Here is a 56093-nt window from a genome sequence, read left to right as displayed (position 1 = left end):
CTTTGAGGATGGGGCAGGCTTCGTAGAAGCGGGAGAACAGGCTGGCCACTTGGTAGAGGTAGGCGGCGAGGTAGTGCGGGTAAGAGCTGTCGGCCACGGTTTGCAGCACGTCTTCACACTTCAAGAGCTCGGTGGCGAGCTGGCATTCCAAAGGCTCGGTGAGCACGGGTTGTACGGTTTGGCTCCATTCGCCGGCTTTTTTCAGCACGCTTTGCACGCGGGTGTAGGCGTATTGCAGATAGGGCGCGGTGTTGCCTTCGAAGGAGAGCATGTTGTCCCAATCGAAGATGTAGTCGCTGGTGCGGTTTTTGCTCAAATCGGCGTATTTGACGGCACCGATGCCGACGCTGCGGCCGATTTGGGCGGCGGTGGCATTGTCCAGCTCGGGATTTTTCTCTTTCACGAGGGCGGTGGCGCGTTCTACGGCTTCATCGAGCAGTTCGACCAGCTTCACAGTGTCGCCGCTGCGGGTCTTGAAAGGTTTGCCGTCTTTGCCCATCATGGTGCCGAAGCCGATGAATTCAGCTTGTACGCTTTCGGGCAGGTAGCCTGCCAGGCGGGAAGTGGCAAATAGTTGGCCGAAATGCAGGCCTTGGCGGTGATCGACCACATAAAGCAGGCGGTCGCCTTTGAGCCGGCCCACGTAATCGCGGATGCAGGCCAAATCGGTGGTGGAGTAGAGGAAGCCGCCGCCTTTTTTCTGCACGATGTAAACGGCAGGTTCACCTTCTTTGTTTTTGAACTCGTCGAGGAAAACCACTTTCGCGCCGTCGTCTTCCACGGCCAGGCCTTTGGCGATTAAGTCGTTCACCACGGGTTGCAGGTCGTCGTTGTATTTGGATTCGCCAGCCACGTCTTCACGGGTGAGCAGTAAGCCGAGTTTGGCATACACTTTTTCGACATGTTGCAGCGATATTTCCACAAACTGCCGCCACAGTGCGAGCACAGCTTCATCGCCGCCTTGCAGTTTCACCACGTATTCGCGCGCGGTGTCGGCAAAGGCCGGGTCTTCATCGAAACGCACTTTGGCGTTGCGGTAGAACTGTTCCAAGTCGGCCAGTTCAAAATGTTCGTTTTGTGCCTGCTGCTCCACCAAATAGGCCACTAACATGCCGAATTGGGTACCCCAGTCGCCCACGTGGTTTTGCGCAATCACATGGTGGCCGAGGAAGGAGTGGACGCGGTTGAGGCTGTCGCCGATGATGCTGGAGCGCAGGTGGCCGACGTGCATTTCTTTGGCCAGGTTGGGCGAGGAGTAGTCAATTATGATGGTTTGCGGTGCGGCGGCCTGTGCCACGCCGAGGCGGCTGCTTTGCAGGGCAGCGTGCACTTGCTTGGCTAAAAACTGCGGGTTCAGGCGCAAGTTGATGAAGCCGGGGCCGGCCACTTCGGCGGAGGCAATCAGTTCGTTGCCGGCCAGCGCTTCAGCCACTTTCTGCGCCAGCTCACGCGGGTTTTGTTTGCGCTGTTTGGCCGCGCCCATCACGCCGTTAATTTGGAAATCGCCGAATTCGGGGTTTTTAGCCGGCTGCAACACTACCGGCGCGCCTTCGATACCGGCAGCGGCAAAGGCTTGTTCGGCTTCGCGGTTGAGGAGATGAGATAAGTTCATGATGTTTTCAGTTTCGGTAGATAAACAATAAAAATCTGTAATTTAGCTTCAGATTAAGCGCTGCACGGCAGCAGCGGCCAGCAGGGTGGCGGCGATGCCGCATATGGTGTGCAGCGACAGAATCAGGCCGGCATGCAGCCAGTCTTTGTGCAGCAGGCGGTCGGACACCTCGCTGGAAAGCGCGGAAAAGGTGGTGAGACTGCCGAGAAAGCCCACTGTCAGTGCATTTTGCAGCGGCTGGGCAAGCGGCCTGCCGCCCAACAGCAAGCCCAATACCGCACCGGTCAGCAGGCAGCCGAGCAGATTGGCTAGCCAGGTGCCAAAAGCAAATTGGGCAAACAGCGGATTGAAACGCAAACCCAGCTGCCAGCGCAACAAGGCGCCGAGAGCGGCGCCAACGGCAATCAAAGCGGGTTGGCTGTAAAGCGGCAGATTCATTTTTCAGGTAGCCTTAAAGCGCGGCAATCAGCTGCAGCACCATTTTGGCGGAATGCACGGAAGCAGTCTTTAAAAAGGTTTCGAAGCTGGTGTCGGCTTCTTCGTCGGCGAGATCGGAAATGGCACGGATAACCACAAACGGCACGCCGAAGCGGTGGCAGCTCTGAGCGATGGCGGCAGCTTCCATTTCTACTGCCTGTACGTCGATAAAATGGCGGCGCACTTCAGCCACGGATTCGTTGCTGTGCACGAATTGGTCGCCACTCACGATTAAACCGCGGTGTACTGCAGCGTGATCGAATGCAGTAGCAGCTTGTTCGGCAGCAGCGCACAGGGTGGGGTCGGATTCAAAGCGTGCAGGCATACGCGGTACATGACCGACGGCGTAGCCGAAAGCGGTAACGTCCACATCATGATGCGCGGTTTGCGTGCCGATTACTACGTCGCCCACTTTCAGTTCGCCACCCAAGCCGCCGGCGCTGCCGGTGTTGATGACGAAATCCGGTTGGTGGCGTTGCAGCACCAAGGCGGTACTGAGCGCAGCATTCACTTTGCCGATGCCGCTTAAGGCCAGTACGACGTTTTTACCAGCATATTCGCCACAATAAATTTCGAAATCGGCCACATGCTCATTGCGCAGATTTTGTAGATTTTCTTTGAGCAGCTCGATTTCTGGCGGCATGGCGCCGATGAGGGCGATGGTTTGGGACATAATAGAGTTCTTTCAAGCCGCCTGCGTGGGCAATAGATGCGGGCGGTGTATGGATAAGCAAAAACGCACTGCCTGTGAGCAACAGCCAGTGCGCTGGGGATGCCTACTTATTGCTCGGCTTCGGCTGCAGGTTTCTGATCTGCGGGTGGCTGCAGGCTCACGGCGCGTGCCGGAACAATGGTGGAAATCGCGTGTTTGTACACCATTTGCGTTACCGAGGTGTTGCGCAGCAGTACCACATATTGGTCAAACGACTCTACCTGGCCTTGCAGTTTGATGCCGTTCACCAAATAAATGGATACCGGTACATGTTCTTTACGCAGTGCGTTTAAAAAAGGATCTTGTAACATTTGTCCTTTGGTTGCCATAGTTTTTTACTCCGATTATTTTTGTTCAAACTTTTTCAGGTAGCCTTGCTTAGTGGGATGCTTTCCGCACGGGCGGCCGAAAACTGAGAAAGGTGGCGAATTGTAGCTGTTTGGCACGGCTTTTTCCAACCTTTTTACGCAAGCGGTGGATGAGTAAAGTTCTTTTTATGAGGCAGGTCAAATTATATGCGCTGCCGGCTTGCTTCGGCGGAATTGTTTATAAGCTTTGGCACCTCGCTGCTCCTGTATAATTCTGCATTTAACGAAACACATGAAAAGGGAAGTTAAGATGGGGATCAAGCATTGGCCGGAAAACGAGCGGCCGCGTGAGAAGCTGCTGCATCGTGGTGCAGGAGCGTTGAGCGATGCGGAACTGCTGGCTATCCTGCTACGGATGGGCATACAGGGGATGAGCGCAGTGGATTTGGCTCGTTATCTGCTGCAGGAGTTCGGTTCGCTCAACCGCCTGTTTTCCGCACCCGTCGCCGAGCTGACGATGCACAAGGGTATGGGTGAGGCGGCGTATTGCCAATTTGCTGTAGTGCGAGAAATCGGGCGAAGGCTGTTGGCGGAAGAAATGCGTGCCACGCCAGCCTTCACTTCTCCGGAGGCGGTAGCGGATTATCTGGTGTTGCAACTGGCGCATGAGCCGGTGGAAGTGAGTGTGGCATTATTGTTGAGCAGCAGCAACCGGCTGATTGCATTTAAAGAATTGTCGCGTGGCACAGTAGCGGAAAACACAGTGTATATTCGAGAAGTGGCCCAGCTGGCCTTGCAACACCATGCTGCTTCGCTGATTATCGCACACAATCACCCTGGCGGTTCGGCCGAGCCTTCGGCGGCAGATTTGGCCTTCACCCGCCAACTGCAACAGGCGTTAGCGCTGCTGGAGGTACGATTGCTGGATCACTTTATTGTGGCGGGCAATCGGGCAGTGTCTTTTGCTGCAAACGGATGGTTGCCGGAATTGGCAGGGGGGCTGCCTGAACTAGGTATTTTGTTTTGAATCGATGTATAGCGATGAAGCAGTATTGGAAATGGCTACCTGATTATTCAGTCAGATAGCCTTTTGCTTTTCAGGTAGCCTTCAGCTTTGAAGAGGCTAGCTGAAAATAGTTTACTGTATTTTAAGAGAATAATCATTGTATCTTAGCATATTATACCTTGGTGGCGGCTGTTGGGTTCGTATTTTTCCGATAGGGTGCCGATAAAGCCTCGGCCGAAGCCTTTGAGGATGCTGTACTCTTCGGTAATTTTTACCAGACGCGGGCGCAGGGGCGAAGTGGCGATGGCGAAGATAAGGCAGAAAGCGATGATACTGAAGTACCACATAATCGTGAAGTCTTGGGAAAGGGTATCATTTAAAGCCGGAACGACCAGTGTTATCAGCGGCAACGATAACAGCGCAAATATAATGGCGGGCACGCCCCGAAACAGCCAGCGCATCTGTTTTTGGTGCTGTGGGCAAAAGGCGGGGTGGACAGGGATAGCTTTGCGAATAATCAGGGTAATAATCAGTGCAATTGGCCAGGAAACGAATAAAATCGGGATAAGCAACAGATTCCAAGCGGGATGATACCAATACAGTTTTCGCGGCTGCTGCTGCGGTTCAGCTGCTTCACCGCAGCGGATGCAGCGGTGGGGCAGGTCTGCGCCTTCGGGTAGAAAGACGCGTTTGCCTTCGCGCCAGCAGCTATCTGCGTGTTGCGGCAGATATTCTTGGCTTTGCGGGGCCTGATAGGGATTGAAATCTTGGTTCATTTCGCCCTTGCCTACTAGATATACAGCACTTCGATAACTTCGTATTCTCTGATGCCGCCAGGCGCCTGCACTTCGGCAACGTCACCTTCTTCTTTGCCGATAAGGGCGCGGGAAATGGGCGAGCTGATGGAGATTTTGTTTTCTTTAATATCGGCTTCGTCGTCGCCAACGATTTGGTAGCGCACTTGGGTTTCGTTTTCCAAGTCTTCCAGCACTACGGTGCAGCCGAATACGATTTTGCCTTCGGCGTGGATTTCGGTGGGGTCGATGATGTGGGCTACGGAGAGCTTGTTTTCCAGCTCGGAAATGCGGCCTTCGATGAAGCCTTGTTTTTCTTTGGCGGCTTCGTATTCGGCATTTTCAGACAAATCGCCGTGGGTGCGGGCTTCAGCGATGGCTTCGATAATGGCGGGGCGCTCGACGCTTTTAAGATGCTGCAATTCTTGCTTGAGCATTTCGGCGCCGCGTACGGTTAATGGAATCTTTTGCATGATTTTCTCCACAAGGGCTGCGGGGCAGCCGTTTTTACATAAAAATGCAAGCCGCCTGGTGCCGGCGGCTTGTGAACTCAAATTTTTAGCCAATCAAACGCAGAATCGGAAGCTGCGTTTTGATTGACTGTATGGGTTGCCATTCTATCAGATGGCGGGCGGAACGCCAACTGCTGGAAGGGACGGCTGGCGATGGGTAATTTTGTGCCAATAATTTGATTATTGGCATTTATTGTTGTTCATTGGATATATTGGCGGCGCCTTGATTAGCCAGCTGGTCGGCGCGTTCGTTTTCGGGGTGGCCGGCATGGCCTTTCACCCATTGCCAGGATACTTGGTGGCGGGCGACTTGCTGGTCGAGCTGCTGCCACAGTTCGGCGTTTTTCACGGGTTGTTTGGCGGAAGTTTTCCAGCCGTTTTTCTTCCAGCCGTGTATCCAGCTTTCCATGCCGTTTTTCACGTATTGGGAGTCGGTGTGAATGGTTACTTGGCAGGGGCGGTTGAGGGCTTCGAGGCCGCGGATAACGGCGGTGAGCTCCATGCGGTTGTTGGTGGTATCGGCTTCGCCGCCGTAGAGTTCTTTTTCATGGCGGCCGTAGCGCAGCAGCACGCCCCAGCCGCCGGGGCCGGGATTGCCTTTGCAGGCGCCGTCGGTGTAGAGGTGGACGGTTGTGGTATTGGTCATGGTGTTTGGTTGGGGCTATAGTGGATTAACAAAAATCAGGACAAGGCGGCGAGCCGCAGACAGTACACACGTTACGGCAAGGCGAGCCAACGCTGTACTGGTTTTTGTTAATTCACTATACCTGAAAGTTTCAGGTAGCCTTTGGTGTGTTTGATGTGGCAAAAGAGTAAGGCTACCTGAAAAAAAGGTTTTCAGGTAGCCTGATGTTGTTAAGTGCTTAGATTTTAGAAACCGTTAGATTTCCAAAATCAGGCGAGCCGGGTCTTCGAGGGCTTCTTTGATGGTAACCAAAGTGAGCACGGCTTCACGGCCGTCGATGATGCGGTGGTCGTAGGAGAGAGCCAGATACATCATCGGGCGCACCACTACTTGACCGTTTTCCACCACGGCGCGTTCTTTGGTGGCGTGCATACCCAAGATGGCGGATTGCGGCGGGTTGATGATGGGGGTGGACATCATCGAGCCGAAGGTGCCGCCGTTGGTGATGGAGAAGGTACCGCCGGTGAGGTCTTCGATGGCGATTTTGCCGCTCTTGGCTTTGTTGGCGTAGTCAACGATGGCCAATTCGATGTCGGCGATGCTCATCTGATCCACGTTGCGCAGGATCGGCACCACCAGGCCACGCGGGCTGCCCACGGCGATACCGATGTCGAAGTAGCCGTGGTAAACGATGTCGTTGCCGTCAATCGAAGCGTTCACGGCGGGGAATTTCTTCAGCGCGGCCACGGCGGCTTTCACAAAGAAGGACATGAAGCCCAGTTTCACGCCATATTGTTTCTCGAACTTATCTTTGTATTTGGCGCGCAAATCCATAATCGGCTTCATGTTCACCTCGTTGAACGTGGTGAGGATGGCGTTTTGCGATTGGGATTGCAACAGGCGTTCGGCCACGCGCTGGCGCAGGCGGCTCATCGGTACGCGTTGTTCCACGCGGTCGCCCAGCGGTACGGCCACGGCCGGGGCGGCAGCGGCTTTGGGTGCGGCGGCAGGCATGGCGGCCACGTCTTCTTTCAGCACGCGGCCGTCGCGGCCGGAACCTTGCACGCCGGATACGTCCACGCCTTTTTCGGCAGCCAGTTTGGCGGCGGCAGGCATGGCCACGCCGGCTTGCGCGCCTGCGGCGGCCACATGACCTGCTGGCTCCGCAGCAGGGGCTTGGGCGGCAGCCGGGGCGGCTTCTGCTGCTTTGGCTTCGGTGTCGATTTTAGCCAACAGCTGGCCGGCGGTAACGGTGGCGCCGTCTTGTTCGATGATTTCCACAATCACACCGGCCTGCTGGGCGGGCAGTTCGAGCACAACCTTGTCGGTTTCGAGGTCGATCAGGTTTTCGTCGCGGTTCACATAGTCGCCCACCTTCTTGTGCCAGCTCATCAGGGTGGCTTCGGTAACGCTTTCCGGCAGCGGGGGTACGGTGATTTCGATAATCATGGTTTTATCCTTTGGGTGAAATGAAAAATAGGTAAATCGTGTTCTGAGGAGGCTACCTGAAAACGGTTGGGCATGTTTCAGGTAGCCTTTTAGTGCTTTAGAGCTTCATCGCGTCTTCAAGCAGGCCTTCCAAACCGGCTTTGTGTTTTACGGCATAGCCGACGGCGGGCGAGGCGCTGGCCGGACGGCTGGCGGTGGTGAGGCGCTGGTTGGCGCCGAGCACTTTTTCCAGACGGTGGCGGATTTGGTACCAAGCGCCTTGGTTTTTCGGCTCTTCCTGTGCCCACATGATTTCAGTGGCGTTCGGGAAGCGTTTGAGCTCGGCAGCCACTTCTTCGTAGGGGAAGGGATAGAGCTGCTCGACACGAACGATGGCGATGTCTTTTTCCAAGCCTTTGTCGGCGCGGGCTTTGGCCAAATCGTAGTACACCTGGCCGGCACACAGAATCACGCGTTTCACGTCTTGATCGCGGCCTTGTACGGTGTCGCCGATCACAAGGCGGAATTCGCCGTCGGTGAAGTTAGCCAGCGGGCTGCAGGCGTCTTTGAGGCGCAGCAGGCGTTTGGACATGAAAATCACCAGCGGTTTGCGGTAGGGGCGCAGAATCTGGCGGCGCAGGGCGTGGAACATCTGTGATGCTTCAGACATCATCAGCACTTGGATGTTTTCTTCGGCACACAGTTGCAGCCAGCGTTCTACGCGGGCGGAAGAGTGCTCCGGGCCTTGGCCGTCATAGCCGTGCGGCAGGATAACGGTGAGGCCGCACCAGCGTCCCCATTTGGTTTCGCCGGAGGTAATGAATTGGTCGATGGCGATTTGCGCGCCGTTGGCGAAGTCGCCGAACTGGGCCTCCCAAATCACCAGGTCTTCCGGCGCGGAGGAGGCATAGCCGTATTCGTAGGCCATCACGGCTTCTTCGTTCAGGATGGAATCGATTACGTTGAAGCGGCCTTGTTTTTCGCCGATGTGTTGCAGCGGGATATACACGCCGCCGGTGCGTTCGGTACGGTTTTGGTTGTGCAGTACGGCGTGGCGGTGCGAGAAGGTGCCGCGGCCGGAGTCTTCGCCGGAAATACGGATATCGTGGCCGGCTTCGAGCAGGCTGGCATAGGCGATGGTTTCGGCCATACCCCAGTCAATAGGTTGCTCGCCAACAGCCATGGATTTGCGGTTGTCGATGATTTTGCTCACGGTATTGTGCAGCTTCACATCGGCCGGGATGGTGGTGAAGCGGTCGGCCAGGCGTTTGATTTCGGCAGCAGGCAGAGCAGTTTTCACCGGAGTGCGCCAGCTGATGGGCTGGTATTTGCTCCAATCCACAGCGTGTTCGCGTTTCTGTTCGGGCAGGATTTCCTGGATGCGGTCGCCTTTATCCATCGCGGCGCGGTAGTTGCTGATGAGTTTTTCGGCTTCTTCCTTAGTCACTACGCCTTCTTTAATCAGCTGCTCGGCATACACGGCGCGGGAGCCGGGGTGTGCGGCCACTTGTTTGTACATCAAGGGCTGGGTCAGGGTAGGATCGTCGCCTTCGTTGTGGCCGAGTTTGCGGTAGCACACCAAATCGATCACGATGTCTTTCTGGAAGGTAGTGCGGTAGTCCAGCGCGATTTGGGCGGCGTGGCACACGGCTTCCGGGTCGTCGCCGTTCACGTGCAGAATCGGCGCGCTCACCATCTTGGCGATGTCGGTGCAATACAGAGTAGAGCGGGTGTCGCGCGGGTCGGAAGTGGTGAAGCCCACTTGGTTGTTGATCACGAAGTGGATGGTGCCGCCGGTGCTGTAGCCGCGGGTTTGCGACATATTGAAGGTGGATTGGTTCACGCCCAAGCCGATGAAGGCAGAGTCGCCGTGGGTGAGGATGGGCAGCACTTGTTTACGGCCTTCAGCACCGCGGTGGTCTTGGCGGGCGCGTACGGAGCCTTCAATCACAGGATTAGTGATTTCCAAGTGTGAGGGATTGTAGGCCAAAGACAGGTGCACCGGGCCGTGCGGGGTGGGCACATCGGAGCTGAAGCCCATGTGGTATTTCACGTCGCCGCTGGGGAATTTGGCGTCCACTTTGCCTTCGAACTCGTCGAAAATAGCTTGTGGGGCTTTGCCCATGGTGTTTACCAACACGTTCAAGCGGCCGCGGTGTGCCATGCCGATTACGATTTCCTGCACGCCTTTTTCGGTGGAGGCGCGAATCAGATGGTTCAGCGCAGGCACGGTGCTTTCGCCGCCTTCGAGCGAGAAGCGTTTCTGGCCCACATAACGGGTGTGCAGATAGCGCTCCATGGTTTCGGCGGCGGTGATTTCTTTGAGGATGCGGCGTTTGGTGTCGGCATCAAATTGCGGGCGTGCACCGTTGGCTTCCAAACGTGCCTGCAACCATTCGCGCTCGGCGGTGTCGGGAATGTGCATGTATTCCAGCGCCAAGGGGCCGCAATAGATCTGTTTCAGATGGCGGATGATTTCGGCCAAGGGCAGCTTGGGGCTACCTGAAAGATCGGTGCCGACATGGAAAGGAGTGTTCATGTCGGCATCGGACAGGCCGTAGGTTTTGGGATCGAGCTCGGGCAGTTGTCTGATATGGGTGCGGTCGAGCGGGTTGAGGTCGGCGGCGCGGTTGCCCAAGGAGCGGTAGGCGGAAATCAAGCTCAACACGGCCACTTGCTTCTGCATGGCGGCGAAATCCACGCTGCCTGCGGCTGCGCCGCCGCGCTGCTGTGCCAAGTTGGCAAAGGCTTCCTGAATCGGGCGGTGCGCCACATCTTTCGGGGTGCTGCCGGGCATGGCGGCCACTTGGTCGAAATACTGCCGCCATTGGCTGTCCACGGAATCAGGGGAGCTCAGATAGGCTTCGTACAAATCTTCAATATACGGGACGTTGGTACCGTATAGGTAGGACAAACTACTTTGTTCTTTCATCATGGCAAGATCCTTATTAAGGTGAAGGTTTGAAGAGCAGCACGCTTGCTTATCAGGCCGCTTGCCTAGGCGGGCAGCCTTTATCCTATCTGCAGCGAATGCCGATTCCGAATCGCCACACGGCGGGCGGCTAAAAATGAGTATGGCGATTCGGAATAAGCATTTTCAGGTAGCCTTTTGCCGGCAGCCTGATTGCGCTTGGCGCAGGAAAGTGTTTGTTTGGAAAGGGGGAGAATGGAGAATCTGGAGCGGTGGAATGGCCGGGGAGAGGAATATGATAAAAACTCGAAGCCGGCTACCTGAAAAGGTTGTTCTTTCTGTCGCTAAGATTCTGGAATCAGCCCGGCCTTTCGTTGAGTTTCAGGGGTTTACCAGGTAGCGGCAGAAATGTTGCTGGAAGTTTGCCAAACGCCGGTATAACGGCTGAATAATACGACCCGATATGGGGAACGTCAATAAGAAAAATCCCTTTTGCAGCAGGCTCGGCGGGATGGGTGTGGGCTGGCGGCAGAGAGTGGGTGCTGGAGGGATAGTGAGCTGTTGATGAAACAGGAAAGATGGAAGGAAGAGGCTACCTGAAAACCGGAATGTTAAAGTTGCTTGCGGCGTGTTTGAGTGCCGGCTGTGGGCGGTAAGGCATGGTTTTATTAGTAGGGGATTAGTTAAATCAGGAGAAAGCATGGCCTCGGGCGGTACAGCTAGTACGGCTAGGCTGGCCAAGGCCGTACTGGTTCAAGGTAATCCGCTATACCACGCGTTTGAGCATGATTTTCTTTGATTTTGCCGATGGCGCGGGTGGTGTTGAGGTGTTTGGATCGAATGTTCACGCCGTTCACAATGGTGTGGCAGCGGAACAAGTGGCAGGGGTCGTTGGGGTGGTTCAAACATTCGTTGGTGATCGTATCGCGGGCGTGTGTTGAACTACCGCTTAATAGTAACTGCATATAGTACCTCAATCGTCTTCTGGCAGTTGTAACAGCAATATGTTGGTAAATAAAAAGGTCACCTAAAAACTTATTTCTGGTTTTCAGGTAACCTTTTTCTCTTTTGAGTAGGTGAACCGCTTAATCGTGCACCTTCAGCAGTTCCACTTCAAAAATCAAAGTAGCATTCGGTGGAATCACACCGCCGGCGCCGCCGGCGCCGTAGCCCATTTCCGGCGGGATGGTGAGCTTGCGTTTGCCGCCTTCGCGCATGCCGCCGAAGCCTTCGTCCCAGCCACGGATGACCTGGCCCACGCCCAGGATGATGGTGAGCGGTTGGCCGCGGTCGAGGCTGGAGTCGAATTTGCTGCCGTCGGTGAGGTAGCCGCTGTAGTGTACGGAAATCCGCTTGCCTTTTTCAGCGGCTTTGCCGCTGCCGGTTTCGATGTCTTCAATAATCAGATTGCTCATGATGTTTCCTTAAATGAGGGATGGAAGGGGAGGCTACCTGAAAAATAAGCGCTTCGATTTCATTCTAAACCGCGTTGAGGTTTGCGCTTTCAGGTAGCCTGCTGATGCGGGCAGCATTCTCAAGCATAAAATGCAGTTCGGCAACTGTTTTGCCGCCTTCGGGCATGATATTTCCACGCTGCTGTTTTTTCCGTGCGGCAATTGGACTAGAATACCGACTTTCCGACCACCCGCCCGACAATCCATCATGACCACCATTCCGCTGAAAAAAATCTATTCCGGCAAAGTGCGCGATTTGTATGAAATCGACAGCCGCAGCATGCTCATCGTTGCCTCCGACCGCCTCTCCGCCTTCGATGTGATCTTGAACGAACCCATTCCCGGCAAAGGCGAAATCCTCACTCAGATTTCCAATTTCTGGTTTGGCAAGCTCTCGCACATCATGCCTAACCACTTCACCGGCCAAACCGTATACGACGTATTGCCGCACGACGTGGCCGCCGCGCTGGAAAAACGCACCGTGGTAGCCAAACGGCTCGAACCTTTGAAAATCGAAGCCATCGTGCGCGGTTATTTGGCTGGCAGCGGCTGGAAAGAGTACCGCCAAACCGGCGCCGTATGCGGCATCAGGCTACCTGAAAACCTGCGCGAAGCCGAGCAGCTGCCCGAAATCATCTTCACCCCGTCCACTAAAGCCGCAGTGGGCAATCACGATATCAATATCGGCTTTGACGAGTGCGCCAGCATCATCGGCCGGGAGCGGGCTGAAGAAGTGCGCCGCAAAGCCATCGCCCTTTATAGCGAAGCCGCAGAATACGCCCGCACACGCGGCATCATTATCTGCGACACCAAATTCGAATTCGGCCTGGACGAAAACGGCACACTCACCCTGATGGATGAAGTGCTCACCCCCGATTCCAGCCGCTTCTGGCCTGCCGACCAATACCAAGCAGGCAGCAACCCGCCTTCATTCGACAAACAATTCATCCGCGACTGGCTCGAACAAAGCGGCTGGAACAAACAACCTCCTGCTCCCACCGTGCCCGCCGAGGTTATCGAAAAGACCTTGGCCAAATACCGCGAGGCTTTGGAATTGCTCACTAAGTAATCTGGTTTTCAGATAGCCTAAAACACAATCAAGGCTACCTGAAAAACCTATCCTGCTATTCAAACAGTATTTTCTGTCATGCCTACCCGCAAACAAACCGCTCTGCAAGTTGTCGCCAAACTCAAACAGGGCAAAACCGCCCGCCTGAAAGAATGGCGGGCGGTATCCGCCCGGCAGCAGTTTGCCAACGAATACACCGTAGCCGCTCGCCTCGGCGAACCCGCGTTTACCGAGGAACAGGCCGAGATGGTGGTGGCGTTGTTTGGCAAATAAGCCAGCAATCAAAAGGCTACCTGAAAATTTAGCTTCGCAGAAACTTTGCTGCGTTGCGTTTCAGGTAGCCTTTATTGGTGCATAAAACAGAATTCAGCATGCGTTAAATAGCCGTGTATTGTCTACGGCTTGCTGCTTGGTATCAAAAGTTCATTTAATCCGTTATAATCCGCTACTTTTCGGTTTTTAAAAATTTAAAAAAGGAAATAAGAATGAAAGACACACCACAATACTACGGCACCCTCAGCCGTTTCTTCCATTGGCTGATGACGGCCATGTTTGCCTTTATGCTGTGCACGGCGGTCATGTGGAATATTAACGAAAAATACTACAGCTTGATAAGCTACCACAAATCGGTGGGCTTCCTTCTGCTGGTTTTGGTGGCCTTGCGCCTGGTTTGGGCGCTGGCAAATTGGCGCAACCGCCCGCACGGCAGCTTGGCGGTGAAGCTGGGGCATGCCGCGCTGTATGTGTTGATGGCGGCTGTGCCGATTGTGGCGATGATTCGCCAATACGGCTCTGCGCGCGGCGATTTGGAAGTGTTCGGCATCACGGTGATGCATAAAATCGAGCAGCCTATCGAGTGGATGACGCAACTGGGTAACGCGGCGCATGGCAAACTGGCGTATTTGCTGTTTGTACTGGCTTTCGGGCACATCGCCATGGCGGTGCTGCACCAGCTGCGTGGCGAGAAGATTATCAACCGGATGGCCGGTAAATAAACGGCTAAATTGGCCGGCTTAAGCTGGCGTTGAAAAGCAACAAAAGGCTACCTGAAAATTGCTGTTGAGGATTTTCAGGTAGCCTTTTTGTTTGATGGCTGCAATGGATCAGTTTTGAGATTGGGCTTCTTCTTCGGCTTTAAGTTGGCGGAGGTAGTCTTTGGCGGCGGCTTGTTCGGCTTCGTTGCCGTAGCGGATGTGTTTCAGGGCGCGGCGGTGGGCGGCTTGTTGTTGGGCGGCGGCGATTTGTTGTTGGCGGAAGCTGTCGTGGTTGCTGGGCACGGTGCGCTGGTTTTGCCGGGCTTGGGCACCGGCCATGGCACGGGCGATGAGGTCGGCCGGGTTGAAAGCGGGTGCGGCGGGATTATTTGGTTTGGTAGGGGTTGCTGCCGGCTGGGCAGGCGGGGGAGTTTGGGCAAGGTGGGCTTGGCGTTCGGTAGAGGCACGCTGTTGGCGCTGCTTGTGGTGTTGGAAGCGTTGTTTGGCGTGTGCGGCGGCGGCGCGGCGGGCTTGCTCGGGCCGTGCTTGGGAGCCAGCACGGGGCAATACGGCATCGGCCACGGGCTGCATCTCGATGCAGTCCACAGGGCAGGGCGGCAGGCAGAGGCCGCAGCCGGTGCATTCGTCGGTCAGCACGGTGTGCATGAGTTTGGAGGCACCGAGGATGGCATCGACGGGGCAGGCTTTGATGCAGGCGGTGCAGCCGATGCAAGCGGCTTCATCGATATAGGCCAGGGCTTTTACGGCGGCTTTTTCGGGCTGGGCCAGGGGCAGCGGCGGGGTGTGCAGCAGCTCGGCGAGTTCGTGCAGCACGATGTCGCCGCCGGGCGGGCAGAGGTTGATGGGGGCTTGGCCTTGGGCGATGGCTTGGGCATAGGGGGCGCAGCCGTCGTAGCCGCATTGGCGGCATTGGGTTTGCGGCAGGAGGGCTTCGATTTGGCTGGCGGTGGGCATGGCGGTGTAGCAGTTGGGTTTTATTATGGGTTGATTGCAGGGTAATTTCTGCAAACAGTTGGTTTGTTTTGCTGTGCGTGAATTGGCTGTGGCTGGCTGCTGGGTATCGAACGTTAACCTGCTTTATTTTAACACGCGGTTTCAAGCTCAAAGGCTACCTGAAAATCAGTTGGGCGATTTTCAGGTAGCCTTTTGGCTGGATTTGGGATGAGATTACAGTTCAAAGTCGCCCAGGTCGTCGGCGCTCACTTCGGCGTCGATTTGGCCGATCAGGTAGGAGGAGATTTCCACTTCCTGCGGGGCTACCTGAACGTTGTCGGAAGAAAGCCAAGCATTGATCCAGGGGATGGGGTTTTGCGTGGCGGCGGGGAAGGCGGCGTTCAGACCGACGGCCATCATGCGGTGGTTGGTGATGTATTCCACATATTGGCACAGGATGTCTTTGTTCAGGCCGATCATGCTGCCGTCTTTGAAGAGGTATTCCGCCCACTCTTTTTCTTGCTCGGCGGCTTTTTTGAAGAGCTCGAAGCAGTCGTTTTCCAGCTCGGCAGCGATTTCGGCCATTTCGGGGTCGTCGGTGCCGCTGCGCATCAGATTGAGCATGTGCTGGGTGCTGGTGAGGTGCAGGGCTTCGTCGCGGGCGATCAGTTTGATGATTTTGGCGTTGCCTTCCATCAGCTCGCGCTCGGCAAAGGCGAAGGAACAGGCGAAGGAAACGTAGAAGCGGATGGCTTCGAGCACGTTGACGCACATTAGGCAGAGGTAGAGTTTTTTCTTCAAGTCGCGCAGGCTCACCACGATGGTTTTGCCGTTCACGCGGTGCTCGCCTTCACCCAGCAGGTTGTAATACTGAGTGTATTCGATGAGGTCGTCGTAGTAGCAGGCGATATCTTCGGCGCGGGCGATGATGTATTCGTTTTGCACGATATCGTCGAACACGATGGAGGGATCGTTGACAATGTTGCGGATGATGTGGGTGTAGCTGCGCGAATGGATGGTTTCGCTGAAGCTCCAGGTTTCAATCCAGGTTTCGAGCTCGGGAATAGACACCAAGGGCAGCAGGGCTACGTTGGGGCTGCGGCCTTGGATGGAATCGAGCAGGGTTTGGTATTTCAGATTGCTAATGAAGATGTGTTTTTCGTGGTCGGGCAGGTTGGCGTAGTCGATGCGGTCGCGCGATACGTCAATCTCTTCCGGCCGCCAGAAGAAAGAAAGCTGTTTTTCAATCAGTTTTTCAAATACTTCGTATTTCTGCTGGTCGTAGCGGGCTACGTTTACGGGCTGGCCGAAAAACATCGGCTCTTTGAGCGCGTCGTTTTTGTTTTTGGAAAAGGTGCTGTATGACATGACTAGGTGTTCGCAGGACATAATAATCACTTTTAAAATTTTTTAGCTATTGTATTTAAAGTAAATACAGGAAGGCTTATTTACTTATATAGTTAAGTTGTGTTTCACCAAATTTCAATTCAAAACTATCTGCTTTTTCAATGAGTAATGTAAAAGAAGAATACACAAAAAAAGTAATAACTAGAATACATATTGTCTTACATAATATTAGAAAAGTTGTTTTCGATAAAAACATTTGATGAAACCATTTCTTAAAAAAATCTACCATAAAATCACCAATATAATAGGTAATAATTTGATAGGCTTTCTTTAAAAAAGGCCTAAGCTTTATTGCTTTTAGCTAAGGCCTTCAAAATTGAAAGCCTTCAATATATAAGCAATTAAACTTAACTTACTTTAAATCTTACAAGCACCACCGGCGCAGCCGTCGTCCTGAATATCGCTCTGCGTATCGTCCGCACCGTCGCGGGTGTGGTGGTAGTAGAGGGTTTTCAGGCCGAATTTGTAGGCGGTGAGCAGGTCTTTGAGCATCTGCTTCATGGGTACGCGGCCGCCGTCGAAGCGTTTGGGATCGTAGCTGGTGTTGGCGGAAATGGCTTGATCGACGAATTTCTGCATGATGCCGACCAATTTCAGGTAGCCGTCGTTGCCACCCATTTGCCACAGGGTTTCGTATTGGTTTTTAAAGCGCTCGAATTCGGGCACGACTTGTTTGAGGATGCCGTCTTTGGAGGCTTTTACGCTGACCAGGCCGCGCGGGGGTTCGATGCCGTTGGTGGCATTGGCGATTTGCGAGCTGGTTTCGCTGGGCATGAGCGCGGTGAGGGTGGAGTTGCGCAGGCCGTGCTGGACGATTTCGGCGCGCAGCTCTTCCCAGTCGTAGTGCAGGGGCTCGCTGCAGATGCTGTCGAGGTCTTTTTTGTAGGTGTCGATGGGCAGTACGCCTTTGGCGTACATGGTTTGGCCGAACAAGGGGCAGGCACCGTATTCTTTGGCCAGCTGCACGGAAGCTTTGAGCAGGTAGTACTGCATGGCTTCGAAGGTGCGGTGGGTAAGGGCGAGGGCGGAATCGTTGCTGTAGCGCACGCCATGCTTGGCCAGGTAATAGGCGTAGTTGATCACGCCGATGCCTAGGGTGCGGCGGTTCATGGTGGCTTTGCGGGCGGCGGGGATAGGGTAGTCTTGGTAGTCGAGCAGGGCATCGAGCGCGCGTACGGCGAGGTCGGAAAGGTTTTCCAGCTCGTCTAAGTTTTCCAAGGCGCCTAGGTTGAAGGCAGACAGGGTACAGAGAGCGATTTCGCCGTTTTCGTCGTTAATGTCATTTAGCGGCTTGGTAGGCAGGGCGATTTCCAGGCACAGGTTGGACTGGCGCACGGGAGCCACGGCGGGATCAAACGGGCTGTGGGTATTGCTGTGGTCTACGTTGTGGATGTAGATGCGGCCGGTACCGGCGCGTTCCTGCATCAGGGTGGAGAACAGCTCGGTGGCGGGTACCACACGTTTGCGGATGGCAGGGTCTTGCTCGTATTGCACATACAGGCGCTCGAATTCGTCTTGATCGGCGAAGAAGGCATCGTACAAGCCGGGTACTTCGTTGGGCGAGAACAGGGTGATGTTGCCGCCTTTAATCAGGCGGGTATAGAGCAGGCGGTTGATTTGTACGCCGTAGTCGAGCTGGCGCACACGGTTATCTTCCACGCCGCGGTTGTTTTTCAATACCAACAGGCTTTCCACTTCGATGTGCCACAGCGGATAGAACAGGGTGGCCGCACCGCCGCGCACGCCGCCTTGCGAGCAGGATTTAACCGCGGCTTGGAACATTTTGAAAAACGGAATGCAGCCGGTGTGCTGGGCTTCGCCGCCACGGATTTCGCTGCCCAGGCCGCGGATGCGGCCGGCGTTGATGCCGATGCCGGCACGTTGGGAAACGTATTTCACAATCGCGCTGGTGGTGGCGTTGATGGAGTCTAAGCTGTCGTCGCACTCGATCAGCACGCAGCTGGAGAATTGGCGCGTGGGGGTGCGCACACCGCTCATGATGGGGGTGGGCAGCGAAATTTTGAACAGGGAAACCGCGTCGTAGAAGCGTTTGACGTAATCCAAGCGGGTGGCTTTGGGATATTTGGCAAACAGGCACATGGCCACCAAGATATACAGGAACTGCGGGGTTTCATAAATCTGGCGGGTGACGCGGTTTTGCACCAGATATTTGCCTTCTAGCTGCTTCACGGCGGCATAGGAGAAGGTCATATCGCGGGCATGGTCGATATAGTCGTTGATCTCGTCAAACTCTTCGCGGCTGTAGTCTTCGAGGATGTGGCGGTCGTATTTGCCTTCGGCGGTCAGCTTGCTGACGTGGTCGAACAGGTGCGGCGGCTCAAACTCGCCATAGGCGATTTTGCGCAGGTGGAAAATGGCGAGGCGGGCAGCCAGGTATTGGTAGTCTGGGGTGTCTTCAGAAATCAGGTCGGCAGCGGCCTTGATGATGGTTTCGTGGATATCGTCGGTACGTATGCCGTTGTAAAACTGGATATGGGATTTGAGCTCGACTTGCGACACGGATACGTTGTCGAGGCCTTGTGCTGCCCAGGTAACGACGCGGTGGATTTTATCGAGGTCGATCGGCTCCAAACGGCCGTCGCGCTTGGTAACTTTGAGATTAACGGTATCGTTCATTTTCCCATCCTGATTTTGAGTAAGCAACACAAGATAATGTGTTTGGCGAGTGAAACTCGTACAATATAATGTATTTTGATGGTAAAAAAAAGATGGCAAAATGTAAGGCTTTGTGGCCGGATGGTGTATGGATTTCTAAACCAATCACTTACACCAAGCAAAAATAATTTTATTGAAGTTGGTAGAGTGATTGCTTGAGTGATGGGTGCAACAGAGTGGGGAGGCTACCTGAAATTTTGTCTCGTGATAAGCACGGTGCCAATTTCAGGTAGCCTTTATTATTGGCCTACCTTGAGCAATCAAGCAAACCACGCTGTTTCCATCAATAAGAAACAGCGTGGTTTGCTGGCGGCACTTACTACAGATTAGTTTACACCACGCCTTGAGCCAGCATGGCATCGGCCACTTTCTTGAAGCCGGCGATGTTGGCGCCGTTCACGTAGTTAGTGTAGCCGTTTTCTGTTCCGTTAGACACACAGTTTTCGTGGATGTTGCTCATGATCTCAAACAGGCGTTTGTCCACTTCCTCGCTGCTCCAAGAGAGTCGGATGGCGTTCTGGCTCATTTCTAGGCCGGAAGTGGCTACACCGCCGGCGTTGCTGGCTTTGCCCGGAGAGTAGAGGATTTTCGCGTCTACAAAGGCTTTAACCGCATCCAGGGTGGAGGGCATATTGGCACCTTCTGCTACGCAGATGCAGCCGTTTTTCAGCAGGGCTTGGGCTTCTTCGCCGTTGAGCTCGTTCTGGGTGGCGCAGGGCAGGGCCACGTCGCAGGGCACGTGCCACGGGCGTTTGCCTTCGTGGTATTCCAAACCTTGCTCTTTGGCGTACACGGAAAGGCGTTCGCGGCGTACGTTTTTCAGTTCGGCCAATGCTTGCCATTGGGCTTCGGTCATGCCGCCGTCGGCAAATTTGACGAAGCCGCCGGAATCGGACACGGTGAGCACTTTTGCGCCCAGCTGCAGGGCTTTTTGGGCGGCGAATTGCGCCACGTTGCCGGAGCCGGAGATTACCACGCGTTTGCCTTTGATGCTGTCTTTGCGGGTTTTGAGCATGCTTTCGGTGAAATACACGGTGCCGTAGCCGGTAGCTTCGGGGCGGATCAGGCTGCCGCCGTAGCTCAAACCTTTGCCGGTGAGCACGGAGGTGAATTCGTTGCGCACGCGTTTGTATTGGCCGTAGAGATAGCCGATTTCGCGTGCGCCCACGCCGATGTCGCCGGCGGGTATATCTAGATCGGCGCCGATGTGGCGGGCAAGCTCAGTCATGAAGGCTTGGCAAAAGCGCATCACTTCACCCTCACTCTTGCCCTTGGGGTCGAAATCAGAGCCGCCTTTACCACCGCCCATGGGCAGGGTGGTTAGGCCGTTTTTAAACACTTGTTCGAAGGCCAGGAATTTGAGTACACCAAGGTTTACGGTGGGGTGGAAGCGCAGGCCACCTTTATAGGGGCCAATGGCGGAGTTCATTTGCACACGGTAGCCGCGGTTTACCTGCACTTGGCCTTTATCGTCTACCCAGGAAACGCGGAACATAATCACGCGCTCTGGCTCCACGATACGGGCGAGCAGGTTGTGTTTGGTGTATTGAGGGTTTTTAGAGAGGAAAGGAGCAAGGCTGCCGAAAACTTCTTCTACGGCTTGGTGGAAGGTGGCCTGTTCGGGATCACGCTGTTTGATTTGTTGAAACAGGGTATTCAAATCGCTCATAAAGTACTCCTATTATTTGATTAAAAACGAGATATAGATTTGGTTTGGCGAAATGGCCTTTTAGTGGTTGCCGCAATACAGATAGTAGAAAATAATTCTGAAAAACCACCATCGCGTATAGAATTCTACTCTATTTGCCCTGTTTTCGATAGGATGATTTAAATGAATGAATTGTCTTGGTTTTTTGAAAAATTTGAAAAGCGCTGTGGCCTGGCTGATGGTGGTAAAAAATGAAAATGTACCTGCTTGATTTGATTTTAAATGTATCTAAATCAACAGATTGAATGTGTGAAACAGGAGGTCTTATCCACCGAAACCGGCAGAAAGTAATAAATGGACAAGCTTTATGGTTTCTGGCCAATTATTCAAATCAATTTTCTAAGTTTGGATGCTTGAGATTTCGGTCATCTGAACTTAAGAGAAAGACAGCAGACGGTTCACATTTTGCTCGGTGGCTGCAGCTACCTCTTGGGTGCTGATGCCGCGTAAGGCTGCTACGGTTTCTGCCACCTGCCACACATTGGCGGGCGTGTTTTCTCCTGCACTAGCTATTTGCATAAACGGGCTATCGGTTTCCAGCACCAAGTGTTCCAGCGGTAGCGCTGCGGCAGCGGTACACACTTTGCGGGCATTCGGGTTGAGCACCAGTGTGCCGATGCCGAGAAGCAGGCCGCAATGGATAAAGGCACGGGCTTCTTCGAGGCTACCTGAAAACGCATGGGCAATGCCGCCGCTGCGGAAACCGCTGTGCTTAAGCGCAGCAACCACATCGGCAGCCGCGCGTACATGGTGTAGCAGCACGGGGCGGCTAAATTGCTGTGCTAAGTCGAGCTGGGCGAGCAGGGTGGCAGTTTGCGCGGCACGGGTGTGCTTGCGATCACCGTAATAATCCAGCCCGATTTCGCCCACCAGCAGCCCCGGCTGTGCTTGCAGGCATTCGGCGATGCGGCTGATTAAGCCGGGCTGGAAGCTTTCGGCAAACCACGGGTGCAGGCCAAGCGCGCCATAATATGTTGGCGGGGCATGCAGCTGGCAGACGGCATCGAAATCCGCTTCGGTTACCGCTGGCACAATAAAACGCCGCACCCCTGCGGCTTGGGCAGCAGCGGTGATTTCAGGTAGCCGGCCGGCAAGCGCGGAGTCGGCGAGGTGGCAGTGGGTGTCGGTGAGCATGGTGGGAAACAGAAAACAGGTACGGCAGTATAGCGCAGTTTGTGGAATGAAGAGGTTACCTGAAAATCGGTTTAGGTTTTCAGGTAGCCTCAAGCACATAGATTAAGCAGGCATCATCAACTATGCCATGCTGCAAATGGCTGGCTGGATGCTGGCTGCGTAGCAAGCTGCATGAGCCCGTTTTCAATCTGTTGGGGATGAATTTTCAGGTAGCCTTCACGCTTGCGAGGGCTACCTGAAAACTTGCCATGCAGGAGAAGCAAATCCGCCAAACTTGAGCAGGTTGGCGGATTGGGTATGGCTTATTGTTTCACGGTGAGGTTTTTCAGCAGGGCATCCAGCTCGGGGAGGGAGGCAGTGCTGCTGGTGGCGCAGACGGTGTAGAGGTTTTTGGCATACACGGTCACGCAGCTTTCGTTGAGCGCGTTATCGTCTTGGCCGTGGCTGAAGCGGTAGCCCATGCGCTGGTCGGCAGGCGTATCCACGACGGTGTCATTCAGGCTTTGGTCGGCTTTCAGGCTTTCGCTCAGTTTGGCGAAGTAGGCTTCGGCCGGCTGTTTGGGGGCGCCGAAGTTGCTGATGGTGACGGCGATGTCTTGGTCGGCATCGTATTGCAGCAGGCTGATTTTATTGCTGTCAGCGCCGTCGACATATTGGGCGGCTTCGGCTGATTTGTCTTCAAAATGGCCGTTTACGGTGAGGCTGATAACGCCGTCTTCAGTAGCCAGGGTTTGGCTGGGATTTTGTGCGGCGGCAGATGCGGCAGCAGTTGCTGAAGCAGCAGCTACTTCGCTGGCGCTGGGGGCAACCACGGAGGTTTCAGCCTGTTGGTTGCAGCCGGCTAACAAGAGGCTACCTGAAAGGGCAAGCAGAAGCAGGGATGTGCAGGAGTGATTCATGGGTTTTCCTTGGAGTCAGTAAACGTAAACGGGGCGCAGTATAGCAAAACGGGCTGTATGGCGCAGCGGGTTTGCAGGATTTTGCGCAGCATTGCGGGGATGAGGCTAGGAATGGTCGGTGCGTTCCAGCCCGGCCACGGTGCGGGTAAATTCGGCCACGTCTTTAAAGCTTTTATACACGGAGGCAAAGCGCACATAGGCCACTTGGTCGAGCTTGGCAAGCCGTTCCATCACTAATTCGCCAATCAGGCGGGAGGGCACTTCTTTGCTGCCGGTTTTATACAGGCACTCTTCGATTTCGTGCACGGTGTGTTCGATGGCTTCGGCAGAAATAGGGCGTTTGTGCAGGGCGCGTTGCAGGCTGGTTTGCAGTTTGAGCGGATCGAACATAACGCGCTCGCCGTTGTTCTTGATAATCTGCGGCATCCGCAGCTCTACGGTTTCGTAGGTGCTGAAGCGGCGATCGCAGGCAGCGCAGCGGCGGCGGCGGCGAATGCTGTTTTGCTCTTCCAGCAGGCGGGAGTCGATTACTTGGGTGTTGTTATGGTGACAGAAGGGGCATTTCATAAGTGGGGTGGTTTAATATTTTATATAACAGTAGTTTGCTGTTGGTATTGTACTCTAACCGAAGGCCATAGCCAAAGTACTAATTTTTTCCTGCAGTGTTGGTTTGTTTCGTATGCAGCCATAATTGCTTTGGCTATCCCGTCCCAAAACTGCAGCGGCAAGCACTATAGCCAGAATAAAATTCAGCCTGAAAACTGCGGTGTTTTCAGGCTGTGTGTTTGGCTGTTTACGCTTCTTTCTGCTTGGTTTGCTTTTGACGCAGGCGCAGGTGCAGTTCGCGCAGTTGGAGCTCGTCCACATGGTTGGGGGCGTCCACCAGCAGGTCTTGCGCGCGTTGTGTTTTCGGGAAGGCAATCACATCGCGGATGGATTCGGCTTGAGCCATCAAGGCCACCAAACGGTCGAGGCCGAATGCCAAACCGCCGTGCGGCGGCGCACCGAATTTCAGGTTGTCCAGCAGGAAGCCGAATTTGTTTTGCTGCTCTTCAGGCGTGATTTTCAGTGCGGCAAACACTTTTTCCTGAATGTCGGCGCGGTGGATACGGATCGAACCACCACCGATTTCCCAGCCGTTGAGCACCATATCGTAGGCGCGGGCCAAGCAGTTTTCAGGATCAGATTCCATCAGGTCTTCATGGCCGGGTTTGGGCGAGGTGAACGGATGGTGCATAGCGGCCCAGCGGTCGTTTTCCTCGTCGTATTCGAACATGGGAAAATCCACCACCCACAGCGGTCTCCATTCGTCTACGAAGTAGCCGTTGTCTGCGCCGTGTTCTTTGCCGATTTTAATCCGCAATGCGCCGATGGCTTCGTTCACCACTTTGGCTTTGTCCGCGCCGAAGAAGATGATGTCGCCGTTTTGCGCGCCGGTGCGTTGGATGATTTCCTGCAGGCTGCTTTCAGACAAGAATTTGACGATGGGCGACTGCAAACCGCTGTTTTCGCCGTTGCTCAAATTGCTTACATCGTTCACTTTGATGTAGGCCAAGCCTTTCGCGCCGTAGATGCCGACAAATTGGGTGTATTCGTCGATTTCCTTGCGGCTGAGTTTCGCGCCGTTGGGCACGCGCAGGGCAACTACGCGGCCGCCTTTCATATCGGCTGCGCCACGGAACACTTTGAACTCTTCCGTTTTCATCAAATCGGTCAGCTCGGTGAATTTCAGGCTGATGCGCATATCGGGTTTGTCGGAGCCGTAGTAGAACATGGCTTCGGAATAGGGCATGCGGGGGAATTTGCCCAAATCTACGCCCAGCACGTCTTTGAACACCTGTTTGGCCATGCCTTCGGTGATGTCCATGATTTCATCCTCGTTCAGGAACGAGGTTTCCAAGTCGATTTGGGTGAATTCAGGCTGCCTGTCGGCACGCAAATCTTCGTCGCGGAAGCATTTGGTGATTTGGTAGTAGCGGTCGAAACCGGCCACCATCAGCAGTTGTTTGAACAACTGCGGCGATTGCGGCAGCGCGAAGAATTCGCCCGGATGCACACGGCTCGGAACGAGGTAATCGCGTGCGCCTTCGGGGGTAGAGCGGGTCAGCATCGGCGTTTCGATGTCGATGAAACCTTGTGCATCCAAATAGCGGCGCACGCCCATGGCTACCTGATAGCGCAGGCGCAGGTTACGCTGCATTACGGGGCGGCGCAGGTCGATGACGCGGTTTTGCAGGCGTACGGTTTCGCTGATGTTTTCGTCGTCAATCATGAACGGCGGCGTGGCGGCGGGGTTCAAGATTTCGATTTCTTTGGCCAAAATCTCGATTTTGCCGGACACCATTTTGTCGTTGGTGGTGCCTTCGGGGCGGTTGCGCACGCGGCCGGTGATGCTCAAAACGTATTCGTTGCGGGCGGAATCGGCCAGCTTGAACGCTTCGGGCGTGTCGGGATCGATGACGACTTGGACGATGCCTTCGCGGTCGCGCAGATCGATAAAAATCACGCCGCCGTGGTCGCGCCGGCGGTGCACCCAGCCTTTGACGGTTACGGTTTGGTCTAAGTATTGCTCGCTGATTAAGCCGCAGTAGTTGGTACGCATAAATTTATTCCTTTTATAACATTGGGTTGTAGGGTTATTGATGATATATAGGGTTATGATATTTAGCTAAATTTTTAATATATGCAGTGAAATCTAAGTAGTTATTTCCTCTTAATAATTCTGCTATTTTGGTATTTTTAGTATTTTTAGGTAACAATAAAAGTAAGAACTTATCCGTAATTGGTTGTGGCATATATCTAATGAAGTATTCAATTCTCAGTTTTTTTAGAAATTTATGCAGATTACTAAGTTCAATATTTGGCCAAGATAGAATAAATATATCAAATTTATTTTCAAGTAAATTAATTATATTTTGATTAAATTTATAATAGTATAGTTTACCTGATAAAGTTATCTTCTTGTTTAGGCGTCTGGCAAGATAACGTGCTGCTGCGAAGTGATGGGAACCCCCGGAATTTATTAAGAATAGCTTCTTATTCCATTGGTAAATTGTAAAATAATCGGTAGGGTCTTCATGAAAAATATTAGATTCTCTATGGGATAAGTTTTTTTCTAATGTTTCCAAGCTGATTGGATAAATTAGTTCTCTTGAATTCTTTTCAACCATTTCATCTAGATTGGAAAATTCTGATAATTTGGATTTTGAGGCGGCTAATCCTTGTACAACTTGAATTTCACATTGCCAATTATCTATTATCTTTTTTTCTACAAGAAGGCTAAATTCTTTTAATGATAATTTGCATAATTGATATTTTTTATCCTTAAATGAAAAACCAGTAGCTTTCCCATAATTAGAAATGAATTTAAAACTGTGATCACTCCAGTCGTGCCAGCGTATTACACTACTTAAATCAATATTATTAGGTATGTAATTATTCAGATTTGTTTCAAAAGGAGGGTTTTCTTTATTGAAACGAAAAAATTCTTTTTTAAGATATAAGTCAAATAATTTATATTGAACTATGTGTAGCATAATATTATTTATACTTATTAATTATAATCGATTCTTATGTTTCAAAAGATCTATGTCATTTGTAGCTATCGCCTCAGGTAATACCTTAGATAATATTTTATCTGGGGCAACCATGCCCAACGAAATCACATATTTCAACGCTTCGTCCACGCTCATGGCCAAGGGGCGGACGTCTTGTTTGCGCACGAAGATGTAGTAGCCGCCGGTGGGATTGGGTGTGGTGGGCACGTATACGGAGAGGTATTCTTCGTTTTCAGGTAGCCCTTGTTGCAATGCTTCGGAAAGGCTGCCGGATACGAAGGCAATCGTCCAAATATCGGGCTGCGGGAAGGGCACGAGCACGGGGGTTTTGAACGAGCGGCTGTTGTCGGAGAGCAGGCTCTCGGACACTTTTTTCACGCTGGAATAGATGGATTTCACCACAGGGATCCGACCCAGGAGTGAATCCCAGCCTTCAATCACTTTGCGCCCGAGCACGTTGGCGCCGAGCACACCGGTTACAAACAACACAACGATGGCTAGGATGAAGCCGAGGCCGGGGATGTTGAAGCCGAGGTAGCTCTCCGGCTGCCATTGGGTGGGCAGCAGGTTGAAGAGGTGGTCGGTGGTGGAAACGATGTAGGTGACCACCCACAGGGTGATGGTGATGGGCAGCCAGACCAGGAGGCCGGTAATCAGGTAGCGCTTGATGGCTTTGCCGATGCCGCTGCTTTCTGACGATGTTTGCTCGCTCATGTCTATCCCGTAGGAATGACTTAGTAAAAGTGGCGCATTATACGCGTTTGCGGTGGAATAAACGAGGGCTTTGCGGGAAGGGGATTGAATTTATTGACGGGATAGGGGCTGGTTTGATGCCACGGCATGATTGTGTTTTACAGTGAAAACAGAAAGGCTACCTGAAAGCCATTTCCGCGAAGCCAACGCCGGGTTTGCAAGAAACCTTAGATTCGACAACGGTCTATGCGTGTTGAATCGGAATCGGAAAATGGGCGTTGTCGAAAGAGGTGTTGGCTTCGCGGAAATGGCTTTCAGGTAGCCTATTGTTTAGTCGAGATCTGGTTTAACGCTGCCGAGCCTTGAAGCGGGGATTGCTTTTGCAGATCACGTACACTTTGCCCCGACGGCGCACCACTTGGCAGTCGCGATGGCGGGTTTTGGCGGTTTTGAGGGAGGAGAGGACTTGCATTTCAGTTATCCTTTTTCAGGGCAGACATCATGCTGCCGTAACGTTGGTTGAATGCGCTGGCGCGACCTTGTTTGCTGTGCTCGCGTTGCTGGCCGGTATAAACGGGGTGGGAGGCGGCAGAGGTATCGAGCATAAATACGGGGTATTCTTTGCCGTCTTTCCATTGCATGGTGTTGTTGGTGGGGGCACAGGAGCGGATGAGCCAGCCTTCGTTGGCACTGCTGTCAAAGAACAGAACAGTGCGGTAGTTTTCGGGGTGGATATTTGGTTTCATAAACAGCCTTTCAAATGTTATATCATAACATTTAATCATAAGCCGGATGGTTTGGCAAGACAAGAATTGTTCTTGATTAGGCTATTTTGAGCAGTGGCGGATAAGAAACAGGCTACCTGAAAGTTTAGCTTCGCAGAAACTTCGCTGCGCTGCGTTTTCAGGTAGCCTGTTTGCCGATAGTTGGCGCTTATAGTTCGGTAGTAACCACAGCCTTGGTTTGATCGGCCTTGTCTTGGTGGGTGAATGGTCCCATGCGGACGAGGAAGCCGCCGTTGCGCTGCGGCACCATGAATACCTGTTGGCTGGTATTGTTGGCGTGGCGCAGGCGGGTGGTGGTTTGTACTACGTAGTCATGGGCGGCTTTGCGCTGGTTGAAGTGGCGCAAGTCCACATAAATATTGCCGGCTGGTTTGGCAGCGGGCTGCTGGGTTTCGGCCTCGGCGCGTGCCTGGCTGGGCAGGATTTGTTCGATGCGCACGTTGGCGGTGCCGGCATTGATGAAGCCGAGCTGGCGGGCGGCAGATTGGGATACGTCGATTACGCGGCTGCTGTGGAAGGGGCCACGGTCGTTAATGCGCACCACCACGCTTTTGCCGTTGGAAAGATTGGTTACGCGGGCATAGCTGGGGATGGGCAGGGTTTTGTGGGCGGCGGTCATGAGGTTCATGTCGTAGCGCTCGCCGGAAGCAGTAAGGCGGCCGTGGAATTGGCGGCCATACCAGGATGCGCGACCGGTTTGAGTGAATTGGCGCACATTGGTCATCGGGGTATAGCGCACACCGCGTACTTGGTAGCTGCGGTTGGCGGATTGGTGAAGCCGTTCGGGTTTGGCGACGGCGTTTAAATGAATGCTGCCGCGGCTGTGGTAATGCTGCCGGGCGGCGGGCTTGGCCGTTGCGGCTTTGGGTTCGGCAGCGGCGGTGTTAATTAGGGCGGTACACAGACCGATAGCGGCAGTGATGCCGATAAAGAAGGCATTTTTCAATTTAGCCAAAATAGACTCCGTTTCTTGAGTGGATGGGGTTGTTGGCGGTTAGATACCGCCTCGGTAGCCATTTTGCCGCCATGCTTCATACAGCATTACGGCCACCGTGTTGGAAAGGTTCATGCTGCGGCTGCCGGGTAGCATGGGCAGGCGCAATTTTTGGTTTTCAGGTAGCCTTTCGAGGATTGCTGCCGGCAAACCGCGGGTTTCTGGGCCAAACAAGAAAACATCGTCCGGCCGGAATTCAGCTTGGTCGGGGCGGGTGCGGCCTTTGGTGGTGAGCGCGAATATACGGCGCCCTTCCAAGGCGGCAAGGCAATCTTCAAAGGTTTCGTGCAGGCTGATACGGGCAAATTCGTGATAATCGAGCCCGGCACGCTTCATTTTGGCTGAATCCAACGGGAAACCCAGCGGCTTCACCAAATGCAAATCAGCGCCGCTGTTAGCGCACAGACGGATGATGTTGCCGGTGTTGGGCGGGATTTCGGGTTGGTATAAAACAATGCTGAACATGAAGCGATATGCAGCGAAATTCAAACAAATAAGGCTGATTTGCAACAAACCAGCCGTTAGGACGATGCGCGGCATGATGCCGCAGCAGGGTAACTACGTCAATTATCTTTTCATTCGGCGCGGGCGAACACCCAACCATAAACCGCTGCAGCCCCCGCCCGCTGTAAAGTTCGGGCAAGTTCGCCAATTGTTGCACCGCTGGTAACAACATCGTCGATTAACAGCACATGACGGTTCTTTACATCCGCTGCTGAGGCTACCTGAAAAATGCCGCACACGTTTTTGGCACGCTCATTTCGGGGCAGGGTGCTTTGTGCCGGTCGGTGGGAGCGGGTTACTGCAAATGGCGGTAATAACGGCAGATTCAGGTGCTTGGCTATGGCCTCGGCCAGAAGCAGGCTTTGGTTGAAACCGCGCTTGTGCAGCCGCCGCACACTCAATGGCACAGCCACCACTAAATCCGGCGGAGTCGGCCACACGGGCGGCTCGGCCAGCATCAGCTCGGCTAAGGCGGCATATAAATCGTTGCGGCCGAGGAATTTGTAGGCGTACAGCAGATTGCTCAGCGGCGGCCGGTAGGCGAAGGCGGCATGGAGCAGGGTTTGCGGCGGCGGTTTGCGTTGGCAGTGGCCGCATGGTAGGCCGGAAGCAGAAATGCCGGCACACAATGGGCAGCGGCGGCGCGCATCCGGCCGCAGACAGTGCAAATCCGCCGTGCAGCCGCCGCACAATGCCTGGCTGCCGGATAATTCATGGCATAATACGCAGCGTTTGCCCTGGCTGGAGGCTGCCTTAAAACGAGCGAAGCGAGGTTCTGCGGAGCTAAAACGCTGCCACTGCCCAACTAACCAAGTTGAAAGTGCCATATGTCTGATTCCGTAAATGTTATGCTGTTGCACGGTTGGGCGGCCAACCACCATATTTTCGACCTGCTGGCTGTCGGCCTGCCCGAATGCCGCGTTGCCGCGCCCGATTTGCCCGGCCACGGTACGGCTGGATTTGACGGCACGTTCGATGTGGCCGTGGTGGCCGACTCGCTGGCGGCACAGTTAAACGAGCCTACACACCTGCTCGGCTGGTCGCTCGGCGGGCTGGTGGCGCTGCATATGGCTGCGCGTCATCCCGAAAAAGTGCGCAGCCTGTGCCTCACCGCCAGTTTCGCTCGCCTCACCGCCACGCCGGATTATCCCGAGGGTTTGGCCAAACCTGCTCTGGGCAAGATGATACCGCTGTTTGTCCAAGATTTTGCCAAATATATGCGCCAGTTTTTGCAGCTGCAATTTTTGCACATCCCCGAACGCACCCACCTTGCTGATGAAGTGTTGCCGGAGATCATCCGCCACGGCGTGCCGCCCGGCCTGCAAGCCGCGCTGGATGCCGTGCTGCGCACCGATGCCCGCGCGTTGCTACCGCAGGTGCAGTGCCCTGTGTTGCTCGTGTTCGGCGGCAAAGACGGCATCACCCCGCCACGTATGGGCGAATACCTGTACCGCCACCTACCAAACGGCCGCCTGCTGCTGATTGATAAGGCCGCGCACATCCCGTTTTTGAGCCATGCTGATGGATTTTCTGCCGCCTACCGCGCGTTCATCGGGCTGCCTGAAAAAGCATAGCTGGCTGAAAAATAATAAACTATTTTAATTTCGTTAAAGCGTACGTTTTCAGGCAGCCTCAAATCAGGCTGCCTGAACCCCATCATACACCACAGGCTACCTGAAAAAGTAAAGTATCTATTTTCAGGTAGCCTTTATATTGCGTATGCAAAAAGCCGATTAGGCTTAAATTTCGCGGCCGTTCACCCAGTTTTGAATCGCACGCGCATCGTTTACGCGGGTGGTGGGCGAGGGGGAATTGAGCAGCACGATAATCAGCGGCTGGCGCTGTACGTTGGCATACAGCACCATGGAGCGGCCGCTTTCGCGGATGTAGCCGGTTTTCTGTAAAGAGATATTCCAAGTACCTTCGCGCACCAAGGCGTTGGAGTTGCGGTATTGCTGCACTCGGCCGTTGCTGGTTTGGGCGGAGCCGGAATTGGAAGTGGAGAATTGGCGAATCAGCGGGTATTCGTGGGCAGCACGCACCATCAGGCTTAAATCACGCGCAGTGGATACATTGCGGAAATCAAGGCCGGTGGGGTCGTAGAAACGGGTTTGCTGCATGCCGAGGCTCTGCGCTTTGCGGTTCATGGCGCTCATGAAGGCAGGCAGGCCGCCGGGATAGTTGCGGGCAAGAGCGTGGATGGCGCGGTTTTCGCTGCTCATCAGACCCAGGTGCAGCATTTCGCGGCGGGTGAGGGTGGTGCCCACAGAAAGACGGCTACCGGTGCCTTTGAGGCGGTCGATTTCGGCTTCGGTAATTTCCAGGGTTTCATTCATGTTCTGGCGGGCGTCCAGCACCACCATAGCAGCCATCAGCTTGGAAATGGAAGCGATGGGGCGAACTTGGTCGATACCTTTTTGATACAGAATCTCGCCGCTGCGGCCATTCATAATCAGTGCAGATTGCGAAGTGAGCAGCGGCCCGGCTACGGCAGCCTGGGCTTCCACCCGTTCAGCCGGACGGCTGCTGAGGAAAGTGCCAAGCGGGTCGTCTTGCACGGGCAGGTTTTGTTCAAGGAACTGGCCAAGCACATCGATGTCGTCTTGCGCGGCGGCGGGCAGGCTGGCCAAGGCCAGGCTCAATCCGGTGGCCAAAATCAGCCAAGTCTTTTTAATTGCAAACAATTTTGTTACCTATCAGTCTGTTGTGTTCCAATGCCATCAGGCGGTTTACTGTTGCAGCAGGCAAATATCTGTTTTAACGGTAAAAATAAAAACCTGCTCATTGTGGATAAAAAATACAAGTTTGTAAACCCTAGATAGTGTAAAAGAATTTTTGTAAAGGGCAGGTTTTGCTATGAAGATAATAATAGGGATATAGCACTGATGGCGGCAGTGTCTGCGTTGATGTGCGCAGGATTCCCCTATATACTTTCGCATTTCGCCATCTTCTTACGGCACAACATATTACATTGCGGAATCACACCAAATGAGCAACGAAACCCGATACTGTTCTTTCTGCGGCAAATCGGAAAACGAAATAAAAAACCTGATTGAAGGCGATAATGCATTGATTTGCAACGAGTGTATCGACACCTGCAGCCACATGATCCACAGCGAGGGTACAGCGGATGGCGAAACGCACTCCGGCGAAGACAGGTTGCCCACGCCGGCTGAAATTGTCAGCAATTTGAACCAGCACGTTATCGGCCAGGAACAGGCCAAAAAGGTGCTGGCGGTAGCGGTGTACAACCACTATAAACGCCTGCGGCATCCGAAAGAGGGCGATAATGTAGAGTTGGCCAAATCCAACATTTTGCTCATCGGCCCCACCGGCTCAGGTAAAACTTTGCTGGCGCAAAGCTTGGCACGGCGTTTGGACGTGCCGTTTGTCATGGCCGATGCCACCACGCTTACCGAAGCCGGTTATGTGGGCGAGGACGTGGAGCAGATTATTACCAAGCTCTTGGGTAATTGCGATTTTAATGTGGAGAAGGCGCAGAAAGGTATTGTCTATATTGACGAAATCGACAAAATATCGCGCAAGAGCGACAATCCATCGATTACCCGCGATGTATCCGGCGAGGGTGTGCAACAGGCTTTGTTGAAACTGATTGAAGGCACGGTGGCGTCCGTGCCGCCGCAGGGTGGACGCAAGCACCCGAATCAGGATTTTATTCAGGTGGATACCACCAATATCCTGTTCATCTGCGGCGGCGCGTTTGCCGGCTTGGAAAAGGTTATTCGCCAGCGTACGGAAAAGGGCGGTATCGGCTTCGGCGCTTCGGTGCACAGCAAAGATGAAGATGCCGACGTTACTGAACTGTTTGAAATTGTTGAACCGGAGGATTTGATTAAATTTGGCCTGATTCCTGAGCTGATTGGCCGTTTGCCGGTGATTGCCACACTGGCTGAGTTGGATGAAGAAGCACTTATCAGCATTCTGACAGAACCGAAAAATGCCTTGGTGAAACAATATCAAACGCTGTTTGAAATGGAGGGGGTGGAGCTGAAGGTGCAGCCGTCTGCTCTGTGCAGTATCGCCAAACTTGCTATGCAGCGCAAAACTGGCGCGCGCGGCCTGCGTTCGATTGTGGAGCACGCTCTGTTGGAAACCATGTTCCGCCTGCCAGATATCAAAGAACAGGTGAAAACAGTAGTGATTGACGAAACAGTGATTAACGATAACTGCCAGCCCAAACTTCTTACTGCAGACGGGCAGGAATATCAGCTACCGTAGCAGTAGGCATGAGGCTACCTGAAAATATCAATCCTGTTTTCAGGTAGTCCTATCAGAAAGACACCATGTGGCGCATTGTTTTTATCGGCTATATTTTTTGTTACCCTGGTGTTTGCCCTCGCTCAGCCATCGTTGGCGCGGATGCTGATTTATTTGGTGGTGTGGACGATATTGCCCACGTTGTTTGCGTTTTGGGTGGTTTATATCCGTTTGCGCAACAAACGCCTCAAACAGGAAGAAAAGCAGGGTAGGGAAGCCTTGCCAAAATAACACTTTTCTCCTATAATCCCGCAGCTTTCGTTTTGAAAGCTGTTTCTTTTTTATCTTAACGCTCGCATCTTGCACCAAAGGGTGTCTCGGTTTTGAGATTCTGTGTGCATTGATGTTTGCTATAACCCTTTGTAAGGAAAATAAATGTCTCAGATTACTATGCGCCAGATGTTGGAAGCAGGTGTTCACTTCGGTCATCAGACCCGTTACTGGAACCCGAAAATGGAACAATACATTTTCGGCGCCCGCAACAAAATCCATATCGTAAACTTGGAAAAAACCCTGCCCCTGTTCCAGGAAGCGCAAGACGCCGTTCGCCGTTTGGCTGCTAACAAAGGCACCATTCTGTTTGTCGGCACCAAGCGCCAAGCCCGTGATATCGTGCGTGAAGAAGCCACCCGTGCCGGTATGCCCTATGTGGATCACCGCTGGTTGGGCGGTATGCTGACCAACTACAAAACCGTTAAGCAGTCTATCAAACGCTTGGAAGAAAAAGCTGCCATTTTGGAAAATGCTGAAGCCAGCGGTTACAACAAAAAAGAACTACTCACCATTCAACGCGAAGTGGAAAAGCTGGAACGTTCACTCGGCGGCATTAAAAACATGAAAGGCCTGCCCGACGCCATTTTCGTGATTGATACCGGCTACCAAAAAGGTACGCTGACCGAAGCCGGCAAACTGGGTATTCCGGTAATCGGCGTGGTGGATACCAATAACGATCCGGAAGGCGTGAAACACGTTATCCCTGGTAACGACGACTCCGCCAAAGCCATCCGTCTGTACTGCCGCGGTATCGCTGATGCCGTATTGGAAGGTAAAAACCAGGCCTTGGCTGAAACCGTAGCCGCCGCACAGCAGGCTGCTGCCGACGAAGCTGAATCTGCCTAAGCCGATCCGCATGAGGCTACCTGAACACACCGCTTCAACAAGCGGACGCCCAATCCGGCCTTTCAGGTAGCCTTCAATTTATCCAAAGCGCGGCATCCGGCCGCGTTTCTCAATAAAACAGGAGTAAATAATGTCTGCAATTACCGCAAAAATGGTTGCTGATCTGCGTGCCGCCACTGGCTTGGGCATGATGGAATGCAAAAAAGCCCTGGTGGAAGCCGATGGCGACATGGCCAAAGCTGAAGAAATCCTGCGTATTAAATCCGGCGCTAAAGCCAGCAAGCTGGCCGGCCGTACCGCTGCTGAAGGCGTGTTGGCTTATGCTATTGAAGGCAAAGTTGGCGCTTTGGTGGAAGTGAACTGCGAAACCGACTTCGTGGCCAAAGACACCGGCTTCATCGCCTTTGCCCAATCCGTAGCCAAAACTGCTGCTGAGAAAAAACCGGCCACTGTTGAAGCCCTGGCCGAATTGGTGGAAGGCGAGCGCAAAGCCGTGATTGCCAAATTGGGCGAAAACATTTCTGTACGCCGCTTTGAAATCATCGAAGCTGCCAACAGCCTCACCACCTACATCCATGGTGCTGCCGCCACTGAAGGCGTGCTGGTGGAGTACAAAGGCGATGAGACCACTGCCCGCCACGTTGGCATGCACATCGTGGCTTCTAAGCCACAATGCATTTCTGCCGAGCAGGTTGATCCCGAAGTGGTGGCTAAAGAGCGTCACATCTACACCGAGCAGGCGATTGCTTCCGGCAAGCCCGCCGAAATCGCCGCCAAAATGGTGGAAGGCCGCGTGAAGAAATTCTTGGCTGAAGTAACGCTGCTGGGTCAACCCTTCGTGATGAACCCTGATCAAACTGTTGAGCAGTTCCTGAAACAACGGGGTACTGAGATCGTGAACTTCGTCCGCTTCAAAGTGGGAGACGGCATCGAGAAAAAAGAAGTAGATTACGCTGCTGAAGTGGCTGCGGCTGCTAAAGTGTAATTTTGTTTGTATAGAAACAGCCTCCGTTCAGTTGGAATAGAGGCTGTTTTGTATTTTGTGAGAGGCAAGTATTGGGTTTTCAGGTAGTCTTTTAATGTTATAGCTAAAGCAATTCACTGCTTACAGAGCTATGGTTGCAGCCATACAAACAGTGAGCCATAACAATAAAAGATAATACGGTAATATAGGCTACCGTCATAGCGAGAGTTCGATTAATCTGTGCTGTCGGTAAACGCTTCTAAAATAGAAACTTATCTTATTATTTACACAATATTTCCACAAACTGATATTGTTATAATATAACTCTAATTTTTTAAATGGAAAATTTGACCATTAGGGAAGAATTAAAGATTATAATGGACTATCCGGAATTCCCTGGATTCTTTCCCAACAACTGATTATTTATCGGTAAACACATTAGGAGAGTCTAATGAGCAAGACCATGAAGGCCATGACCTATTACGGCGAAAACGATGTCCGCTTCGAAGATCGCCCGGTTCCCACTATCATTGATCCTACTGATGCTATCATTCGCGTTACCAAAACCACCATTTGCGGTACGGATTTAGGTATCATGAAAGGTAAAAACCCGGAAATCGAAGCTGTTGCCCGCGAAAAAACCGGCAAATGGGAAGGCCGTATCCTCGGCCACGAAGCCATCGGCGTGGTGGAAGAAGTGGGCTCTGCCGTTAAAGACTTCAAAAAGGGCGATAAAGTTATCGTATCCTGCGTGAGCCGCTGCGGTATTTGCGACAACTGTCAGAAACAGCTCTACGCCCACTGCCGCAAAGAGGGCGGCTGGATTATGGGCTACATGATCGACGGCACCCAGGCAGAATACGTGCGTACTCCGTTTGCCGACAATTCACTCTACCACCTGCCCGAAACCCTCAATACCGATGTGGCCGTATTCCTCTCCGATGCACTGCCCACCGGCCATGAAATCGGCGTGCAGTACGGCCAAGTAAAACCTGGTGACGCCATTGCCATCGTTGGCGCCGGCCCCGTGGGCATGGGCTGCCTGCTGACTGCCCAGTTCTACTCTCCGGCCACCATCATCGTGGTGGATATGGACGAAAACCGCCTGGCCATGGCCAAAGAAATGGGCGCCACCCACACCATTAATCCTAACAAAGAAGACGCTGTGGCCAAGATTTTGGAAATCACCGGCGGCCGCGGTGTGGATTGCGCTATGGAAGCAGTAGGTTATCCTGCCACTTGGGATATCTGCCAGAAAGTGGTGAAAGAAGGCGGCCATGTGGCCAACGTGGGCGTACACGGTAAATCCGTGGAGTTCGATTTGGCCAAACTGTGGATTAAGAACATCACCGTTACCACCGGCCTGGTAAATGCCAATACCACCGGCATGCTGCTGAAAGCTTGTGAATCCAGCAAGCTGCCGATGGAAAAACTGGCCACCCACCGCTTCAAATTCAGCGAAATGGAAAAGGCCTACGACGTGTTCACACACGCTGCCGACACCAAAGCCATGAAAGTCATCATTGAAGTGTAAGCTGGTTCGCTTACTGAAATGATAAAGAGGCTACCTGAAAATTTTCAGGTAGCCTTTTGCTGTGCTCAAGCGGGGATGCACCCTGTCAGCAGCATGTAATACCAGGCGAGCCAATGCTGTAGGAAGAAATTATACTCCCCGCTTTTTCCCGCCCGCCTGTTAAGCTAAAATACGTCCCGCCAAATCAAATGAAGGAAACCATAGCCATGAACTTAACCGTTATCGATCATCCGCTGATCAAGCACAAAATCACCCTGATGCGTAAAGCCAACTGCAATACCTACCAATTCCGTACTTTGGTAAAAGAGCTGGCCCGCCTGATGGCCTACGAAGCCAGCCGCCATCTGGAAATCGAGCCGCTGGCCATCGAAGGTTGGTGTGGCCGCATCGAAGGCCAGCAGATTAAAGGCAAAACCGTAACCGTGGTGCCGATTTTGCGTGCTGGTTTGGGTATGCTCGATGGCGTGCTAGATCTGTTGCCCACTGCCAAGATCAGCGTGGTCGGCCTGCAGCGCGACGAAGAAACCCTGCAACCGGTTTCCTATTTCGAGAAATTGGTGAGCAAAATGGACAAACGCCCGGCCATGATTCTCGACCCGATGCTCGCCACCGGCGGCTCGATGGTGGCCACCATTGATTTGCTGAAGAAAAAAGGCTGCCGCAACATTACTGCCTTGGTGCTGGTGGCCGCACCGGAAGGCGTGAAGCTGGTGAACGACAAGCACCCCGACGTGAAAATCTACACTGCCGCGCTCGACAGCCACCTCAACGAAAACGGCTACATCATCCCTGGCTTGGGCGATGCCGGCGACAAGATTTTCGGTACCAAGCAATCAGCTTGATTGCCCGATGCATTCGCCAACAGGCTACCTGAAAATTGTGAAATCATTTTTAGGTAGCTTGAATTGCCGTTTGGCAGCTTCCACCGAACGGCTATAGTCAAAGCAATTATTCCCCTTCAGCAGGCAACGAGCTGTAGGCAGAAATCAGCGCTTGAGCTATACCTGAAAACAACGCCATGGTCTCTACCCTCACACTCCTCTCCTTTGTCGCCACCGGCTTTCTCGGTGGCGGCCGTTGCGCCGGTATGTGTGGCGGTTTGAGCACTGTCTTTGCTTTGCAGCTGCCGCCGCAGGTGGGGTGCGTGAAACTGATTGTGCTGATGAACCTCGGCCGTATCGGCAGCTACACCTTTATCGGCCTGTACCTGGCCGGGTTCAACGCCTATGTCGCGCAGGTGGAAAAGCTCGGGCAGCTGGTGTGGCGGCTCAATCCGCTCTAACCCGCCTCTTGCCCATCCAAAATACCCCTTGCCTGCTTCGGCGTTGGCCTGCTGTGGGTTGGCTGCCATACGGCATGGTATACAGCGCTTCGCTGTATGTGCTGGGCAGCGGCAAAGCGGAGGATGGTGCACTGATGGTGCTGGCCTTAGGCTTGGGCGTGGCCGAACTTGCTGGTGATAAGGCTGTTTGCCAACCAGCTCAAGAGTCTGCGGCAACATCTGCGTTTCAGGCTGGCGGCCGGGTTGAGCGTCAGCCTGTGGGTGGCATGGTAGTTGTGGCATGGAGTGGCTGGGTGGCTGTAGGCTACCTGAAAACATAGTCGCTCCAAATGGAATAATGCGGCCTCGACCCGCCGCTTTGTTCCATTCCTGTATGAAACGATTACGGTGAAACAACAGCCGTATAACTGCAATTCTCCAACATCGGGGGAACGGTTATCCGGCTGTTTTATTTCAAGTCAGGCCTCTAGCTGCCGAAGTACAACTAAAGGCTACCTGAAAGCTATCCGCCTACTGCTTTTCAGGTAGCCGGCAGGCTGGGGCTTATATCAAATTAGCATTTATAGTGAATTAAAATAAGCGTTAGCTCGCCTAGCTGTACTACCTGTGCTGTCTGCGGCTCGTCGCTTTGTGCCATTCATTCCTATTTTAATCCACTATATCTTTGCCGCCGCTCCTGAAAAAAACGTTGCAGCAGCCTCGTACTTTCCTCTGCTAACACGCCGCCTTGCACGGCGGTGTGTGGGTTGAGCTGTTTGTTGGCAAACAGGTCGAGCATGCTGCCGGCAGCGCCGGTTTTCGGCTCGGCAGCAGCGTAAATCAGGCGGCGGATACGCGATTGCATGATGGCGCCGGCGCACATGCTGCACGGTTCGAGGGTAACGTATAAATCGCAGCCGTCCAGCCGGTAGTTGCCCAACCGGCGGCCGGCTTCAGTGAGCGCGGCGATTTCGGCATGGCAGCACACGCTGTGTTCGGCCACGCAGGCATTGGCGCCGCGACCGATGATTTCGCCCTGGTGCACCACCACCGCGCCCACCGGCACTTCGCCTGCGGCCAAGGCCTGCCCGGCTAATTGCAAAGCCTGCCGCATCCAGCGTTCACTTTCTTCTCGCGGCGGAAACAGGGCAACCGGGCGGTGGGCACGCAGTTTGGCGCGCCATTCGGCTTGTTCGGTTTCGTTCAGGTAGCCTTCTCGCCCTTCGGCCAGCAATACCAATTGCCACAGCGTGGATTCAGTAACGGTGAGGCCGCTGGCTTTGAGCAGCAGGAAAGCGGTGGCAGGCGTAATGCGTTGCAGATCGGCGGTGTCGGCTATGCCCAATTCAAGCAGCGCTTGTCGGGTTTTTGGGGCAAGCGGGGGTGTGGTGAGCGGGGTGGCGTGCATAATGGACGGTAATAATGGCTGAATGGGCAGCATCATAATTGCGTGGCTGTGCTTGAAGCAAGACTGAGGCTACCTGAAAGGGTAGAGTAGGGTTTCATGTAGCCTTCATTCCCAGCGGCAAGCCTTGCAAGGCTGTTGGCAAATCGGGTAGGATTGACCGCTTTTCGATGGTCGGTTTTTGCCCGGCATCGCTTTGTTTTTTACGCAAACGGCCCAGCGCCGTTTGACATAATATGGATGCTTATGTCTGATTTATTTCACTTTCCCACTTTCGACGAACAGTATCCCAATTTGCGCGAACGGGGCATTCGCAAATATGCGGTGGTGTATCTGCGCGACCAAATCCAACGCCTACTGGCGCGGCGGCAATGCGAAGAGTTTACCGCCTTCATCAACCAGCATCCGATGTGGGCACCGATTTTCCAACACAATCCCTATGCCGCCCGCGCCGTGCTGGATACTTATGCCGACAACCGATTCGGCAAAGATGCGCGATTGCAGGCCGTAATTAACAACTTCACTTTGGCGCAAAGCAAACCTTCCGCTGCCAAGTGGCAAGAGTTGGTAACACAGCGCACCGTCGTGCTCAACCATCCCGCGCCCGAGCTCTCCATCAGTTTGAATATCAACCATAAAGACCCGTTGGAAGGTTTCTTTTTAGTGAGCCTGCAAAGCACCGAGCGCAGCCGCATTTACGATGCCGTGTTCAGCTTTATCGCGCCCAACGGCCTGCTGATTACCTCCATCCAAGGGCCGCACAGCAGCGATGCCCCCGAGCTCATCCGCCACACCACCAAGCAACTGCACGGCGTGCGGCCGATGTTTATGATGGTGAACGTATTCAAGCTGATGGCTGCCGAACTCGGCTGCGAGCTCTACGGCATTCCACACAAAAGCCAGGCCAAATTCCGCTGGAATGACTCCAGCCGCCTGCTGTTCAACTACGATGCCTTCTGGCAGGAAAACCAAGGCAGCCTCGATGCCAACGGCTATTGGCGGCTGCCCACTCAAATTGAGCGCACGCCGCTGGAAGAAGTGCAAAGCAAAAAACGCTCTATGTACCGCAAACGCTATGAAATGCTGGATACGCTGGAGCAGGATATCCGTCGCCTCTTTCGTTCGGAAAGTTGATTGCTAGGCGGCAACAGCGTGCCCACTGTGTTTCAGGTAGCCTTCCAACCGAGTGGAGGCTACCTGAAACCTATCCGCTCTAAAACCAAGCCCTGTATGTTCAGGTAGCCTCTCATGGCCATGAACATACAGGGCTGAGTTTTATTGGTTTAAACCGTTTTGCCTTTGTATTCGCACAAATCATACACGATACATTCGTGGCACAGGGGCTTTTGCGCTTTGCAGGTGTAGCGGCCGTGTAGGATAAGCCAATGGTGGGCATTGAGCAGGAATTCTTTGGGCACGAAGCGCATGAGTTTGTCTTCCACTTCGCGCACGTTTTTGCCTGGCGCGAGATTCATGCGGTTGGCTACGCGGAAAATATGGGTGTCCACGGCCATGGTCGGTTGGCCGAAGGCGGTGTTGAGCACGACATTGGCGGTTTTGCGGCCGACGCCGGGCAGCGCTTCAAGCGCTTCGCGGGTATCCGGCACTTCGCCGCCATGTTTTTCCAGGAGCAGGCGACAGGTTTGCATAATGTGTTTGGATTTGGTTTGGTAGAGGCCGATGGTACGGGTGTATTCCATCAGCTTTTCCAGGCCCAAATCAAGGATGGCCTGCGGGGTGTTGGCCACGGGGAAAAGCTTGGCGGTGGCTTTGTTCACGCCTTTGTCGGTGGCTTGGGCGGAAAGCAGTACGGCGATGAGCAGCTCAAAGGGGCTGTGAAACACCAGCTCGGTGGTGGGGTTGGGGTTGGCGTCGTGCAGGCGTTGGAAGATTTCGCGGCGTTTTTGCAGATTCATGTTTGATGGATGATGTTGGTAACTATTTAGATAATCTATATAAATATTTTCAGGTAGCCTTAATCGAGGCTACCTGAAAAATGTTGCGCTCTTCGTAGAAGTTAAGTGCCGCTGCTCACGCGTAGTTTTTGGCCGGGGTGCAACACGCTGTTGCTCAGGTTGTTGCTACGTTTGATGTCGGCCACGGAGGTGTTGTAGCGGCGGGCGATGGATTGCAGGGTATCGCCGCTGCGCACGATGTGGGACATGGTTTGCTGGCGGCTGTTTCTGCCATTGCGATCGTTGCCGGTGCGGCTGTTACGGTCGTTGCGGCTGCTAGATTTGTTGTCGGCATAGCGGTTAGCGGCCTGATGATTACTGCTGGCGCTCACATGCAATACTTGGCCGGGGCGGATATTGTTGCCGTGCAGGTTGTTGACGCGGCTGAGGTCGGCCACGTTCACGTTGTAGCGGCGGGCAATGGAATACAGTGATTCGCCGGCCCGCACTTTGTGGGTTACGGTTTGTGCGCCACGGCGGTTGGCCTGCTGTTCTTGTCGGGCAGCGCGGCGTTGGTTGTTGCCGGTGTTGGCGGCCAGCTGGCCGAAGCCGGCATTGTTGGCGCGGCGAACCTCAGCTTGGGCTTGGCGGCGAGTTTCCTGGGCTTCGGTTTGTGCTAAGGAAGCACGCACGGCGGCTGCGGCGCTGCTGCTGCCGGGTTCATTGGCAGGCTTGGTATTATCTGCGCTGCTGTTGCCGGCCAAGGACATCAACGGGTCGGGCTGGGGATTGCTGTTGTCGGCAAGTTCAACGGTTTCAGGTAGCCTGTCGTTTGGGTTGTGGATGTTGTTGGGCGTGGCGGGTTGGTCTACGGATTGGGCAGCTGTTTGGACAACCGTTTGAGCTGGGGCTACCTGAATATCGGGCGAGCTGTTCACGCGGGGTGCGGGTTCGGTGGAACGGGTGCCGTTGGAAGCCAATGCGGTAAAAGTAGCAGGGGCAGTTGGGTTTTGCGCCTGCTGCACGGGGGCATGGACGGGTTCGGGCGGGTTGGCCGGTTGGAGTGAGGCTACCTGAACAGGGATGGGCGGTGTTACAGGCTGGGCAGCCGGTTTGGCAGCGGCCACGATGCTGTTGCGTTCAGCTACGTTCTGGCTGTTGCGACGGATGAGGTTGCCCAGTGGGTCGCCGCCGGCGGGTTTGTTGTCGGCAAGCATCTGCACGCCGCGGCCAAGCTGGCTGTTGTTCAGGCTGTTTTTGGCCACGAGAATAGGCAAACCGGCACGGATGGTGTTGCTGCTGAGGCCGTTGGTGCGGCGCAGGTCGGCCACGCTTACGCCGTTGCGGTCGGCGATGTCGCTGAGGGTGGTGGCACCGTCAGAGTGCAGGATGTCGTAGGAGAGCAGGGATTCTTTGGGGGCACTGCGCAGGTTGCGCTCAAAAGCATTGACTGCGCCTACGGGCAAGAGCAGTTTGCGCTGACCGTTTTCGGGCAGGAACACGGGCACTTTGAAGCTGGGGTTGAGCGCTTCGAATTCGGCTTGGCTGATGTTGGCCAGACGGGTGATGGCGTTGATATCTATCGGGCTATCGATGCTGATGGCTTCGAAATAGGGCTTGTTTTCGATGTTGGAAAGATTTAAGCCGAATACTTGCGGGTTGCTCACGAGGTTGCGCACGGCCAGAAGCTTGGGCACGTAATTGCGCGTTTCGTTGGGCATATTGAGGTTTTCATACACCGGCTCGAGCCCCTGGCTGCGGGCGCGGTTTACGGCGCGGCTCACGTTGCCTTCGCCCCAGTTGTAGGCAGCCAGCGCGAGCGACCAGTCGCCAAACATATTATGCAGATATTGCAGATAGTTCAGTGCTGCGTTGGTGGAGGCGTAGATGTCGTGGCGGCCGTCGTAAATATTGTTTTGCGCCAAGCCGTAGTGGCGGCCGGTAGCGGGCATAAACTGCCACAGGCCGGAGGCTCCCACGTGAGAACGGGCTTTGGTAACGAATGCGCTCTCAATAAACGGCAACAGAGCGATTTCGGAGGGCATGTTGCGCTTTTCCACTTCGGAGAGAATGTGGTAAAGATAGGGGCGGCTGCGCTCCACGGTGCGGTTGAAATAGGCACTGCGGGTGCTGAAGTAGGTTTCGTGGCGGCGCACGATTTCGGGATTGACTTCGCTCATGCGGAAGTCTTGCCGCATACGGCTCCACAGATTATTGTGGCGGGCTTGGCTGGGATTACGCAGAATGGCAGCGTTGAGGTTGGTGATGGAGGCGGCAATCTGCTCCGGTGTATAGTTTTGGGCGAGGGCAGAAGCTGGAATTCCCAGGCTTAAAATGGCTAGGGAAAGAAATTTGAATTTACTCATGGCAGAGGAATGAGTCCGTTTGGTTTAACGTTATGATTAGCTAAAAATTTTTTGGATATTAAGGGCTAGGTGGAAGCCGTGTCAAGCCGCAGCTGAACGTTTTGCCGGCACGGCATGCGTAGAGATAAAATAATAACACGAGAGTGCACCCGAACTCTCATTTTCGGCAGGTTTCTTTGTGCTGTGTTTTGCAAAATTTTGTTTGATAGGTATGATGGCCAGAAGAATGAGGAGGCGGCATGATAGAAGAAAACAGGTTGGCCGAATGGCTGGATAACACTGCTACAGGGGGCTACCTGAAAATGGCGGAGCAGGCGTTTTTTGCCATGCATACGGATAATTTATATGGTGTTACCGTGACCACCTCGCTCTGCAACTGGGATTGCTGGCCGCATCAGGTGTTGCGGCTGGGGCGGGGTAGGGCGCAGGCAGACGTGGTGTGTGCACTGCCACAACTGCCGCTGTTGTCGGGTAGCGTGCAGACCTTGCTGTTGCCGCATGGTTTGGAATTGTGTGCGCAGCCGGAAGAATTGCTGCGGGAGTGCTTCCGCATATTGGTGCCCAACGGCAGTTTGGTGCTCAGCGGGTTTAATCCGTATTCGCTGTGGCGCTTCGGGCTACCTGAAAAACAACTCGGCCTGCGCGCCCATGCGCTGCCGCTGCCGAAAGTGCGGCGGATGCTGGCTGAGGCCGGCTTCAGGCCGGATACAGGGCGGTTTATGGCGTATGTGCCGCCGTGGAAAAGCAGTCGGGCGTTGCAGCGGTGGCGGTTTATGGAGTTGGCGGGTAACCGCTGGTGGCCGGCAGCTGCCGCGGCTTATGGTTTGGTGGCAGTGAAAACAGTGTATCCGCTTACCCCGCTGCGCGAAAAGGCCGGCCAACTGCGGAGCGAAGGGTTTTCGCTGCTGCCGGGAAATTGTCGGCAGGGATAGGGGGAGAAAATGGTTGCGTTGCTGTGGGCATTTTAGTATAATTACGTGAATTACCTTGGAAAGGTGGATGAGTGGTTGAAGTCGCACGCCTGGAAAGCGTGTATACGTGAATAGCGTATCGAGGGTTCGAATCCCTTCCTTTCCGCCAGAACATTTTTGTAGAGTACGCGCTTTGCAAATCCAAGAAAAAACAGCCAGCCACACTGCTCGGCTGTTTTTGTATCTGTAGCTAAAGTCCTTCGCTGCCTACGTTGTCAATCTGTTTTGCTGTGTAGCAGTTATGGGAATTTTGCTATAGCTGTACTGTCCACCAGCGGCCGTAAAGGCAATCTGAAAGGAGAATCCTATGCATTTTGATACCGAAGTTATCCACAGTAGCTACAATCCGGACGAGCACAACCGTGCCGTGATGCCACCTATCTACCAAAATAGCATGTTCGCTGTACACACCATTGGCGAAGATATTCCATACCGCTATTCGCGTATGGGTAATCCTACGCGCAAAATTTTAGAAGACACCGTGGCTGAGTTAGAACATGGTTGTGCCGGCTTCGCCTTCGGTAGCGGTATGGCCGGCATTGATGCCGTGTTCCGTACCGTATTGCGCCCCGGCGACACTATCGTAGCCGTGGCCGATATCTACGGCGGTGCCTACGACCTGCTCACTGAAGTGTATGCCCAATGGGGCATAAACGTGATTTTCGCCGACCTCACGCTACCTGAAAATTTAGACAAACTTCTGGCCGAATACAAAGTGAAACTCGTTTGGCTCGAAAGCCCCAGCAACCCGCTTCTGCGACTGGTAGACATCTCTTTATTGGCACAAAAAGCCAAAGCCGCCGGCGCCGTGGTGGGTATCGATAATACCTTCGCCACCCCCTATCTGCAAAACCCGCTCGATATGGGCTGCGACATCGTGTTTCACTCCGCCACCAAATACCTCTGTGGCCATTCCGATGTGTTGATGGGTATTGTGGTGGCTAAGGAAGAAGCCCTGGCCAAACGCCTGCAAAGCACCTTGATAAACACCGGCGGCATTGCCGGGCCAATGGATTGCGCCCTTGTGTTGCGCGGCATCAAAACCCTCTCCGTGCGCATGAAACAGCATCTGGCCAACGCCGCCGAGCTCGCCCGTCGCTTGGAACAACACCCCGCCGTGGACAAAGTGTTCTATCCCGGCCTGCCCAGCCATGAGCACCACGAATTAGCCAAGCGCCAAATGCGCGGCTTCGGCGGCGTGGTGTCGGTATATTTGAAGAAAGATAGCCAAGCCGCTGCCGATTCCGTTATCCGCAACCTCAAACTACTGCACATGGCCGCCAGCCTCGGCGGCGTGGAAAGCCTGGTGAACCATTCCTTCAGCCAGTCGCACAGCGGCATGAGCCCGGCGGTGAAAGAGAAACTCGGCATCCGCGAAGGCCTGCTGCGCTTCTCCGTGGGCATTGAGGATATTGAAGACATTTGGCGCGACATCGATACTGCATTGAACACCACGCTGTAACGCGCCTGCCAGAATGGCAAACAGGCTACCTGAAAATTGTGCTGCATGGCATTTCAGGTAGCCTTTTATCTGCGGCCACATTCCCCGAATCCAGCCCAATCCGCTACAATACGCCCTTTCTCAATAGCGGATTCACTGCGTTTTGCCATGGCATCAGCTTGCCTGGCATCGAAAACCGGTTAATCCTCTATCTATACTCATTCCGAAAGCCAATATTATGACCGTTAAAACCCGTTTCGCCCCCAGCCCCACCGGCTACCTGCATATCGGCGGCGTGCGCACCGCGCTGTATTCATGGGCATTTGCCAGACATCACGGCGGCGAATTCCTGCTGCGCATCGAAGACACCGATTTGGAACGCTCCACCGCCGAATCCGTGCAAATCATCCTCAACGGCATGCAATGGGTAGGCCTGCACGCCGACAATGCCGATAATATCGTTTACCAAACCCAAAACTTCCCACGTTATAAAGAGTTAATCCAACAACTGCTGGATTCCGGCCATGCCTACCACTGCTATTGCAGCAAAGAAGAATTGGAACAAATGCGTGAAAAAGCCGAGCGCGAAGGCACGGCCACTTACGACCGCCGCTGGCGACCGGAAGCCGGTAAAACGTTGCCAGAGATTCCCGCAGGGGTAGAGCCCGTTGTTCGCTTCAAAATGCCGACCGACGGCGTAACCCGCTGGAATGATTTGGTAAAAGGCGAAATCAGCATCCCCAATGCTGCGCTCGACGACCTCATCATCGCCCGCGCCGACGGCACGCCCACCTACAACTTCTGCGTGGTGGCCGACGATATGGACATGGGTATCACCCACGTCATCCGTGGCGACGACCATGTGAACAACACACCGAAACAAATCAACATTTTCAAAGCCCTCGGCGCCACCCCGCCCGAATATGCCCACTTGCCTATGATCCTGAACGAGCAGGGCAAGAAAATTTCCAAGCGCAGCGGCGACACCGTGGCGATTACCGAATACGAAGACCTGGGCATTCTGCCCGGGGCCCTGCTCAACTACCTCGCCCGCTTGGGCTGGGCGCACGGCGACGACGAGTTTTTCAATATGGAGCAGTTCGTGCAATGGTTTGAGCTGGAACACGTTTCTTCCTCCGCCAGCCGCATGGATGCAAAAAAACTGTATTGGATCAACGCTGAACACATCAAAGCCACAGGCAACGCCGAACTGGCCAAACTGGTGCTGCCGCGCTTGGAAAAACAAGGTGTTGTAGTTTCAGGTAGCCCCAAGCTGGAAGACGTGTTGGCACTGGTAAAAGATCGTGCCCACGATTTGAATGCACTGGCCGCCGAATGCGCCTATTTCTACCGCAAAGCCGTGCCGTTGGAAGCCGATGTGGCCAAACATTGGGATGGCGAAGCTCCCGCCCGAATGCAGCGTTTCGCCGCCAAACTGGCCGAACTGCCCGAACAGGATTGGACGGCAGAAAACATCCACGCTTTGTTCCCTCCGTTCTGCGAAGCTGAAGGCATCAAAATGGGCAAACTCGGTATGCCGTTGCGCCTGGCCGTGTGCGGCACCGCCAAAACGCCGAGCGTGGATGCCGTGCTGGCCTTGATCGGCAAAGAAGAAGTGTTGCGCCGTATCCGCGAATCGGCTTAAGCCTGCGAAAGGCTGCCTGAAAGCGGCTGTCTTGTTTCAGGTAGCCTCCATCACATCATGAATCAACTCATCCTCGATTTTCCCGCTGCCCCGCCGAGTTTCGATACCTTTCTCGGCCAGGGCAACCGCGAGCTGTTGCAAGTGTTGCGTGAGCAGCGCGAGCCTTTTGTGTATGTGTGGGGGCCGGCCGGCGCCGGCAAAAGCCATTTACTCAAAGCCTGGGCGGCGCAGGCTGAAGCGGCCGGATTACCCGCACGCTACCTGAATGCCGTTGCCGAACCGCTGAACGAGATGCTGCCGGCAGGCTGCTATCTCGCCCTCGACCAAATCGACAGCCTCGATACCGACGGCCAAGCCGAATTGTTTAATTTCTGCAACCATATCCGCCAAAGCCGGCAGGGCGCGCTCCTGATTGGCGCCAGCGTGCCGCCACCGCGCTTAGCCGTGCGCGAAGACCTGCGTACCCGCATGGGCTACTGCCTGGTGTATGAAATCAAACCGCTCAGCGACGAAGAAAAAATCGCCGCCTTGGTCGAAGCCGCCCGCAGCCGCCAAATCCGCATTTCGCCCGATATTTTCCGCTACCTGCTGCACCATTGGCGACGCGACATCGGCAGCCTGATGGCCATGCTCGACGCGCTCGACCGTCACGCCCTCGCCAGCCACCGCCCTATCACGCTGCCCCTGCTCAAACAACTGTTGCAACAGGATATTTAAACCAATGAACCTTGCCATCTTCGACCTCGATCACACCCTCATCAACTGCGACTCAAGTAGCGAATGGAGCAATTTCCTGCACGAAAAAGGCATCTTCAGCGATGCCGATATGCAGCGCCATCAAGCGTTCGACCAAGACTACCGCAAAGGCTGCCTCGATCTCGATGCCTATCTTACCTTCGTCCTTCGCCCGTTGGCCGAATACAGCCGTGCCGAGCTGGACGAAATACACCGCGAGTTCATGCAGCGCATCCGCCCAAGCATCACCCAAATGGCCAGAATGCTGGTCGACAGCCACCGCGATGCGGGCGACACCTTGCTCATGATTTCCGCCACCAACGAATTCATCATCACCCCCATCGCCCGCGAATTCGGCATTGAAAACATCATCGGCATCAGCCTCGAAACCGATGCTCAAGGCAACTACACCGGCCGAGCAGTGGGCACGCCCAGCTTCCAAGAGGGCAAAGTAACCCGCCTGCACCAATGGCTGGCCGAATGCGGCCAAAGCCAGGCCGACTACGAAAAAGTTTATTTCTACAGCGATTCCCGCAATGACCTGCCGCTCTTGGAACAGGTAAACCAGCCTGTAGCCGTTAATCCTGACCCTGTGCTCACCCTCACCGCCGCACAGCGCGGCTGGCCGATATTGGATTTTGTGTAATAGTGCCAATAGCTTAGCTGCAGTATGAAAAAAGGCTACCTGAAAATCCTGTTGCCAAGGTTTTCAGGTAGCCTTTGATTTGTATTTATTCCAAACTGCTAATCCACTTCCCGTTCGTGCGGCAGGCGGCCGGTCCAGTCGCAGGCGAACTGGTAGGCGGTGCGGCCGGAGCGGCTGCCGCGCATCTGCGCCCATTGGAGGGCGGCGCGGCGGGTGGTGTCGTCCAGCGGCAGGCCGGCATCGGCCAGCCAGCTTTCGGCAGCGGCGAGGTAGTCTTCTTGGCTGAAAGGGTAGAAGCTGAGCCAAAGGCCGAAGCGGTCGGAGAGGGAGACTTTTTCTTCCACGGCTTCTTGCGGGTGCACTTCGCCGCGGTCACCGGTGCGGGCGAGGTTATCGGCCATGTGTTCGGGCATGAGGTGGCGGCGGTTGGAGGTGGCATACACCAGCACGTTATCGGCGCGGCGGGAGAGGCCGCCATCCAGCGCGGTTTTGAGGGTTTTGTAGCTGTCTTCGCCATCTTCAAAGGAGAGATCGTCGCAGAAAACGATGAATTTTTCGCTTCGCGGGGCGAGCAAGTCGAGTAGGGCGGGCAGGCTGGCCAGGTCGTGTTTGTCCACTTCAATCAGGCGCAGGCCGCGCTCGGCGTATTCGTGCAGCAGGGCTTTGATGAGCGAGGATTTGCCTGTGCCGCGAGCGCCGGTGAGCAGGGCGTTGTTGGCCGGGCGGCCGGCGAGGAATTGCTCGGTGTTGCGCACCAGGCGTTGGGTTTGCGGGCTGATGGCACACAGTCGGGCGAGCGGGAAAGTGTGCGGTCGGGGCAGGGCGGTGAGCAGGCCGCCGTTGCCGTGTTTCTGCCAGCGGAAGGCGATGGCTTGCCAATCGGGTTCGCGCTGTTCGGGCGGCAGGATTTGGTCGAGGCGGCGCAGCACGGAGGCAGCCTGGGTGAGGAAGGGTTTGAGTTTCATGATAGGGTTTGGTGGCCGGTTATCAAAGGGAGGAAGGCTACCTGAAAATGTCGGCATGGCACAAGGGGCAGGGCAGTGATAGCCGATTGCTATGGCAATGGAAATTGTCATTTGCCCGCTCTAGCAGTATCATTGCCCATTTTTCAGGGAAGCCGCCATGAGCACCGCATTGATTGAAGACTACCTGCGCACCCAAGGCCTGAAACTGCCGGCAGAGGCGGTGCAGATAGCCATGCTTACCGCCAGCAGCGTGATGGCGGCGGGCAGGGCGGAGATTGAGCCGGAAATCCTGTGGTATCGCGGTGCAGACGGCGCATTGGAGCAGCATCTGCCGCGCAACGAAGCGCACCACGCCCGGCTGCGCCAAATCTTTATGGCGCTTGATTCCGCCTATACCGCTAGCCCCTGCCGTAGCGCCGCCGTGTATCTGCTGCACACACCAGGTAACCTGCTGCACCTGGTGGCGCAAGGCGAGCCGTTGGAAAAGCTGCTCACCGTAGAGCAAGACTTAGAAGCTGCGCACACCGCCCACCTGGCCGCGCGCAGCGTGCAAACCGGCTGGCTGAACCAAATAGATGATGTTGCCCAATGGCTGCAAAACGGCGACCTCGCCGGTAGCCGACACCGCCCCGGCAGCCAGCTGGCCGTACCGGTATGCACCGAAAACGGCCGCGTGCTCGGCGTGGTGTATCTCGAGCATGGCCACACCGCCGCCTTCGACGAAGCCGCCCAAAGTATCTGGGTCGGCCTGGCTCTCGCCCTGGCCGAACCGCTCGCCGCCTTGTTGCAACCGGAAGAAGCCGCCGAATAAAGGCTACCTGAAAAATTAAAAATAACCATTCCACACACAACACAACAAGTAACCACCATGACCCCGCTAAAATTCATCGCCGCCTGCCGTCTGCCCACCGAATACGGCATCTTCACCATGCACGGTTTCGAAGAGCCCAGCGGCCAAGAACACATCGCCCTGAGCATGGGCGATATCGCCAACGGCGAGCCCGTACTCTCCCGCATCCACTCCGAATGCCTTACCGGCGACGCCCTGTTTTCACAAAAATGCGACTGCGGCCCCCAGCTGCAAGCCGCCATGCAGGCCGTGCAGCGCGAAGGGCGCGGCGTGATTGTGTATCTGCGCCAAGAAGGGCGCGGCATCGGCCTCATCAATAAAATCCGCGCCTATGCGCTGCAAGACCAAGGCCTCGACACTGTAGAAGCCAACCTCGCCCTCGGCTTGCCCGTGGATGCCCGCGATTTTAGCCTGGCCCAAGCCATCTACCAACACCTCGGCGTCCACTCCATCCGCCTGCTTACCAATAATCCCGATAAAATCAGCAGGATGGAGCAGAGCGGCATTAAAATCACCGAACGTGTGCCGCTCTTGGTGGGCCAAAACCGCGAGAACACCGGCTACCTGCAAACCAAAGCCGCCAAACTCGGCCATTTGATCGATAATTAATTTTTCAGGTAGCCTCCCACCCAAAGGCTACCTGAAACCCAAAATCTACCCACAAAAGGCAACTCTCATGACCCTCCGCATCGGACAAGGCTACGACGTCCACCAGCTCGTGCCCGGCCGCCCGCTCATCCTCGGCGGCGTAACCATCCCCTTTGAAAAAGGCCTGTTCGGCCACTCCGACGCCGACGCCTTGCTGCATGCCATCACCGATGCCCTGCTTGGCGCCGCTGCCTTGGGCGATATCGGCACCCACTTCCCCGACACCGCCGCCGAACATAAAGACGCCGACAGCCGCGCCCTGCTGCGCCAAGCCTACGCCGCTGTGCAAGCCCAAGGCTGGCGTGCCATCAACGTGGACAGCACCATCATCGCCCAGCAGCCCAAACTGCGCCCCTATATCGACGCCATGCGCGCCAATATCGCTGCCGACTTGGGGCTGGCTGAAAACTGCGTCAATATCAAAGGGAAAACCAACGAAAAACTCGGCTACCTCGGCCGCATGGAAGGCATCGAAGCCCAAGCCGTGGTGCTGCTGGAGAAGGTTACTTGAAAGCAAAGCTTCAGCGAAGCTACATAACTCTGTCGGATAGATCAACTGCATCCTGGATATTCTGCTTACTCGATGCCGCTTTGCCCTGATTGAAACTTAATCCACTATAAACCCCTGCCGCATAGTAGAATAAGGCTACCTGAAACGAAGCTAAGCTCGTCAATCCCGCTAACAGGAGAATCCTATGTCCGCTCAAGACCAACTCAAATGCACCGCCGCCCAAAAAGCCCTCGAATTCGTGCCTGAAAACGCCTATATCGGCATCGGCACCGGCAGCACCGTCAATTTCTTCATAGAAGAGTTGGCCAATAGCGGCATCCGCATTAAAGGCGCTGTTTCCACCTCCAAAGCCACCAGCGAGCTCTTGAAACAACACGGCATTCCGGAAGTGCCGCTCACCGAAGCCACCGAGCTGCCCGTGTATATCGACGGCGCCGACGAAGTCAACCACAGCCTGCAAATGATTAAAGGCGGCGGCGGCGCGCTGTTGGCCGAAAAAATCGTGGCCAGCGCCGCCGAAAAATTCGTTTGCATCGTAGACGAGAGCAAATACGTTTCCCGGCTGGGCAAATTCCCGCTGCCGATCGAAATCATCCCCGCCGCCCGCTCGCTGGTGTCGCGCCAGCTACTCAAATACGGCGGCAGCCCGCAGCTGCGCTTGAATTTCACCACCGACAGCGGCCACAAAATCATCGATGTGCACAATATGCCCATCAACGAGCCGCTCAAACTGGAAGACGAACTCAACCGTATCCCGGGCATCGTCGAAAACGGCCTGTTCGCCCGCCATCCCGCCCACGTGCTGATTATCGGCCGTGCAGAAGGTGCGGAAGTGATCAAAATCGGCGGCTGATTGTAGCCGTTTGGCCTGGTCGTGCGGCACAGGCTACCTGAACATGGCAGCCTGCAGTTTGGAGCGCAAACCTATTCCTTGGCCGAGATAAATGAATAATATTAAAGTTCACATAATATATATTATGTAAAATTATTATATTGGTGTATAGCTTCGGTATTTGTTTATTGCTTTGGTTGTCCATAAATGCGTTTTTAGGAAGCTTCTGATCGGGTGAGCAGCATGGCATCGCCGTAGCTAAAAAAGCGGTATTGTTGCTCGATGGCATGGCGGTAGGCGGCGCGGATGTGTTCGACACCGGAAAAGGCGCTCACCAGCATCAGCAGGGTGGATTTGGGCAGATGGAAGTTGGTAATCAGGCCGTCGGCTACCTGAAAACGGTAGCCCGGGGTGATGAAAATATCGGTATCGCCCTCGCCTGCTTGCAGATGGCCGCTTTGGGCGGCGGCTTCCAGGCTGCGCATGGAGGTGGTGCCGACAGCCCATACGCGTTTGCCGTTTGCTTTGGTTTCCGCAATAGCTTCAACGGTTTCGGCAGGAATGCTGTACCACTCTTTGTGCATTTTGTGTTCGGCAATATTTTTGCTGCGCACGGGCTGGAAGGTGCCGGCGCCCACATGCAGAGTTACTTCGGCACGGCGGATGCCTTTTGCTTGCAGCCCTGCCAACAATTCGGGGGTGAAGTGCAGGCCAGCGGTGGGTGCGGCAACGGCACCTTGGTGTTTGGCGTAAACGGTTTGGTAGCGTTCGTCATCGGCTGCGTCGGCAGCGCGCTCGATATAGGGAGGCAGTGGCAGGCGGCCGGTTTGTTCGAGGATTTGGTATACGTTGAGGCTACCTGAAAACCGCAGCTTAAAAAGCTCGCCTTCGCGTTCTTCCATTTGCGCCTGAATGCTGCCGTCAAATTCTAACAAGCTGCCGGGCTTGGGCGACTTGGAGGAACGGATGTGCGCCAGGGCGCAGTGTTCGTCCAATACACGTTCAATCAAAGCTTCAATACGCCCGCCGCTCGCTTTATGCCCGAACAGGCGGGCTTTCATCACTCTGGTGTTGTTGAAAACGAGCAGATCGCCGACTTCGAGCAGGTTGGGCAGCTCGGCAAACAGGAGGTCGCATAGGGATCGGCCGGGGCGGGCATCGAGCAGTCGGCTGCTGCCGCGCTGTTCGGGCGGCTGCTGGGCAATAAGGTGTTCGGGCAGGTGAAAATCGAAATCGGTAAGCTGCATGGTGCGGTAGGCAGGCGGAGAAAAGCGGGCATTATATAACCATTTTGCTTGGGTGTTTGGGGGTTGCATTTTCAGGTAGCCTCATATCGGCAGAGGCTACCTGAAAAAATCGGCAAGCGTTTTAAACCGTTATTTTCAGATTACCCTTCGCCACCTCTGAAAAAATCGGCTAAAACCCTTGCCAGACGGGCATAAAGCAGCTACCTTTCGTTTGATTTCCTATTGCGTACGGTATTTCGATGAGCAAACAGCTGTATTCCGGCAAAATTTGGAGCAAACTCTGGCTGAAAGCGCTGCTTTTCGGCCTGGTTTTGTTGGCATTGTGGCTAGGCGCATCATTCGGGTTGAGCCGATTGTTCAGTGAAGCCCGTATCCGCCAAACCGTCAACCAAATGCTTGCCGCACAAGGCCAGCAGCTGAATTTCGACGGCCGCCAAATCGAACGCGGCTGGTTCCCCTACCCTTATGTGGTGCTGCGCCAAGTGGGATTAAGCCGCACACAGGAAAGCGGTCAAACGATGGATGCCGAATCCGTGAGGCTTTCTTTCGGTTGGTCGGCCTTGTGGGGCGATGTGTCTATCCACAGCCTGTCCCTACAACATGCCAGCATCAGCGCGCGTCAGCTGGAAAGCGGGCAGTGGGAAGTGGCTGGATTCACCGCTAATCAAGCAACAAGCAGCACCCTGCCGCGCCGTATCGAACTTGATGATTGTTCCCTGCGCCTACAATACGGCGAACAAAAACAAACCATGCGTCAAGTATCCGGCTTTATCGATCGTGCCGATGAGAACTTCAGCCTCTCTGCCAGCCTGTTTGCCCCGCAGGAATACAGGATACAGGCCTCTGGCGCCTATAGCGGCAGCCACTTTGAACAACTACAAGCCAATCTTGCCGGCTTCCTGCCCAACGGCCAGCCCTTCACCGCCGCCTGGCAAGGCAATGCCGACTATACCGCCGAGCAAAGTCGGCTCAATACCAAAGACGGCCGGCTCAGTATCCAAGTTCCTGCCTGGTCGCTTAATATTGATGGCAATACCCGCAACTGGCAATTCTCCCCCGACAGCGTCGTTTTGCCTGAAACCCACATTGTCTTCAACGTCGACTCAGAAAATGGTCAATCCTCGGCTGGAACCGTGCGGCATAGCGGCAGCGGCAGCATCAACAAAGTTTCCTATCAAAACCGAACCTTAGCAATCGCTGGTTTCCAACTCAGTGGTGCAGTGGAATACGAGCAAGGCAGCAGCGGCTACAGCGCCAACGGCCGCCTCCAAGCACAGCCCGGACATTTTCAAATCGACAACCTCTACCTCAGCACCCGCCACAACGCCGCCCCCGGCAGCATGCCCTATCTCTCCGGTCAATGGCATGGTCAAGCCGCCGGTAATAGCCAAAACTGGAAAGCAGAGCTGCGAGGCAGCCTTGATAACAACGAAGGCTACCTGAAAATTTCCGGTAGCCTCAACGAGCAAGGCCACAACATCGAAGCGGCTCTCAATCTGAGTAAACTTTCGCTCAGCAGCTATCTCGAAACCAAACGCCCTACCCCTGCCGCCGAAAACACCGCAGCTCCTTTGTGGCTGCAATACT

Annotated in this window: 52 protein-coding genes, 1 tRNA gene and 3 pseudogenes (2 of these 56 cut by a window edge); 24 read left to right on the top strand and 32 right to left on the bottom strand. The window is 54.4% G+C overall.

Translation table 11 applies throughout. The annotated features are described in order from the left end of the window. The 4 genes from argS to hfq form a co-directional block, all read right to left on the bottom strand. Window positions 1-1612, bottom strand: partial view of an arginine--tRNA ligase gene (gene argS, locus EZJ17_RS05310; RefSeq protein WP_067438754.1) — the 5' portion only. 107 nt of this gene lie to the left of the window's left edge; only the first 1612 of its 1719 coding nucleotides appear in the window; the start codon lies at window positions 1610-1612; the stop codon falls past the left edge of the window. Window positions 1613-1660: 48 nt separating this feature from the next. Further along, on the bottom strand, window positions 1661-2050 hold the full coding sequence (locus tag EZJ17_RS05305; RefSeq protein ID WP_067438757.1) for a fluoride efflux transporter FluC: 390 nt from the start codon (window positions 2048-2050) through the stop codon (window positions 1661-1663). A gap of 13 nt (window positions 2051-2063) precedes the next feature. Further along, window positions 2064-2765: a 5'-methylthioadenosine/adenosylhomocysteine nucleosidase gene (locus tag EZJ17_RS05300; protein WP_167508195.1), complete on the bottom strand. Its 702-nt coding sequence runs from the start codon at window positions 2763-2765 to the stop codon at window positions 2064-2066. A 104-nt stretch (window positions 2766-2869) separates the two neighbouring features. Next, complete coding sequence (gene hfq / locus EZJ17_RS05295) at window positions 2870-3130, bottom strand: RNA chaperone Hfq (protein ID WP_067438763.1); 261 nt, start codon at window positions 3128-3130, stop codon at window positions 2870-2872. 289 nt (window positions 3131-3419) lie between these two features. Here hfq and radC point away from each other — a divergent pair, with 289 nt between their 5' ends. Further along, a complete protein-coding gene (gene radC / locus EZJ17_RS05290; RefSeq protein ID WP_151086260.1) occupies window positions 3420-4136 on the top strand; it encodes a RadC family protein in 717 nt (238 codons plus the stop codon). A 143-nt stretch (window positions 4137-4279) separates the two neighbouring features. Here radC and EZJ17_RS05285 read toward each other — a convergent pair whose 3' ends face one another. From EZJ17_RS05285 to EZJ17_RS05255, 7 genes and pseudogenes are all read right to left on the bottom strand, one after another. Next, a complete protein-coding gene (locus EZJ17_RS05285; protein WP_067438768.1) occupies window positions 4280-4891 on the bottom strand; it encodes a hypothetical protein in 612 nt (203 codons plus the stop codon). 14 nt (window positions 4892-4905) lie between these two features. Then, window positions 4906-5382: a transcription elongation factor GreA gene (greA, locus tag EZJ17_RS05280; protein ID WP_067438771.1), complete on the bottom strand. Its 477-nt coding sequence runs from the start codon at window positions 5380-5382 to the stop codon at window positions 4906-4908. 229 nt (window positions 5383-5611) lie between these two features. Next, a complete protein-coding gene (rnhA, locus tag EZJ17_RS05275; protein ID WP_049258353.1) occupies window positions 5612-6067 on the bottom strand; it encodes a ribonuclease HI in 456 nt (151 codons plus the stop codon). Between the two features lie 234 nt (window positions 6068-6301). Beyond that, complete coding sequence (gene odhB / locus EZJ17_RS05270) at window positions 6302-7495, bottom strand: 2-oxoglutarate dehydrogenase complex dihydrolipoyllysine-residue succinyltransferase (RefSeq protein WP_067438775.1); 1194 nt, start codon at window positions 7493-7495, stop codon at window positions 6302-6304. Window positions 7496-7592: 97 nt separating this feature from the next. Then, a complete protein-coding gene (locus EZJ17_RS05265; RefSeq protein ID WP_067438777.1) occupies window positions 7593-10409 on the bottom strand; it encodes a 2-oxoglutarate dehydrogenase E1 component in 2817 nt (938 codons plus the stop codon). Window positions 10410-11151: 742 nt separating this feature from the next. Continuing rightward, window positions 11152-11317 (bottom strand): annotated as a pseudogene (gene sdhB / locus EZJ17_RS05260) (succinate dehydrogenase iron-sulfur subunit); the annotation flags it as partial. Window positions 11318-11470: 153 nt separating this feature from the next. After that, on the bottom strand, window positions 11471-11800 hold the full coding sequence (locus EZJ17_RS05255) for an FKBP-type peptidyl-prolyl cis-trans isomerase (protein ID WP_067438782.1): 330 nt from the start codon (window positions 11798-11800) through the stop codon (window positions 11471-11473). Between the two features lie 247 nt (window positions 11801-12047). Between EZJ17_RS05255 and EZJ17_RS05250 the strand changes: the two genes are divergently transcribed. From EZJ17_RS05250 to EZJ17_RS05240, 3 genes are all read left to right on the top strand, one after another. Then, window positions 12048-12908 (top strand): phosphoribosylaminoimidazolesuccinocarboxamide synthase, encoded by an 861-nt coding sequence (locus tag EZJ17_RS05250; protein WP_067438785.1) that lies wholly within the window; start codon window positions 12048-12050, stop codon window positions 12906-12908. A gap of 78 nt (window positions 12909-12986) precedes the next feature. Continuing rightward, the gene (locus EZJ17_RS05245; RefSeq protein WP_067438788.1) at window positions 12987-13181 is read left to right on the top strand and encodes a cyanate hydratase; all 195 of its coding nucleotides are present in this window, start codon (window positions 12987-12989) and stop codon (window positions 13179-13181) included. Between the two features lie 212 nt (window positions 13182-13393). Next, window positions 13394-13903, top strand: a complete 510-nt coding sequence (locus tag EZJ17_RS05240) for a cytochrome b (RefSeq protein WP_082886414.1) — start codon at window positions 13394-13396, stop codon at window positions 13901-13903. 108 nt (window positions 13904-14011) lie between these two features. Here EZJ17_RS05240 and EZJ17_RS05235 read toward each other — a convergent pair whose 3' ends face one another. From EZJ17_RS05235 to EZJ17_RS05165, 15 genes are all read right to left on the bottom strand, one after another. Beyond that, entirely contained in the window at window positions 14012-14857 is an 846-nt protein-coding gene (locus EZJ17_RS05235) for an RnfABCDGE type electron transport complex subunit B (protein ID WP_067438791.1), read from the bottom strand. 213 nt (window positions 14858-15070) lie between these two features. Next, the gene (gene nrdB / locus EZJ17_RS05230; protein ID WP_067438794.1) at window positions 15071-16204 is read right to left on the bottom strand and encodes a class Ia ribonucleoside-diphosphate reductase subunit beta; all 1134 of its coding nucleotides are present in this window, start codon (window positions 16202-16204) and stop codon (window positions 15071-15073) included. A gap of 396 nt (window positions 16205-16600) precedes the next feature. Further along, entirely contained in the window at window positions 16601-18880 is a 2280-nt protein-coding gene (nrdA, locus tag EZJ17_RS05225; RefSeq protein ID WP_067438797.1) for a class 1a ribonucleoside-diphosphate reductase subunit alpha, read from the bottom strand. A gap of 370 nt (window positions 18881-19250) precedes the next feature. Continuing rightward, window positions 19251-20588 carry an NADP-specific glutamate dehydrogenase gene (gene gdhA, locus EZJ17_RS05220; RefSeq protein ID WP_067444847.1) on the bottom strand — a complete coding sequence of 446 codons (1338 nt, stop codon included), beginning with the start codon at window positions 20586-20588 and terminating at the stop codon, window positions 19251-19253. Window positions 20589-21002: 414 nt separating this feature from the next. Continuing rightward, the gene (locus tag EZJ17_RS05215) at window positions 21003-21761 is read right to left on the bottom strand and encodes a TatD family hydrolase (protein WP_067438803.1); all 759 of its coding nucleotides are present in this window, start codon (window positions 21759-21761) and stop codon (window positions 21003-21005) included. A 302-nt stretch (window positions 21762-22063) separates the two neighbouring features. Continuing rightward, window positions 22064-22660, bottom strand: coding sequence for a hypothetical protein (locus EZJ17_RS05210; protein WP_067438806.1), 597 nt, complete (start codon window positions 22658-22660; stop codon window positions 22064-22066). A gap of 105 nt (window positions 22661-22765) precedes the next feature. Next, window positions 22766-23227: a transcriptional regulator NrdR gene (gene nrdR / locus EZJ17_RS05205; RefSeq protein WP_035580086.1), complete on the bottom strand. Its 462-nt coding sequence runs from the start codon at window positions 23225-23227 to the stop codon at window positions 22766-22768. Window positions 23228-23453: 226 nt separating this feature from the next. After that, entirely contained in the window at window positions 23454-25262 is a 1809-nt protein-coding gene (gene aspS, locus EZJ17_RS05200; RefSeq protein ID WP_067444846.1) for an aspartate--tRNA ligase, read from the bottom strand. A 34-nt stretch (window positions 25263-25296) separates the two neighbouring features. Then, window positions 25297-26196 (bottom strand): DUF6685 family protein, encoded by a 900-nt coding sequence (locus EZJ17_RS05195; protein ID WP_067438811.1) that lies wholly within the window; start codon window positions 26194-26196, stop codon window positions 25297-25299. A 21-nt stretch (window positions 26197-26217) separates the two neighbouring features. Then, window positions 26218-26931 (bottom strand): DUF502 domain-containing protein, encoded by a 714-nt coding sequence (locus EZJ17_RS05190; protein ID WP_067438814.1) that lies wholly within the window; start codon window positions 26929-26931, stop codon window positions 26218-26220. A gap of 325 nt (window positions 26932-27256) precedes the next feature. Further along, window positions 27257-27382, bottom strand: coding sequence for a type B 50S ribosomal protein L36 (gene ykgO, locus EZJ17_RS05185; protein ID WP_003822751.1), 126 nt, complete (start codon window positions 27380-27382; stop codon window positions 27257-27259). Between the two features lies 1 nt (window position 27383). Beyond that, window positions 27384-27656: a type B 50S ribosomal protein L31 gene (locus EZJ17_RS05180; RefSeq protein WP_023886569.1), complete on the bottom strand. Its 273-nt coding sequence runs from the start codon at window positions 27654-27656 to the stop codon at window positions 27384-27386. A gap of 187 nt (window positions 27657-27843) precedes the next feature. Beyond that, window positions 27844-28650 carry a septal ring lytic transglycosylase RlpA family protein gene (locus EZJ17_RS05175; RefSeq protein WP_082886416.1) on the bottom strand — a complete coding sequence of 269 codons (807 nt, stop codon included), beginning with the start codon at window positions 28648-28650 and terminating at the stop codon, window positions 27844-27846. A gap of 39 nt (window positions 28651-28689) precedes the next feature. Continuing rightward, the gene (trmL, locus tag EZJ17_RS05170) at window positions 28690-29154 is read right to left on the bottom strand and encodes a tRNA (uridine(34)/cytosine(34)/5-carboxymethylaminomethyluridine(34)-2'-O)-methyltransferase TrmL (RefSeq protein ID WP_067439677.1); all 465 of its coding nucleotides are present in this window, start codon (window positions 29152-29154) and stop codon (window positions 28690-28692) included. Between the two features lie 110 nt (window positions 29155-29264). Then, a complete protein-coding gene (locus EZJ17_RS05165) occupies window positions 29265-30020 on the bottom strand; it encodes a ComFC family protein (protein ID WP_167508172.1) in 756 nt (251 codons plus the stop codon). Here EZJ17_RS05165 and bioH point away from each other — a divergent pair, their 5' ends adjacent. Further along, the gene (gene bioH, locus EZJ17_RS05160) at window positions 30021-30767 is read left to right on the top strand and encodes a pimeloyl-ACP methyl ester esterase BioH (protein WP_151086255.1); all 747 of its coding nucleotides are present in this window, start codon (window positions 30021-30023) and stop codon (window positions 30765-30767) included. A 165-nt stretch (window positions 30768-30932) separates the two neighbouring features. Here bioH and EZJ17_RS05155 read toward each other — a convergent pair whose 3' ends face one another. Further along, window positions 30933-31877 (bottom strand): serine hydrolase, encoded by a 945-nt coding sequence (locus EZJ17_RS05155; RefSeq protein ID WP_067438821.1) that lies wholly within the window; start codon window positions 31875-31877, stop codon window positions 30933-30935. Window positions 31878-32181: 304 nt separating this feature from the next. Here EZJ17_RS05155 and clpX point away from each other — a divergent pair, with 304 nt between their 5' ends. From clpX to EZJ17_RS05120, 7 genes and pseudogenes are all read left to right on the top strand, one after another. After that, window positions 32182-33432, top strand: a complete 1251-nt coding sequence (gene clpX, locus EZJ17_RS05150) for an ATP-dependent Clp protease ATP-binding subunit ClpX (RefSeq protein WP_067444845.1) — start codon at window positions 32182-32184, stop codon at window positions 33430-33432. Window positions 33433-33497: 65 nt separating this feature from the next. Then, a pseudogene (locus tag EZJ17_RS05145) lies at window positions 33498-33702 on the top strand (hypothetical protein). A gap of 144 nt (window positions 33703-33846) precedes the next feature. After that, a complete protein-coding gene (rpsB, locus tag EZJ17_RS05140; protein WP_064104859.1) occupies window positions 33847-34590 on the top strand; it encodes a 30S ribosomal protein S2 in 744 nt (247 codons plus the stop codon). Window positions 34591-34720: 130 nt separating this feature from the next. After that, on the top strand, window positions 34721-35575 hold the full coding sequence (gene tsf / locus EZJ17_RS05135; protein ID WP_067444843.1) for a translation elongation factor Ts: 855 nt from the start codon (window positions 34721-34723) through the stop codon (window positions 35573-35575). Window positions 35576-36017: 442 nt separating this feature from the next. Continuing rightward, entirely contained in the window at window positions 36018-37088 is a 1071-nt protein-coding gene (locus EZJ17_RS05130; protein WP_197478849.1) for a zinc-dependent alcohol dehydrogenase family protein, read from the top strand. 206 nt (window positions 37089-37294) lie between these two features. Next, entirely contained in the window at window positions 37295-37930 is a 636-nt protein-coding gene (upp, locus tag EZJ17_RS05125; protein WP_067438834.1) for a uracil phosphoribosyltransferase, read from the top strand. A gap of 176 nt (window positions 37931-38106) precedes the next feature. Next, window positions 38107-38643 (top strand): annotated as a pseudogene (locus EZJ17_RS05120) (sulfite exporter TauE/SafE family protein). A gap of 370 nt (window positions 38644-39013) precedes the next feature. Here EZJ17_RS05120 and tadA read toward each other — a convergent pair. Then, window positions 39014-39793 carry a tRNA adenosine(34) deaminase TadA gene (gene tadA, locus EZJ17_RS05115; protein WP_082888195.1) on the bottom strand — a complete coding sequence of 260 codons (780 nt, stop codon included), beginning with the start codon at window positions 39791-39793 and terminating at the stop codon, window positions 39014-39016. Between the two features lie 207 nt (window positions 39794-40000). On the opposite strand from tadA, the gene EZJ17_RS05110 reads away from it, so the two are divergent. After that, on the top strand, window positions 40001-40888 hold the full coding sequence (locus EZJ17_RS05110; protein ID WP_067444840.1) for a VirK/YbjX family protein: 888 nt from the start codon (window positions 40001-40003) through the stop codon (window positions 40886-40888). A 149-nt stretch (window positions 40889-41037) separates the two neighbouring features. Here EZJ17_RS05110 and nth read toward each other — a convergent pair whose 3' ends face one another. Together nth and EZJ17_RS05100 are read right to left on the bottom strand one after the other, a co-directional pair. Continuing rightward, window positions 41038-41670, bottom strand: coding sequence for an endonuclease III (gene nth, locus EZJ17_RS05105; RefSeq protein ID WP_067438840.1), 633 nt, complete (start codon window positions 41668-41670; stop codon window positions 41038-41040). A gap of 101 nt (window positions 41671-41771) precedes the next feature. Then, window positions 41772-44015 carry a LysM peptidoglycan-binding domain-containing protein gene (locus tag EZJ17_RS05100; RefSeq protein WP_067438843.1) on the bottom strand — a complete coding sequence of 748 codons (2244 nt, stop codon included), beginning with the start codon at window positions 44013-44015 and terminating at the stop codon, window positions 41772-41774. 239 nt (window positions 44016-44254) lie between these two features. On the opposite strand from EZJ17_RS05100, the gene EZJ17_RS05095 reads away from it, so the two are divergent. The 6 genes from EZJ17_RS05095 (at window position 44255) to EZJ17_RS05070 (ending at window position 49453) form a co-directional block, all read left to right on the top strand. Continuing rightward, a complete protein-coding gene (locus EZJ17_RS05095) occupies window positions 44255-44947 on the top strand; it encodes a class I SAM-dependent methyltransferase (protein WP_067438844.1) in 693 nt (230 codons plus the stop codon). Window positions 44948-45004: 57 nt separating this feature from the next. Continuing rightward, window positions 45005-45095: transfer RNA gene (locus EZJ17_RS05090), tRNA-Ser, on the top strand. Between the two features lie 198 nt (window positions 45096-45293). Then, the gene (locus EZJ17_RS05085) at window positions 45294-46448 is read left to right on the top strand and encodes a trans-sulfuration enzyme family protein (protein ID WP_067444837.1); all 1155 of its coding nucleotides are present in this window, start codon (window positions 45294-45296) and stop codon (window positions 46446-46448) included. A 217-nt stretch (window positions 46449-46665) separates the two neighbouring features. After that, window positions 46666-48072: a glutamate--tRNA ligase gene (gene gltX, locus EZJ17_RS05080; RefSeq protein ID WP_067444834.1), complete on the top strand. Its 1407-nt coding sequence runs from the start codon at window positions 46666-46668 to the stop codon at window positions 48070-48072. A gap of 57 nt (window positions 48073-48129) precedes the next feature. Beyond that, on the top strand, window positions 48130-48789 hold the full coding sequence (hda, locus tag EZJ17_RS05075; RefSeq protein ID WP_067444831.1) for a DnaA regulatory inactivator Hda: 660 nt from the start codon (window positions 48130-48132) through the stop codon (window positions 48787-48789). 4 nt (window positions 48790-48793) lie between these two features. Beyond that, a complete protein-coding gene (locus tag EZJ17_RS05070; RefSeq protein ID WP_067438855.1) occupies window positions 48794-49453 on the top strand; it encodes an HAD family hydrolase in 660 nt (219 codons plus the stop codon). 98 nt (window positions 49454-49551) lie between these two features. Here the strand turns inward: EZJ17_RS05070 and EZJ17_RS05065 are convergent, their stop codons facing one another. Continuing rightward, a complete protein-coding gene (locus EZJ17_RS05065) occupies window positions 49552-50418 on the bottom strand; it encodes an ATP-binding protein (protein WP_067438857.1) in 867 nt (288 codons plus the stop codon). Between the two features lie 157 nt (window positions 50419-50575). Between EZJ17_RS05065 and EZJ17_RS05060 the strand changes: the two genes are divergently transcribed. The 4 genes from EZJ17_RS05060 (at window position 50576) to rpiA (ending at window position 53280) form a co-directional block, all read left to right on the top strand. Then, complete coding sequence (locus tag EZJ17_RS05060) at window positions 50576-51229, top strand: GAF domain-containing protein (protein WP_067444828.1); 654 nt, start codon at window positions 50576-50578, stop codon at window positions 51227-51229. A 57-nt stretch (window positions 51230-51286) separates the two neighbouring features. Next, on the top strand, window positions 51287-51877 hold the full coding sequence (ribA, locus tag EZJ17_RS05055) for a GTP cyclohydrolase II (protein ID WP_067438862.1): 591 nt from the start codon (window positions 51287-51289) through the stop codon (window positions 51875-51877). Window positions 51878-51944: 67 nt separating this feature from the next. After that, window positions 51945-52427 (top strand): 2-C-methyl-D-erythritol 2,4-cyclodiphosphate synthase, encoded by a 483-nt coding sequence (gene ispF / locus EZJ17_RS05050; protein ID WP_067438865.1) that lies wholly within the window; start codon window positions 51945-51947, stop codon window positions 52425-52427. A gap of 184 nt (window positions 52428-52611) precedes the next feature. Beyond that, the gene (rpiA, locus tag EZJ17_RS05045; RefSeq protein ID WP_067438868.1) at window positions 52612-53280 is read left to right on the top strand and encodes a ribose-5-phosphate isomerase RpiA; all 669 of its coding nucleotides are present in this window, start codon (window positions 52612-52614) and stop codon (window positions 53278-53280) included. 194 nt (window positions 53281-53474) lie between these two features. On the opposite strand, the gene queA is transcribed toward rpiA, so the two are convergent. Beyond that, window positions 53475-54506, bottom strand: coding sequence for a tRNA preQ1(34) S-adenosylmethionine ribosyltransferase-isomerase QueA (queA, locus tag EZJ17_RS05040; protein ID WP_067439682.1), 1032 nt, complete (start codon window positions 54504-54506; stop codon window positions 53475-53477). Window positions 54507-54745: 239 nt separating this feature from the next. Here queA and EZJ17_RS05035 point away from each other — a divergent pair, with 239 nt between their 5' ends. Beyond that, window positions 54746-56093, top strand: partial view of an AsmA family protein gene (locus EZJ17_RS05035; RefSeq protein WP_067444825.1) — the 5' portion only. It continues 809 nt past the right edge of the window; the window shows 1348 of its 2157 coding nt (coding positions 1-1348); its start codon is at window positions 54746-54748; the stop codon falls past the right edge of the window.

The sequence above is a fragment of the Eikenella exigua genome (assembly GCF_008805035.1).
GTDB lineage: Bacteria > Pseudomonadota > Gammaproteobacteria > Burkholderiales > Neisseriaceae > Eikenella > Eikenella exigua.
The sequence above is the reverse complement of the archived record's forward strand: the minus strand, read 5'-3'. Positions and strand labels throughout refer to the sequence as shown.

What these genes read in the sequence shown, in the direction of transcription:
- EZJ17_RS05305 (WP_067438757.1), bottom strand. Translation starts at nt 2,050, where the DNA reads ATGAATCTGCCGCTTTACAGCCAACCCGCTTTGATTGCCGTTGGCGCC.
- hfq (WP_067438763.1), bottom strand. Translation starts at nt 3,130, where the DNA reads ATGGCAACCAAAGGACAAATGTTACAAGATCCTTTTTTAAACGCACTG.
- radC (WP_151086260.1), top strand. Translation starts at nt 3,420, where the DNA reads ATGGGGATCAAGCATTGGCCGGAAAACGAGCGGCCGCGTGAGAAGCTG.
- EZJ17_RS05285 (WP_067438768.1), bottom strand. Translation starts at nt 4,891, where the DNA reads ATGAACCAAGATTTCAATCCCTATCAGGCCCCGCAAAGCCAAGAATAT.
- greA (WP_067438771.1), bottom strand. Translation starts at nt 5,382, where the DNA reads ATGCAAAAGATTCCATTAACCGTACGCGGCGCCGAAATGCTCAAGCAA.
- rnhA (WP_049258353.1), bottom strand. Translation starts at nt 6,067, where the DNA reads ATGACCAATACCACAACCGTCCACCTCTACACCGACGGCGCCTGCAAA.
- odhB (WP_067438775.1), bottom strand. Translation starts at nt 7,495, where the DNA reads ATGATTATCGAAATCACCGTACCCCCGCTGCCGGAAAGCGTTACCGAA.
- EZJ17_RS05265 (WP_067438777.1), bottom strand. Translation starts at nt 10,409, where the DNA reads ATGATGAAAGAACAAAGTAGTTTGTCCTACCTATACGGTACCAACGTC.
- EZJ17_RS05255 (WP_067438782.1), bottom strand. Translation starts at nt 11,800, where the DNA reads ATGAGCAATCTGATTATTGAAGACATCGAAACCGGCAGCGGCAAAGCC.
- EZJ17_RS05250 (WP_067438785.1), top strand. Translation starts at nt 12,048, where the DNA reads ATGACCACCATTCCGCTGAAAAAAATCTATTCCGGCAAAGTGCGCGAT.
- EZJ17_RS05245 (WP_067438788.1), top strand. Translation starts at nt 12,987, where the DNA reads ATGCCTACCCGCAAACAAACCGCTCTGCAAGTTGTCGCCAAACTCAAA.
- EZJ17_RS05240 (WP_082886414.1), top strand. Translation starts at nt 13,394, where the DNA reads ATGAAAGACACACCACAATACTACGGCACCCTCAGCCGTTTCTTCCAT.
- EZJ17_RS05235 (WP_067438791.1), bottom strand. Translation starts at nt 14,857, where the DNA reads ATGCCCACCGCCAGCCAAATCGAAGCCCTCCTGCCGCAAACCCAATGC.
- nrdB (WP_067438794.1), bottom strand. Translation starts at nt 16,204, where the DNA reads ATGTCATACAGCACCTTTTCCAAAAACAAAAACGACGCGCTCAAAGAG.
- nrdA (WP_067438797.1), bottom strand. Translation starts at nt 18,880, where the DNA reads ATGAACGATACCGTTAATCTCAAAGTTACCAAGCGCGACGGCCGTTTG.
- gdhA (WP_067444847.1), bottom strand. Translation starts at nt 20,588, where the DNA reads ATGAGCGATTTGAATACCCTGTTTCAACAAATCAAACAGCGTGATCCC.
- EZJ17_RS05215 (WP_067438803.1), bottom strand. Translation starts at nt 21,761, where the DNA reads ATGCTCACCGACACCCACTGCCACCTCGCCGACTCCGCGCTTGCCGGC.
- EZJ17_RS05210 (WP_067438806.1), bottom strand. Translation starts at nt 22,660, where the DNA reads ATGAATCACTCCTGCACATCCCTGCTTCTGCTTGCCCTTTCAGGTAGC.
- nrdR (WP_035580086.1), bottom strand. Translation starts at nt 23,227, where the DNA reads ATGAAATGCCCCTTCTGTCACCATAACAACACCCAAGTAATCGACTCC.
- aspS (WP_067444846.1), bottom strand. Translation starts at nt 25,262, where the DNA reads ATGCGTACCAACTACTGCGGCTTAATCAGCGAGCAATACTTAGACCAA.
- EZJ17_RS05195 (WP_067438811.1), bottom strand. Translation starts at nt 26,196, where the DNA reads ATGCTACACATAGTTCAATATAAATTATTTGACTTATATCTTAAAAAA.
- EZJ17_RS05190 (WP_067438814.1), bottom strand. Translation starts at nt 26,931, where the DNA reads ATGAGCGAGCAAACATCGTCAGAAAGCAGCGGCATCGGCAAAGCCATC.
- ykgO (WP_003822751.1), bottom strand. Translation starts at nt 27,382, where the DNA reads ATGCAAGTCCTCTCCTCCCTCAAAACCGCCAAAACCCGCCATCGCGAC.
- EZJ17_RS05180 (WP_023886569.1), bottom strand. Translation starts at nt 27,656, where the DNA reads ATGAAACCAAATATCCACCCCGAAAACTACCGCACTGTTCTGTTCTTT.
- trmL (WP_067439677.1), bottom strand. Translation starts at nt 29,154, where the DNA reads ATGTTCAGCATTGTTTTATACCAACCCGAAATCCCGCCCAACACCGGC.
- EZJ17_RS05165 (WP_167508172.1), bottom strand. Translation starts at nt 30,020, where the DNA reads ATGGCACTTTCAACTTGGTTAGTTGGGCAGTGGCAGCGTTTTAGCTCC.
- bioH (WP_151086255.1), top strand. Translation starts at nt 30,021, where the DNA reads ATGTCTGATTCCGTAAATGTTATGCTGTTGCACGGTTGGGCGGCCAAC.
- clpX (WP_067444845.1), top strand. Translation starts at nt 32,182, where the DNA reads ATGAGCAACGAAACCCGATACTGTTCTTTCTGCGGCAAATCGGAAAAC.
- rpsB (WP_064104859.1), top strand. Translation starts at nt 33,847, where the DNA reads ATGTCTCAGATTACTATGCGCCAGATGTTGGAAGCAGGTGTTCACTTC.
- tsf (WP_067444843.1), top strand. Translation starts at nt 34,721, where the DNA reads ATGTCTGCAATTACCGCAAAAATGGTTGCTGATCTGCGTGCCGCCACT.
- EZJ17_RS05130 (WP_197478849.1), top strand. Translation starts at nt 36,018, where the DNA reads ATGAAGGCCATGACCTATTACGGCGAAAACGATGTCCGCTTCGAAGAT.
- upp (WP_067438834.1), top strand. Translation starts at nt 37,295, where the DNA reads ATGAACTTAACCGTTATCGATCATCCGCTGATCAAGCACAAAATCACC.
- tadA (WP_082888195.1), bottom strand. Translation starts at nt 39,793, where the DNA reads ATGATGCTGCCCATTCAGCCATTATTACCGTCCATTATGCACGCCACC.
- EZJ17_RS05110 (WP_067444840.1), top strand. Translation starts at nt 40,001, where the DNA reads ATGTCTGATTTATTTCACTTTCCCACTTTCGACGAACAGTATCCCAAT.
- nth (WP_067438840.1), bottom strand. Translation starts at nt 41,670, where the DNA reads ATGAATCTGCAAAAACGCCGCGAAATCTTCCAACGCCTGCACGACGCC.
- EZJ17_RS05100 (WP_067438843.1), bottom strand. Translation starts at nt 44,015, where the DNA reads ATGAGTAAATTCAAATTTCTTTCCCTAGCCATTTTAAGCCTGGGAATT.
- EZJ17_RS05095 (WP_067438844.1), top strand. Translation starts at nt 44,255, where the DNA reads ATGATAGAAGAAAACAGGTTGGCCGAATGGCTGGATAACACTGCTACA.
- EZJ17_RS05085 (WP_067444837.1), top strand. Translation starts at nt 45,294, where the DNA reads ATGCATTTTGATACCGAAGTTATCCACAGTAGCTACAATCCGGACGAG.
- gltX (WP_067444834.1), top strand. Translation starts at nt 46,666, where the DNA reads ATGACCGTTAAAACCCGTTTCGCCCCCAGCCCCACCGGCTACCTGCAT.
- hda (WP_067444831.1), top strand. Translation starts at nt 48,130, where the DNA reads ATGAATCAACTCATCCTCGATTTTCCCGCTGCCCCGCCGAGTTTCGAT.
- EZJ17_RS05070 (WP_067438855.1), top strand. Translation starts at nt 48,794, where the DNA reads ATGAACCTTGCCATCTTCGACCTCGATCACACCCTCATCAACTGCGAC.
- EZJ17_RS05065 (WP_067438857.1), bottom strand. Translation starts at nt 50,418, where the DNA reads ATGAAACTCAAACCCTTCCTCACCCAGGCTGCCTCCGTGCTGCGCCGC.
- EZJ17_RS05060 (WP_067444828.1), top strand. Translation starts at nt 50,576, where the DNA reads ATGAGCACCGCATTGATTGAAGACTACCTGCGCACCCAAGGCCTGAAA.
- ribA (WP_067438862.1), top strand. Translation starts at nt 51,287, where the DNA reads ATGACCCCGCTAAAATTCATCGCCGCCTGCCGTCTGCCCACCGAATAC.
- ispF (WP_067438865.1), top strand. Translation starts at nt 51,945, where the DNA reads ATGACCCTCCGCATCGGACAAGGCTACGACGTCCACCAGCTCGTGCCC.
- rpiA (WP_067438868.1), top strand. Translation starts at nt 52,612, where the DNA reads ATGTCCGCTCAAGACCAACTCAAATGCACCGCCGCCCAAAAAGCCCTC.
- queA (WP_067439682.1), bottom strand. Translation starts at nt 54,506, where the DNA reads ATGCAGCTTACCGATTTCGATTTTCACCTGCCCGAACACCTTATTGCC.